Genomic DNA, 56,277 nt, shown 5'->3' with positions numbered 1-56,277 from the left:
GGCGGCTGCGCGCGCTGAAGGGCGTGGGGCCGAAGCTCGAAGGGCAGATCCTCGAAGGCATCGCGGCGCGCGCGGCGCGCGGGAAACGGATCTCGCTCGCCGAGGCCGAGGCGCAGGTCGAGCCCATCGTGGCGCGGCTGCGCGAGACGGAGGGCGTCGCGCAGATCGAGGTCGCCGGGAGCTACCGCAGGCGAAGGGACAACGTGGGCGACGTGGACATCCTCGTCGCGGCGGAGACGAGCGTCGCGATCGGGAAGAAGCTCATCTCGGATCCGGCGACGGACAAGGTGCTCGCGGACGGTGACACGAAGACGAGCGTGCTCTTGAAGAGCGGCTTGCAGGTCGATCTGCGCGTGGTGCCCGTGGAGTCGTTCGGCGCGGCGATGCACTACTTCACGGGGTCGAAGGCGCACAACATCGCGATCCGCACGCTCGGCGTGCGCCGGAAGCTCAAGATCAGCGAGTGGGGCGTGTTCCAGGAGGACAAACGCGTCTCGGGCGAGCGCGAGGAGGACGTGTTCGCCTCGGTGGGGCTCGCCTGGGTGCCGCCCGAGCTGCGCGAGGATCGCGGCGAGATCGACGCGGCGCGGGAAGGGAAGCTGCCGAAGCTCGTCGAGCGCGCGGAGCTGCGTGGCGATTTCGTGGGGGGGAAGCTCGACGCGGACGGCATCGCGGCGATCGCGTCGGCGTGCGAGGCGACGGGCGCAGCGTGGCTCGTGGTGCTCGGCGCGTCGCGACACGACGTCGAGCACGCGCAGAAGCACGCGGGGAAGGTGACGCTCTTCGCCGGCGCGGTGGTGTCCATCGGCGCGGAGGGTTTGGTCGGGGCGAGCGAGGACGTCGACGTCGTGGTCGGGGAGATCCACGCGGCCGACCTCGACGAGAAATCGCTCACGCAGGCGCTCATCGCCGCGGCGAAGTCGGGGCGTATCCACGTGCTCGCGCGTCCCTTCAACGGCGGCAAACCGAAGCAGTTCGACGTCGAGGCCGTGGCGAAGGTTTGCCGCGCGCAGGGCGTGCTCCTCGGGCTCGACGCGCGCCCCGCGTTCCTCGCGGGCGCCGACGGCTACGCGCGGGCCGTCAAGGACACGGGCGCGCAGCTCGTGATCACGAGCCGGGCGTCGAACGCGGAGCAGGCCGCGCACGTCCGCTTCGGCCTCGATCAAGCGCGGCGCGGCTGGTGCGAGGCGAAGGACGTGGCGAACACGCTCTCCGCCGAGGCCTTCGGAAAGCTGCTCGCGCGCCGCTGATCAAGCGTCGAGCATCAGATCGGCGTCTCGGGCGGCAAGCCGGCGGCCCAGACGAACAGTGCGTCGACGCTTTGGACCACGAGCCCGATCAGCAAGGTCACGATGGCGCCGAGCGCAAAGCCGAAGTGCGCGTGCAGGCGCCCTTTTCCGCGCCGCGTCACCCAGCCCCAGGCCGGTATGCAGAGGGGCCCGAACCACAGGAGCGCCGCCCCCCACGTCGCCGCGTTCCAGGCGCGTTCCCTCTGCTCTTCGGACAGGCCGCTCTTGTCCCAGCGCAGCAGCGCGTAGGTCAGAGCGATTCCGAGCGCAAACTGAAGGACAAAACGAGCGACCTGCATGTGTCTCCGAGCGGGAGGCGGATGCTATCCGAGCCCGCTCCCGTCTGGGGCGGTCCGCGCGGGGCTTGACGCGCTGCCGTCCTCCCATGGGCTCGACGCGCAAACCGCAATGCTTCGAACCCAAACCCCCTGGCAAGGGCGACCGAACAGGCGTAGAGGGGAGATCCGCCCTGCGACAAGGGGAGCGCGAGGGCGTGGACAGGAACCGACCATGACGACGACCGCGCCCAGCGACATTCGCAACGTTGCTCTGATCGGACACAAAGGAGCCGGCAAGACGTCGCTCGCCGAGGCCATGCTCTTCGTGGCGAAGGCGACGCCCAAGCTCGGCAAAGTGGACGACAAGTCGAGCGTTCTCGACGACTCGGCCGAGGAGAAAGACCACGCCGCCTCGCTCGAAGCGAGCGTCGCCTACCTGCATTGGAACGGCAAGAAGGTGAACGTCGTGGACACGCCCGGCGAGGGGAGCTTCCTCGCCGAGACGCGCCTCGCGCTCGGCGCGGTGGACGCCGCGGTCCTCGTCGTGAGCGGCAAGGACGGCGTGCAGCCGATCACCGAGCGCGTCTTCGGCTGGGCGCGCGCGCAAGGCCTGCCGATCCTCGTGGTCGTCACGAAGGTCGACGCGGAGAACGCGCAGCCCGACGACGTCGTCGCCGAGATCAAGGCGCGCCTCAAGGCGCCGCTCGCCGTGATGGAGCACCACGTCGGCGAGGGCCTCGACTACCAGGGCATCATCACGCTGCGCACGAAGAAGGCGTGGATCGGCAAGCCTGAGGCGCCGAACGTGATCGCGGCGGGCGCGGTGCCCGCCGACCTCGCGAGCGTGCTCGAGACGGGCCGCGGGAGGCTCGTCGACGACGTCGCCGGGACGAACGACGAGCTCACCGAGAAGTACCTGACCGAAGGTGATCTCACGCAGGAGGAGCTCGATCAGGGCCTGCGCGACGCCGTGCGCGAGGGCAAGATCGTCCCCGTGTACTTCGCCTCGGGCACGCGCCCGAGCGGCGTCGCGGCGCTGCTCGACGGCATCGTGGAGCTCGTCCCGCCGCCCACGTCGCATCCGACGTGGAAGGGTACGGTCCCCGGCGGCAAGGTAGGTTCGACGCCGGCTGCGGCCGAGCGGCCGAGCTCGATCGACGCGCCGACAGCGGTGTTCGTCTTCAAGACCTCGATCGATCCACACGCGGGGCGCACGTCGTTCGCGCGTGTCCTCTCGGGCACGCTCAAGGCCGACAGCTCGCTGCTCAACGCGTCGACGGGCAACGCCGAGCGTGTCGGCAAGCTCTTCAACATCGTCGGCAAAGACGCGAAGGCCGTCGACGAGGTGAAGGCCGGCGACATCGTCGCGCTCGCGAAGCTCAAGTCCACGCTGAGCGGCCAGACGCTCTCCGACGAGAAGCACGCGTTCCAGTTCACGGCGCCGGAGCTGCCGCCGGCCTTGTTCTCGCGCGGCGTGAAGTTCGAGGGCAAAGGCGCCGAGGACAAGGTGAGCTCGGCGCTCTACAAGCTCACCGAGGAGGATCCGGGCCTCACGGTGTCGATCGAGGAGACGACGCGCGAGCTCGTGGTGTCGGGCCTCGGCTCGTTGCACCTCGAGATCACGGTCGAGCGCATCCGTCGCCGCGTGGGCATCGACTGCCGCCTCGGCGCGCCGCACATCGCCTACAAAGAGACGATCACGAAGCGCGTCGCGGGCGTCGAGGGCAAACACAAGAAGCAGACGGGCGGCCACGGCCAGTTTGGCGTGTGTTACATCGACATGGAGCCCATGCCGCGCGGCGAGGGTTTCGTCTTCGAGGACGCGGTCGTCGGCGGCGCGATCCCGCGCCAGTTCATCCCCTCGGTCGAGAAGGGCATCGTGAAGTCGATGGCGAAGGGCTTCCTCGCCGGCTTCCCGCTCGTCGACCTGAAGGTGCGTCTCTACGACGGCAAGTACCACGACGTCGACTCGTCCGACGCGGCCTTCCAGATGGCCGGCAGCAAGGCCTTCAAGGCCGCCGCGGCGCAGGCCGGCGCGGTGCTGCTCGAGCCGGTCGTGAAGATGCAGGTCGTCGCGCCGAGCGTGGCGACGGGGGACGTGATCGGCGACATCAACAGCCGTCGCGGCCGCATCCTCGGCACGGACACGGTCGAGGATCAGACGATCGTGAACGCGTACGTCCCGCTCTCCGAGGTGCTCGAGTACGAGTCGAAGCTAAAGAGCATGACGCAGGGCAAGGGCACGTTCTCGATGAGCGTCGACCACCTCGCGATCTGCCCGCCGATGGTCCAGGACAAGGTCATCAAGGACAGCGGCTTCAAGGTCACGGAAGAGGAAGACTGATCTCGAAGCGCCGTCGTTTCCGATCGGTCAGGCTCCGCATCGCCGCCGCAGGCTACGTCCTGCGGCGCATGGGGCCGCCTCTCCTCTACGCCGCCCTGTACCTCATCGTCGCGACGCTCGTCCTGCGCTGGGATCTCCGGCGCGGCGGCGAGCCTCTGCCCGACTTCTCCGAGACGGTCTGGTCGCTCTGGACGCTGCTCGTCTTCGAGCCGACCGAGCCTTTTCCTCACACGCCCGTCGCGCGCGCCGTCTTCTGGTTGACCCCGCTCGCGGGCCTCTTCCTGCTCGCGCAGGGCGTCTTCAAGATCGGCGCGTCGCTCCTCGACCTCGCGACACGCCGGGAGGTGTGGACCTCGATCATGACCGACATGATGAGCGGGCACGTCGTGGTGTGCGGCGTCGGGCACGTGGGCTACCGCGTGATCGAGGAGCTCTGCATCCTCGGCGAGGACGTCGTGGCGATCGAGCAAAACGACACGAAGGGCTTCATCGAGCAGGTGCGCGAGAAGGGCGTGCCCGTGCACATCGGTGATGCGCGTCGTGACGAGCTGCTGGAGAAGGTCGGCGCCAAGCGCGCGAAGGCCGTCGTGTGCGCGACGAGCGACGACCTCGCGAACCTGGAGATCGCGCTCGATGCAAAGCGCATGAATCCGAGCGTGCGCGTGGTGATGCGCATGTTCGATCAGAGGCTCGCGGGGAAGGTCGGCGGCGCGCTCGGGCTCGATCAGTCGTTCTCGACGAGCGCGCTCTCCGCGCCGCTCATCGCCATCCAGGCGACGTACGAGGGGGTGCACGCCGCCTACCGGATCGACGATGTCGTGCGCGTGACGGCCGAAGTCACGGTCGGCGCGTCGCTGGCCGAGGCGACGGTGATGGACCTCGAAGACCGCTTGCCGTGCCGCATCGTGAGCCGCCGGAAGAAGCCCGACGAAAGCTTCACCCCCGTACGACCGCGTGACGTGGTCCGCGGCGGCGAGACGCTCGTCGTCGACACGGCCGCCGTGGATCTGCCGGCCGTTCGTTTTCAGCTCGGCTGAGGGAGGCGCTCAGCGCGCTCGCTCGGCCGTCGCGCGTGCGCCTTCGCTCGATCGTTCGGGCGTGAACAATATCCGAAGCGCCATCGCCGCGATCGCGCCGCCGACGATCGGACCGAGCACGAACACCCAGAGCTGATCGAGCGCGACGCCGCCCGCGCAGAGCGCCACGCCGAGCGCGCGCGCCGGATGCGCCGGCAGCCCCGTGACGGGCATGCCCACGAGGTGCACGAGCGTGATGCCGATGCCGCCCGCCGCGGCCGAGAGCGCATGCTGCGTGGCCGGGCGCGCGCGCTCTGCCCCACCGAGCAGGACGAACGCGAGGATCGCCGAGAGGCCGATCTCCGCAGCGAGCGCGGCGTTCGCGCCGTAGAACCCGGGCGAGTGCCGCCCGAACCCGCCGGAGAGCGCGTCGAACACGCCCGGCGCCCCGCCCGGCCTGCCCCGCGCGATCGTCACGGCGAGCCCAACGCCCGCGGTCGCGCCCGCGCTCTGCGCTGCGACGTAGGGCAACACGTCACGCGGCCGCATCCGCCCGGCGAGCGCGGCGGCCACGGTGACGGCCGGGTTCAGGTGCGCCCCGCTCACCGGCCCGAGCGCGAGCGCGGCGGCGGCGAACGCGAGCCCGAACGCGAGCGCGATCCCGATCGTCCCGAGCGCCGCCCCGCCCACGGCCGCCGCCCCGCACCCCGCGAAGACCACGATGAACGTCCCTACGCCCTCGGCCCAAGCTCGCCGCATGCCCGCGCCTCCTTTGTCCCCCAAGCGTACCCCAGGGCCGGCCAGGCGTTTCAGGCGCGCCGCGATTTCAGGCGTCCGTCCGGCCTCCGCTCCACCACGACTGGGCGAGCGAAGCATCCTCGACGGTGTCGATCTCCATGTACCCGCCGAACGTGTCCACGCGGTGCATCGCCTCGCCCCGCTCCAGCATGTGCTGCAAGAGGTCGATCAGGTACGCCTTCTCGAACGTGCGTCCCTCGCGGAATACGCCCTCCGGATGCGCGGCCTTCGCCTCGTCGTAGGCGTGCACGAACCGCCGCGCGCCGCCGGCCGAGAGCTTCATCACGCCGATGAACTCGCCCGCCGCCTGCTCGGACACGATCCGCCGGGACAGCTCCACGACACGCCGGTCGTCCGCGCGCATCTTTTCCGCGTCGGTCTCCGGGTGCTGCGAGCGGCCGTGGTAGCGCCTGCGCCAGTCCGTGTCGCAGGCGAGCGTGATGTCCCAGGGTGCGCGCACGAGGTCGGCGACGATCTCGGGGCGGTAGACGATGTCCGCGTACGTGGACACGAAGCCCTCGGCGAGGTGCTCGCGGGCGCAGAGCAGCGAGGCGAGGATGTTGTTGTGCTCCCAGCGCGTGTTCTCGACGTAGGTCAGGTCGGGGTACCGCGCCTTGATGACCTCGGCCTTGTAGCCGCAGATGAAGATGATGTCCTTGCGGGAGAAGCCGCCGGCGGCGAGCGCCTCGAGGATGCCGTCGAGCATCGGGCGTCCGAGGACGGGGACCAGGGTCTTCGGGATCTCTTCGGTCAGGTGGCGGAGCCGGCTGCCGCGGCCTGCGCCGATGATGATGGCCTTCACGGAGCGGCTCGTTAGCACGCCTTCGCGCCGGCGTCCTTTGGTGCACAAAAGGCCGCGAGCGGCCCCGGAGAACCGGAGGCCGCTCGCGCGATGGGTGAATGCGTGGCTGATCAGACGTCGTTCGCGCAAGCGCTGACCGCGGGGCCGCACTTCGCCGGATCGTTCATGCAGGCGAGGCAGTCGGCGCTCGGGGCACCGCCGGTGCAGAGGCTGTCCTTGCAGAGCGCCTCGCAGATGTTGCCGGACTCGCAGGTGCAGCTATACGCCGCGGTGTAGAGCTCGTCCGCGGCCTTGCCGTCGGGCGTGTCGCAGAAGGTGAGCTCGGGATCCGAGGCCGCCTCGCCACAGGATTCGGTGCAGGCCGAGCCGCCGGAGCCGCCGGCGCCGCCCTGGCCGCCCTGGCCGCCGTTGCCGCCCTGGCCACCGCCGCCGCCGACGCCCGGACCCGAGCCGCCGTCACCACCGGAGCCGCCGCTGCCGGTGTTGTCGACGACGACACATCCCGCCAACGCCATACAAGCCACTGCACCGAGCATCGCAAAGAATCGCATGTTCATTCGAGTTCCTCCCAGGTAAGCACCCGAGTTCGACAAGGACGTGCCGAGGCTAGCAGAGCTCTCCGCTCGGGCCAACGGGGGGCAAGAGCCCCACGACGGAGCGAAGCATCGGAAGCAAGCGAGCCACAAGCGAGCCAACACGCGCGAACGGGCTCGGGTTCCCGTTCGCCGCTTGGCCAAAAAACTTGGACGACGACGTCCACGGTTCATTCAAGGCTCAAAACGTGGATCGCGGCGGGCCGGACCGAGGTGGTTTCCGGCCTTCCCACCACCTCGCTGTCCATGGACCGACGGAACGATGACTCTCCCGTGACGGTGGGCGCGTCCCCTGGCGCTTACCTAGGAGCGATGGCAATCGCGCTGTTCTTCGTCGGGCACTGGACGCTGTCCATATTCTGCCAGACGTTTTCCCTTCACCGCGATGCCTCGCACCGCATGTTCACATCCATTCGCGATGATATGGGGGACGAGGAAGCGTTATCACGACCTCGTTTTGCCCGTCATTCACGACGCGCTCGTCAATGGATGCGGCCACCGGTATGGATACCGGAACTTCGATAGCAAGGACGACGCGCGCAATACGCTGCCGATCGACGTCCTGACGATGGCCGAGCTCTCCCAGAACAACCACGGCCGCTTCGGTCAGGCCCCGAATTTCGCGGTGTGCGCCTGGGAGCTCGATGTTTTACCGGTCATCGATACAGCTTTGTGAACGACGGCCGCAGGTTCTCCGGCGAGAGCGCGTCCTTGCGCCGGTGGAACTCGGGCAGCGCCGCCTGGTAGGCCTCGTCGAGGCGGAAGACCGAGCTCTGGAACTCCGGTGCGAAGATCGGCGCTGTCGCCGCCCCGAGCTCGAGGACGTCCTGGTATTGCCCGCGCTCTTTGAGGATCTGCGCCGAGAGCCCGTACATGAGCAGGCCGCCGGGGATCGCGCCGAGCGCCGTCGTCCCCACGGCCGGATAACAAAGGCGCACCGTCCGTACCCCGAATCGATCTTGGATCTCCTGCATCGTCTGCCGCTGGAGCTTCTTCGCGCCGGCGAGCGGGCCCATCGCGTAGACCGGATCGTCGGGCTCGAAATCGTAATCGCAGAACGAAACGACGCTCTCGCCGCGCGCGAGCAGGCCCGCCGCCGCGAGCGGCTCGGCCCAGAGGAGCGACGACGTGCCCATGAACCGGTTCGTCCGCTCGATGTCCGTGTCCGTCGCGACCTCGACCTCCACGAGCCCGACACGACGGATGTTCTCCGGTCGGCCGAAATCCGGGACCTGCAGGATCGGATCGAACGCGACGTCGATGTCCTTCACGTTCGTCGGGCCATGCTCGGCGTACCGCTTCGTCGCGCCCGCCGCGATGCCGTTGACGAGGTGAACCGCGCGGTACTGACCCTTCAGCGCCGAAACGACCTCCTCCACCGTCTCGGGCTTCGTCGCGTCCGCGTTCCAGACGCGCGCCGTGAGCCCCTCGGCCGTCGCCGCCTCGACGAGCGCCGTGACGTGGTGGCCGCCGATCTGCATCTTCTCGCTGTCGTAGTGGACGCCGAAGACGGCCGCGCGCTCGCCGAAGAGGAGCTGCACCGCGAGGGCCCGCGTGATGCCGTTCGAGCCGCCGAGGATGACGACGGCCGTGTCCTTGGCGATGCGCGCGCCGCGCGGCCTGAGCAGGGTCCGCTGCGCGGCGAGCAGCTCCCGCGCGACACGAGGGCCGTCCTGGGCCAGCGCTTGGACGATGGCGCGGCGATCGGTGCCGCCGAGCGGGAGCTTGCGGAAGACCTCGAGGTTCATGTCCGTAGCCTCTTACCATGGTAAAGAGCGCCGTGGTGAAGACGGTCCTTTTGACGGGCGGCACCGGGTTCATCGGTCGGCGTCTCACGGAGACGCTTCTCCAGCGCGGCGATCGCGTGACAGTGCTCACGCGGGATCCCGACCGAGCGCGAGGCAAGCTGCCTCGAGGCGCGACGGCCGTCGCGTGGGATCCCGAGCACGAAGGGCCGTGGCTCGAAGAGGTCGGGCGCGCGTCCGCGATCGTGCACCTCGCGGGCGAGCCCGTCGCGCAGCGATGGACCGACGAGGCCCGCCGCGCAATCGTCGCGAGCCGCGTGGACTCGACGCGCCTTGTCGTCGAAGGCATCCGTCGCGCCGAGAAGAAGCCCGAGGTGTTCGTGTGCGCGTCGGCCGTCGGCTACTACGGGCCGAGGCCGCCGAACGAGGCGCTCGACGAGACGGGCAGCCGCGGCGAAGGGTTTCTCGCAGACGTGGTCGAGCGATGGGAGGCCGAGGCGGCGAAGGCCGAGGCGCTCGGCGTGCGCACGGTGATGCTGCGGATCGGGGTCGTGCTCGGCGAGGGCGGCGGCGCGCTGGAGAAGATGCTCCTGCCGTTCAAGATGTTCGCAGGCGGGCCGATCGCGCCGGGCTCGCAGGTGATCGCGTGGGTGCACGCGGAGGACGTCGTGGGCCTCGCGCTCCTCGCGCTGAACGACGCGCGCGCGCGAGGTCCCATCAACGTGGTCTCGCCCGAGCCCGCGACGAGCAAGGAGCTCGCGACGGCGATCGGACGCGTGATGCACAGGCCCTCGTGGTTCACGACGCCCGAGCTCGCGGTGAAGGTCGCGCTCGGGAGCGAGGCCGTCATGATTTTGACGACGGGGCAACGTGTGGTGCCGGCGCGCGCCAAGGAGCTTGGCTACGTGTTCCAGTACCCGGCGCTCGTCCCGGCGCTCGCGTCGATCCTGACGCCGTAGCGCGGCCTCACGAAGCGCCTCGCGCTTCGCCGGGGAGATTGACCGTCCGCCGATCCTTCTCCCCGGCGAAGCGCCTCAAAAGACGCCGGCCACCGGGAGTCACCGAGAAGTCGACCTTGTCGAGCAGCAACTTCCCGGGGGCCGGGACGGCCTGGTGAGACGCTCCCCCCGAAGCGCGCCGTCCATGAGTCCATGCATAGGCCATCTTCGTCTTCGGATCGCTCGGGACGAGTTGGAATCCCGTGTCCGGTCCGGACCTGATGTCCCCGTACGAGACGTACGCGGAGACTGAAATCCGATGGCTGGACAAGCCAATGACCAGGGGGCTATCCGCCGATGCCGCGGCTCCGGAGGACCTCGCGGACGGCCGATTGGGCCGCGCTCGAGAGGCCAGGAAGGGCGGACTTCGCGACGTCGACGAACTTCATGCCGCGCGCTCTCTTGAGGGCCTCGAGCGCAGCCTGACGCTCCTCGCGGCCGTCGTGCTCGATCACGCCGAGGAGCATCTCGGCCGCCTCCAGCGTGTCGATGCGCGCGAGCGCCTTCACCGCGGAGGCGCGCACCACGGCGCTCTGCGACTCGCGATAGATGCGGGCGAGCGGATCGAACGCGTGCGGGAAGCGCAGCTCTTCGAGCGCCTTGGCGCCCTCCTGGACGACGCCGCCTTCGGCGTCGACGAGCGCCTCGCGCAGCGTGATGAACGTACGCTTGTAAAGGAACCGCGAGAGCGCGCGGACGACCGCGATCCGCACCTCGCGCTCGGGCCTGCGGAAGAGGACCTCGAGCGGCGAGAGGATCGTGTAGAGCTCGACCAGCGCGAGCTGCTCGGCGAGCGTGGCGTAGAGCTGGCTCTGCGCGGTTCGTCCGGGGGAGGCCTCCTCCTCGGCCTCGATCGCGAGCGCCGTGAGACGCGCGAGCATGGCGCGCCTTCGCGTCACCTCCGACCACGCAGACGGGTCGAGCACGACGTCGCCCGAGGCCTGGCTCGCGCTGCCGCGTTGTTCCCACTCGACGAGATCGACGTGCCAGACCTCGGGGAAGCCGACCTCGTGGCGGAGGTGCGCCGGCAAGGGCTGGCTCTCGATCCGGAGGTCCTGCGCTTCGACGTAGCGCTTGCGCGCGTTCGTGTAGTGCTTGCGCCGCGCCTCTTCGAGGTCGAGCGCCGCGAGCTTCTCGTAGACGGCGCCGACCTTGCCGTACTGCCCCGCCTCGCCGAGCGCGATCACCGCCGCGAGCAGCGCGTTCTCCGCGATCGACGGCGGCGCGCCGCGCGCCTTCGACGCCTCGGCGACCTCTTGCCAGAGGCGCGCCTGCGCCAGCGTCCCGAAGTTCGCCACGGCCGGGAGCCCCTCCTTCCGCGCGTAGGCGCTCATCTCGCGCGCGAGCGTGGCCGCGGCCGAGACCTCCTTCTGCTTCTCCGCCGCGGAGAGCGCCTCCTCGTACGATTGGAGCGCGTAATAACGCAGGTGATCCTCGCGCAGGATGCGGATCACGTTCACGTACCCCTCGAGCACGTGCTCGAACTCGCCGCTCTCCCGGCCGATCGCGATGAGCACCTGGTAGCAGTCGAACGCGCGCTCGCGCTGGCCGATCGTCTCGTACCGATCCGCCGCCTCTTCGAGCAGGTGCACCGCCGCCACCACGGCCTCGCGCGCGGCCGCAGGCTCGCCCGTGCGCGTCGACGTCCGCGCGAGGTTGAAGCGCGCGAGCCCCGCCGCGTAAAAGTCCCCGCCCGACGCGCCGAGGACCTGCGACAGGCGCGACCAGAGCGCGCGCGCCCGGTACAGATCACCGCCGCGCTCCCGCGCGATCGCCGCCTGCGCCACGAGGCCCGCCGACTCGTACTCGTCCGCGGCCTTCGCGTAGAGCGCCTGCTTGCGCGACGCGTCCTCAGCCCGATCGGCCCATGCGAGGTAGGTGCGCGCGCGATCGATCATCGGCACGCGCCCGCTCGTCACGAGGTCCCGCTGCCCCCTCTCGCTGCCCGTGTACCAGTCGAGCGTGAGCGCGCCGCGCGGATCGCCGATCGCCACGAGCACCTCGCGCAGATCGCGGACCGCGGCGGCGTACTCCTCCTCGCGCGCGATGGTCTGTCCGAGCGCCGAGACGAGCGCGGTCCGCGCCCGCGCGAGGTCGCCCCGCGCGCTCGCCATCCGCGCCTCTTCGCGCAGATCGGATACCGGCCGGCCGCTCACGCTTCCGCCCCTTTCGCCGCGCCCTTGCCCGCCTCTTCCCCGGAGGACGCCGTCGTCTGATCGAGGATCGACCGCGCCGCGTTGGCGCGCGCCGAGCCGCTCGACAAGGTCGCGTGGTCGACGACCCAGTGCGCGTCGAGCAGGTCGAGGTAGTCGAGGTCGAGCTTGCCGCCCGAGGGCAGGATGAACACGGCCGCGATGTGCGCCGAGCGCCGCACCGCCTGCACCATCTCGCGCGGGATGTAGAGCGCCGCGTGCGTGAAGAGGTGCACGACGGGCGAGCGTGGATCGCGGTGCCGGTGGAGATCGAGCTCCGTCGAGAGCTCGGCGAATACGCGCGCCGGGTTTCGACCGCGCTCGCCCTTGAACGAGAGCACGTGCGCCGTCGGCAGCTTGTCCCCGTGCGCCCGGTGGATCTCGTAGAGCCGCGCGTCGAAGAAGCGGAACGCCACGTCCTCGCCTTCGAGCAAGAGCTTCTTCGCGGTGGCGATCGCCATCCCGCGCGCGAACGTCTGCCGGTCGCCGCGCATCGACGCCGACGCGTCGACGAGCAGGTAATGCACCCGCTTCTGCTCGTCGCGGCTCTGCTCGCGCGCGTAGTAGAGCACCTCGTTGTCGAGCAGCCTCCGCGCGAGTTCGAGGTCGTCCCAGGCGAGCTCCGTGAGCACGAGCCCGTCGATCGAGCCGCGCGTCCCGATCCCCGAGTAGCCGTGCGCCGCCGTCGTCCCCGCCGCGGGCCGTGTCTTCGTCTCCAGCACGCTCGGCAGGATCTCCAGCGAGAAGTTCACGATGTCGTTCGCCTCCGGCGACTCGAGCGCCGCGAGCAGATCGACCTGCGTCAGCGCGCCGCCCGCGCCCTCCGCGCCGAGCATGCCGAAGAGCCGGAGCGTGTCGAGGTCGAGCGCGTCCGTCATCGTCAGGACGAAGAGCCGCGAGACCTCCAGCGCCGAGAGCGCCGACGCCTCGAAGCCACGTCGCGCCGTGGAGAAGAGCTGCGGGAGCTGCGTGTCGATCCGCTCGAAGAGCGACGCGTCCATCGGCACCGCCGCGCGATACGCCGGCGGCACGTTCACGCGCGACGCGACCGCCCCGAGCAGCCGCGAGAGCAGCACGATGACGAGGTCGTCGCTCATCTTGAGTTCCGGCGCGCGCCGCGCCGCCTCGCTCTGCCCGAGCTCTTCGAGCACGCGCCGGTAGCCGTCGAGCAGCCGCTGGAGATCCGGCATCCCGCGTGCGATCGACGCGGGCTCGCAGCGCGGGCCGATCTCCACGTGATCCCGCGACGTCGCGAAGAGCAGACCCACGTCGTGCACGAGCGCGAACGGCAAGACGACGCCGAGCCGCCCGAGCCCCTCGTGCCACTTCACCGCCCGCAGCGCGAGCACGGTGCTCCCAGGGCGCACCTGGGACAAGGCGAGGGAGCCGAGCGGCCCCGTCACCGACGTATCGCCGAGGAGATGGTCGGGGACCGGCACGGCCAGACAACCTAGCAGGGAGCCGGCGCTAGAGAATATCCTCTCCGCGCTTGAGCCTCCTCGATGGGATCTTGGCGGCCGACGAGGCCGTCCTCCGCGCCGCCCGCGGCTCGCCCGCCTGGGCCACGCCCCTCTTCGTCGTCATCACCTTCATCGGCGGCGGCTGGGGCATGCTCGCCCTCGTCCCCTTCCTCGCGCGCGAGGCGACCCGCGCCACGACCGCGCGCCTCGTCGCCGCGCTCGTCGCCACGAGCGCCCTCGTCTCCACCGTGAAGGCCCTCGTCGGCCGCGTGCGCCCTTGCGACGCGCTCGCCGCCTGCGAGCCCGTCTTCATCGCCTCGCCCGGCGGACACTCCTTCCCGAGCGGACACGCCGCAGGCTCGTTCGCGTTCGCCGCGTTCGTCGCCTCCGTGCGCCCGGCGTTCGCGGTCCCCGTGTTCGTCTTCGCCGCGCTCGTCGCCTGGTCGCGTTGCTTCCTCGCCGTGCACTACCCGAGCGACATCCTCGTGGGCGCGCTCCTCGGCACGTCGATCGGCCTCGTCGCTGCGCGGCTCCGCGGGCGCTTGGACCTCAAAGGTTCATCACGCAGCGGAACCCGATCACCGGCGTCGTCGCGTCCGGCACCTGGTGGAACCGGAACGCCGGATTGAGCCACTGCTGCACGCCGCCGTTGAAGCCGCCGCCGCGGATCGCCTTCCGGTCCCCTGCGGGCGCCCCCTTCGGGTTGATCTGCTCTTCGTCGGCCTTGTAGGTCTCGTACCAGTCCGCGGTCCACTCCCACACGTTGCCCACGAAGTCGTCCGCGCCGAAGCGCGTCTTGCCCTGCGGGAAGCTGCCGACGGGCGCCGTGCCCGGGTAGCCGTCGTCGATATCGTAGAGCGTGCCCGTGAGCTTGAGGCCTTGCGCCTTCTCCCACGCCGCCCACTCCTTGCCGCCCGCGTTCATGTGCCCGGCCGCGGCCTCGTCCGCGCCCCAAGGGAACTTGCGGCCGTCGGAGCCGCGCGCCGCGTACTCCCACTCCGCCTCCGTCGGCAGGCGCTTTTTGCGGAACTTGCAGTACCCGTCGGCCTGGTACCAGCTCACGCAGTTGGCCGGATGGTTCTCGCGGCCCGCCTTGCCGAACGTGCAGAACTCCGAGTACGACTCGCGCTTTTTCTCGTGCTCCTCGTCCGTGCTCCCGGCCGTCTTCGGCCAGTTCGGCGCGACCTCCGGGCGCTTGCATTCGCCCTGATCCGAGCACTCCTTGTACTCGGCCGCCGTCACCTCGTGCAGGTCGACGCAGAACGTGTCGAGGATGACCTTGTGCGCCGGTTGCCACAGCTTGAACGACGCTTCGTCCGAGCCCATGAAGAACTTGCCGCCCGGCACGAGCACCATCCCCGCCGGGCACTCCGTCGGCCGCGCCGCCGCGATCGCGGCTGACGAATTCGCGCTCGGCGCCGCGCTCGCCACCGGCGCCGACGAGGCCGCGGTCGGCGTTCCACCCGAGGGCTTCGTGAACATCTTGTACGCGGCGAAGCTGCCGCCGAGCAGCGCGATCGCAGCGATCGCCGCGAACGCCATGAGCCCCTTGCCCTGATCCGCGGCAGGCGTGTTGCCCGTCGGCATCGGCGCGGCCGGCGGCGTCGCCAACGATCCCGGCGGGTCCTGCGTCGTACGTTGCTGCGTGCCCTGCGCCCCTGTCGGCGAGGGTGATCCCATCACCGCGGTGCCGCTGCTCGGGCGCGGGAGCGTCTCCTGCAGCGCGCCCGGCATGCTCGCGCGTGACGCCGATCGTCCGCCGGGCGACGATGTGATCGACGACGACACGCCGCTCGTCGTGCCCGGGTTCCACGCGATGTCCGGGAACACGGCCTCGTGCAGCGCGGCCCAGAAGCGGCCCATCGACGGGTACCTGTCCGTCGGCGCGACCGCGAGCGCCTTCTCGAACACGGCCTCGACCTCGGGCGAGACCTGCACGCCGAACGCGCGCGGCGTCGGCCTGCGCATCGGATCACGGCTCGCGACGGCGAACTGGATGAAGTCCTCGCCTTCGAACGCCGGGATCCCGCCGCGCAGCACCTCGACCATGATGAGCGCCATCGCGAACACGTCGGTCCACGGGCCCGTCGCGCCGTACGATCGGCTGAACTGCTCGGGCGCCCCATAGTTCGGCGTGAACGCGGTGATCTCCTTGCCCGTCTGCGCGAGCTCTGCCGTCGCCGCCGCGTGATCGGCCATCACCTTCGCGATGCCGAAGTCGAGGATCTTCGTGAACGGCGAGGCCCCGCGCGGATCCCCGATGACGAAGATGTTCGCGGGCTTGATGTCGCGGTGCGCGATGTTCTTCGCGTGCGCGATTTCGAGCGCCACGGCGACGGGCTCGAGCAACGCGAGCGCCTCGTGGATCTCGCGTGGCTTCGCGCCGCTCACGCGCTCCACGAAGAGCACGTGATCGAGCGTCTTTCCTTCGAGCCACTCGAGCACCATGTACGGGATCCACATCCCGTCCGCGGTCGTGAACTTGCCGATGTCGCGCGCCTGCACGATCGCCGCCGATCGGCTCGACAGGCTCGCGAGCAGCCGGCCTTCCTGGATGAACCCGTCGAGCAGCTCGTCGCGTTTGTTCTCGGGCGCTTGCGCGAGGATGCGGAAGCATTTGATCGCGACCGGCTGCTGCCAGATGAGGTGCTCGGCGCGGTAGACGACGCTGAAGCCACCCTCGCCGATGAGCGCGTCGATCCGGTATTTCTCGGCGAGGATCGTCCCCGTGATGCCGAGCGGGTCCTGTTGCGAGCTCGTCGTCATGGGAAAACGCGGAGGTGTCGGCTCATGTTCGTTCGGGGGCGACTATACCGCGCTCGCCCGCCGCGTGCGTGCCGGGATCGTGATTTCCTTGCTCGACCGCGCCGAGGACCACCCCGCGCTCCCCGAGGTCCGCGAGCACCTCCGCCGTGCCTCGCAACACCGCCTCGCCAAGCGGCTCCCCGAGCGCCGCGCATGCCGCCGTCACCGCCTCCCCGAGCTGCGCGCCTTCGAGGAGCCGCGTGAGGATCGCGGCTGCGAGCGTCGAGAGCACGAGGCACCGGACCTCGTGCGCCCCGTCCCGGTACAGGAGCAGGGCGGTGGGCTCTTCTTGCGGCTCGCCCGACGTATCCTCTGGCAAGCGGTGTACGGCCCACGTGTACCGAACGACCCGGGCCGCGCCGCCAAACGAGACCGCCCGATCGAGCGCGAGCGGCAGGCCACTCGGCGCACCGGCCGAGGCCGCCGCTGCGACCTCGAACCGCGCGACCTCATGACGCGAAAGATCCGGAATCCAGGGCGGAACGGCCGGATCCGCGGCCCATTGCGCGGAAGCCCAGCCGACGAGCTCGGCCGCAGCGTCACGCAGGTACGGCGAGCGCGGCAGCGCCTCGTCGAGCCAAAGGTCCACCGTCGCCTCGAACCGCGCCCCGAGTGCTGCCGCCGTGCGCGGCATCTGCGCCCGCACGGCCCCCACGATGCCGCGGCGCACGAGCGATCTGTACACGCCGAGGCGCGTCTCCGCCGGCGGCCCTTGTACGACCGCTGCGAACGTCGCCGCGACCTCGGCGATCGCGGCCCGCCCCTCCTCTTCTTCAGCCACGCGCCTGCGCCTCCCGCGCCGCGAGCCCTGCCTGGTAGGCCGCTTCGACCCGTGACAGCTCCCGCAGCAGCTCATCGAGCGGCGGGATCGCATGATCCCGCTCCAGCACCACGGGCACGGGCCCTGTCCGCTCGATCGTCCACGTAAGCAGCGACAGCACCTCGCCGAGCACGTCGGCGCCGTGGGTATCGATCACGAGGTCCGTCCCGGCGCGCTTTTCGTGCCCCGCCACGTGGATCGCCGCGACCCGATCGAGCGGGATCTCCGCGAGGAACACGAGCGGATCCGTGCCGTCGTTGATCGCGTTTACGTACACGTTGTTCACGTCGAGCAGAAGTTTTGACCCCGAACGATCGAGCACCTCCGCGACGAACGCCGCCTCCGCGAGCTCCGGCGCGCCGGGCACGACGTACCGCGTGATGTTCTCGACCACCATCGGCAACCCGAGCCGATCCTCGGCTTCGCGCGCCCGCGCGGCCACGTACGCCGCCGCCCCCCGCGTCTGCGGCAGCGGCAAGAGCTCGTGCGCCATGCGCCCCCCGAACCCCGAAAAACACAGGTGATCCGAGTGAAACGGCACGCCGAACCGCCGCGTGAAGGCAGCGAGCTCGCGCATGTAGTCGTCATCGAAGGGATCGAGCCCGCCGAGGGACATCGAGAGCCCGTGCGAGAGCAGCGGAAATCGCGCCGCGATCCGCTCGAGCGCCGCCGGGACGAACCCGCCCCGGCGCATGTAGTTTTCCGGCGCGACCTCGAAAAACCGCGCGGGCCCGAGCGACGCGTCCGCCTCGACCCGCGCGAGCACGTCGTCGAGGAAATCGAACCGGAGCCCGAGCCCGACCCCCGTGATCGTCGACCCGCGAGCCACCCGTTAGCCGCAGGATCCTTCGCCGCAGGCCGCCTCCGCGCCCTTCTTGGGCGCCGCGGCCTTCTTCGGAGCGGCCTTCGGCGCCGCCTTCGCCGTCGTCGCCGGAGCCGGCGCGGCCGCGGGCGCGGGCGTCGCTGCGGGAGCCGCCGCCGCCGGGGCCGGAGCCGCCGCCGCTGCCGGGGCTTCCGCGGGCGCGGCGGCCGCGTTCGTCGTGCCTGCCGCCTCCGCCCCTGCCGTCGACTCGTCCTTCTTCTCCGTCGCGGTCTGTGCGGGGGCCTCGGCCTGCGGCTCCTCGGCGGCTTTCACGGGCTCCTGCGTCCCGGCACAACCTGCGATCATCGCGCTCGCGCCGAGCGCCGCGAGGGTCTCGTAAATGCTCTTCGCGTTCATCGTCTGCTCCTCGATCCTTGGTGATCCAACTACGGCCTTCACCCCCGCGCGGATCCGCCGCCCAGCATCCGCGCCCTCCCCGAGGCCTTCGTCGTCGCTCCTCTACTCTCTGCCCGAAGCGCCTCGGGCGGCAACAACAAAGGCTTGACAGCCAGCGGCGCCCCGACTTCGCCGCGCGATGCTGCGCCTCGCGCGCCTGCTGTCCGCCCTCGCGGCACGGCGCGAGTCCGGGCCGCCCGTCTGGACGTGCAGGGTCCGACCTGCACAGCCTCCATGGCCCGCAGCATGCACTTGGACACACGCAAGGCGAGACTCGTTCTCGGCAAAAACCTCGAGCATTCGCTGAGGAGGAAGCAATGACCACCGGACGAATCGTGGCGGCCCTCGTGGCTTTTGCCGCCTTGGGAGCGCCGACCTTGGCCCACGCGCAGGACACCCGGCGAGGCCTGCCGCCGGCCGATCAGCCCGCCATTCGCCAGATCCCGAGGCCGACCGCGTTCTCCGTGGAAGGCGGCGCGGGCATCGTCGGGTTTCTGGGCGGCGTCGGCAGCCTCGGCCCCGGCTGGAACGTGCGCGTCACCGGCATGATCAACGATCGCTGGGCGGTCGAAGGCAACTACCTCGGAAGCGCCAACACCCGCGCCGACACCCGCACCCAGCTCGTGATGACGTCGGTCGACGCCGGCTTCCGTTACAACCTCGCCGACGCCAACCGCCTCCCGCTCCAGCCCTTCATCGTCGGCGGCGTTGGCTACGCCGGCTTCGCAGGCAGATACGGTGACGGCTTCACGCTCGTCATCCCCGTCGGCGTGGGCGCGGATCGCATGCTGACCGAGAGCATCAAGGTCGGCGCGCGTTTCAACTACCGCCCGGCCTTCTTCGACAACCTGGGCTCGAGCCTCACGCCGGCCGGCGACGAGCCCGGCGCCGACACCTGGACGCTGCTCGCGCAGATCGGCGGCGGCTTCTGATCAAGAGGAGGGGCGGACCCGCGTGGGTCCGCCTCCTTTCGGTCGGGACGTACGGCTCAGCGACCCGCAGCGATCCGACGCGCGAGCGCGCGCACGGTCAGCGGCGCGGATCCTTCCACCTTGTTGTTCACGAGCACCATGAGGCTTCGGCCCTCGCGGGCGCAGCGCGCCGCGACCTCCACGACGTCGGCGCGGGACGCCTCGTCCGTCGCCACGATCTTGTCGAAGGGTGCGCACATGCGTCGCCGCTCCTCGTACCTCTCGCCGGGGCGTATGGACAACCGGCACACGACGAGCGGCGCCGTCAGGATTTTCGGCACCGCGAGTTGCCGGCCGATCGTGGGCATTCGTTCCCACAGGCCGAGCACGTGCGTCACCCCGTGCCGCGCGAGCGTGTCGAGGTACGCCCTCGAAAGCAGCTCCGGGTTTCGCAGCTCCACGGCGTAGCGAAACGATCGCGGCACCGCTTCGAAGAAGCGATCGAGCCGCTCGGCGAGCTCGCCGGCCTCCATCCGCTCCTCGGCGCGGATCGGCGAGAGCACGAGCAAGAGCACGCCCACGTTCCGGGAAAAACTCTTCTCGATCGGAACGAGGACACGCTCCGCGAACACGCGCGGATCGAGGAACCAGGGGGAGCGCTCTCCCGTGTGGGGATCTCGCCGCGCCACGATTCCGCTCCACACCTTCATCGCGCAGCCGTACCCGTCGGGCAGATCGTCGCGGTACCGCGCGAGCTCCTCGGCGCGCAGCGGCGCGTAGTAACTCCGATCGATCCCTACGGTGCGGAACAGCGGATTTCGCGCGTAGAGCCGGAGCCCGTGCGTCGTGATTTCCCGCTCGGGGATATCCTTTGGGTAGAAAATTCCTCTCCAGCCTGGGAACGTCCATGTCGACGTCCCCAGCCGAACGGTGGGAGCGAGCTTCTCGGCGATCGCGCGGTCTGCTTCGATCTCGGGGAGCTCGGGCTCGGGCTTGCCCGAGAACAACACGAGCTGCTTCATGGGAAACACCTTCGGCCGGGCGAGCCAAGACGAACCTAGCATGCGAAGCTCGTTTCGTCTCGCCGCGGACAAACCTTCGGGTTTGGCGCCGGCTTTCGGGTGAACTGCGCTACAAGAGGTTTCTGTTTCTGCGGCTCTTCGCCGTCCGCCGTGGGCTTCGTGCTTTGCGCGTGGCCGTGTGGTGGACCGTGATAGGGGTGGCATGGTAGCTGCTACCCGCGCGTGCGCGAACGGCCGCTTGCGAAGCATGTTGAGACACGTCGCGAGCCACCACGGTTGGACAGACGGCACTCGACGTCGACGTCGGGACCGGCTAGCCTTTCTAGGCCGACGGTCGGCCGCCTTCGAGGTCCCGATGTCGATTGTCAAGACCATCACACCGGCTCCACCCATGGAAGCCGAGTTCGCCTCGAGCCGATACAGGATGATCATGGCGGCTCGCTTTACAGTGGGCGGCTTTGCTCGGGAGTGGGGTCACTGTCATCTGCTCGCGAACTACCTCGCCCGTTATGTGAGCGCGAACGAGGGGGACCCCGAGCGGCATGCGACGCTGCTTTCGACGTTCATCAACGAGCTTCTCGAGGTCATCTATCGCAACCACGCGGCAGACGGGCAGATCGAGCTCATCTTCCGCAAGCGGGGCCGACACGTGATCCTGCAGATCACGCTTCCGGTCACCGAGCAGAATCGAGTATTCTATCGTATGGCCGTGCAGATCGTGAACCAGCCCGATCTCAAGAGCTGGTATCGCGCCAGGCTGGAGGATCCGGCGGACGGCGAGGATACGATGCTTGGTTTGCTCGAGCTCGCCGCTGTGTACACCTGTACGCTCACGATATCCGAGCCGCCGGGCCAGGACCGGTTGAGCCTCTTCCTTGAGCTGCCAGAGGTCGACGATATGGGGGAGGTATGAGCAACTCCGTCGCTCCCGCGTCTTCGGGTACGCCGTCCTCCGGCGTACCTCCCTCGTGTATGCCCGTGGCCCTCAACATGAGGCTCACGGGGAACGAGGAGCAGGAGGTGACCCTCACGGGTACATTGCGCCCGTTCGTCGCCGATGAGATGGCCTCGGTTCGCGCTTCCCTCGAGCAGGCGGCTCGGAGCGCGCGAGGCACGTTGTGCGTGAACTTGAAGCGGCTCAAGTACATGAACAACGTCGCGTTCCTCGAGCTGAACCGCTTCGTGCGTTGGGTGGCGCATGCGCGCCCGGACCTTCGTATCAAGTTCGTCCTCTCGAGCGTCATTCCCTGGGCCATACGCAAGTTCCAGGTCATTGCCGAGCTCTATCCGGCGGTCACGATCGAGGTCTATGACAAGGCCCTCTATCCGACCCAGCAGGTGCTCGAGGACGACGAGTTCATTACCGTCCTCCGGATGCAAGAGAAGCTCATCTGGAATCACGAGCAGGAACTCCTGACGCAACACGGCTTGCGCCCGGGGCTGCGGGTGGCCGACATCTGTTGCGGGCTCGGCTGCTTCGACATCTTCATCCAGCGTGACTTCCGGCCCGAGTACCTCGTCGGCGTCGATCATTCGAGGCCCCTCCTGCGGTATGCGCGGCAGGTGGTATCGGATTACGGGCTGGAGAACATCGAGTATCAATACGGCGACGCGGCGGCGCTCCTCCTCGCCGACAACTCGTTCGACTTCGTGGCCTGCCGGCTATCGCTTCAGATCTTCCATCAGCCGGAGAAGATCCTCCACGAGCTCGTGCGGATATGCCGCCCCGGCGGGCGTATCTACATCACGAACGAGATGCTCTCCTGCGTGGTTGGCTATCCCAACGAGGAGGTCATTCAGCAGGGGTACAAGAGCTTCCTCCAGGCGAGCCGTCATGGCGGCGTGGACCTCGACATGGGACCGAAGGGGCGGTTCCTCCTTCAGGGCGCGGGGCTCGAAGACATCAAGATCAGCCAGATCAATATCAGCAACACGAACTCCGACCCGAACGATCTCGCGCGGGTCGTCGAGCTCTGGATCCGCGTCGCCTGGCAGTTTGGCGCGGCGGCCGGCGCGGATCCCTCCCTTCACGCGGATGTTGAAAAGGGTTTGCGGGCCCACATGGAAACGATCCTCAGCGATCGTGGATATGCGGTATGGCCCATCATCGCTGCGTCGGGGCGCAAGCCGTTCCGGACCAGTTGATCGCGACGCAGAGCCACTGGAGTCAAGGAATCGTCGATCGTCGGACGCGAACGTTGGCCGGGGAAAGAGCGCATGTTTCGTGTGGATCCCAGGACGCAGACCGTTTAACGTGGCACCTCTGCCGGGGGCCCCGAGGGCGTTGCCAGGAGATGGGTAGACGTGTCGTCAGACGCTCGTGAGAGTCTCAGAGGAGCGAAGGCCAACGGCCTGCTCGCGAGATTCAAGAAATTCAACACCAAGTTTCTTCTGGTCACGGGCGTCAGCGTTCTGCTCGGCGCGATCCTCAACATGCTCGTGGCCCGTCAGGGCATCCACAAACTGAGCCTGGAGGCGACCCGCGAGATCGAGGCGGGCCTCAATATCGCCTACCGCGAGTCGCTGACGAACCATCTCGTCGACACGAGCCAGCACGTCAACTCGAGCTTTCAGCAAGCCATCGCCGACCTCGAGGTCGTCTCCGACATAGCGCAGACCATCGTCGACAAGGACGGCGACATGAGCGGCATCCACGCCACCCTGTCGTCGATGCCGTATTTCAAGGATCGGTTCACGTTCACGCCGCCGACGCAGCGCAAGGACAAGGACGGCAAGGAGCAGCCCGCGGGGGATTGGCTGCAGAACGACGCGACGGAGCCTTCGGTCATCACGGCCTGGGGCTACATGCAGAAAGACGGCGTGATCCTGCCCGACGCGCAGGCGGCCATCGACAAGTCCGCGTACCTGGACCTCATCCTACCGTCGTTCACGCGGCACGGGGCGCCGAAGCTCCAGATCTACATGGTGGGGCCGCCCGCGTATCCGTTCGTGCGCCTTTCGCCGTACGTGGACCTCGCCAAGGTCTTCGACGAGCTCTATCCGGGTCATAACAAGACGAACTTCTACGAGTTCTTCTATGCCGGCCTCATCCCGAGCTGGGAGACGTGGATCAAGGAGCCCGGCGGCGTTCAGGCGCGCAAGACCCACGCGACGATCTTCCCGCCGTACATGGATGCCGGCGGCGGCGGCCTGATCATGACGATCTTCCACCCGGTGTGGTCGAAGGAGCGGACGGGCATCGAGGGGGCAGCCGCCGTTGATCTGACGCTGGAGACGCTCATCACGTACATCAAGGACGTCAAGCTCGCAGAGACGGGCTTTGCGTTCCTCGCGCAGGCGAACGGCAACGTCGTCGCGGTCAATGACACGGGCGTGAAGAAGCTCGGCCTGACGACGAAGGCGGACAAGCAGGGCCTCGAGCTCCTGCATCGGTTCTTGAAGGACAGCACCGAGCCTGAGGTCGCGGCGATCGCGCTCCCGACCGACGTGGCGGTTCACTACCGCGAGGATGTGCAGATCGGCGGACAGCCGCACATCATGGTGCTGAAGCAGTTGACGACGTTCCAGACCCTGGCGGACGGCAAGATCGCGCCGGAGAACTGGACGCTCGGCTTCGTGGTGCCGAAGAAAGAGATCTATGCGTCTTTGTACAAGGCGCAGGATGCGATCGAGGCGAGCCGGACGAGCATCGTGGCGAGCCAGGCGTTCGTCTCCTTCGGCTCGATCCTCGTCCTCATGGCGGGCGTCTTCCTCGTCTCGCGGAAGATGACCGGCACGCTCGTGGCTCTCTCGGAGGGCGCGACGCGCATGCGCCAGGGCGACTACGCGGTGCGCGTGCACGTGACGAGCGAGGACGAGATCGGGCAGCTCACGGCGGCCTTCAACGAGATGGCCGCCGAGATCCAGGCCCATACGAACAACCTCGAGGCGCTCGTCAAGGCACGGACCGGTGAGCTCGAGGACGCGAACAAGGAGATCATGAGCCTCAACGCCCAGCTCGCGCAGGAGAACCTGCGGCTCGGCGCGGAGCTCAACGTGGCGCGACAGCTCCAGCTCATGGTGCTCCCGCCCGCGCAGGAGCTGCAGGAGATCAAGGACCTCGACATCGCGGGGTACATGGCGCCTGCGGACGAGGTCGGTGGTGATTATTACGACGTGCTCCGCGGCAACGGCGTCATCAAGATCGGCATCGGCGACGTGACGGGGCACGGCCTCGAGAGCGGCGTGCTCATGCTGATGGTGCAGACGGCGGTTCGCACGCTGCTCGCCAGCAACGAGACCGATCCGACGCGGTTCCTCGGCATCGTCAACAAGGTCATCTACCAGAACATCCAGCGCATCAGCTCGGACAAAAACCTCACGCTGTCGCTGATGGACTACAGTGACGGCAAGCTCCGGCTCACGGGGCAGCACGAAGAGGTCATCGTCGTACGGGCCTCGGGCGAGCTCGAGCGTGTGGACACGACCGGGCTCGGGCTCCCGGTGGGCATGGACGAGGACATCACCGATTTCCTCTCCAACACCGAGATCGATCTGGAGTCGGAGGACGTCGTCGTTCTCTTCACGGACGGGGTGACGGAGGCGGAGCGCACGGACACGGCGCAGTACGGCGTCGAGCGGCTATGCGATATCGTCTCTCAGAACCACAAAAAGACGTCGCAGGAGATCAAGGACGCGATCATCGAAGACCTGATGAACCACATCGGAACCAACAAGGTCTACGATGACATCACCGTGTTGGTCATCAAGAGGCTATGACGCGTAGGAGACCGGCAACACTATGAGTGAGATCATTGGCGTCTATTCGCTGGACGATTCGTTCAGCGAGCACATGTCGTTGACCCTGTACCCGGATTCGTTCGCGGTGCGGTGGAGCCTCTGCAACCTCACGGCGAACTTCATGGCGGAGTACTTCGCCGAGCTCTTTCCGGATGCGGACAACGACGGGAAGCTCATCAGCCGGGCGGAGGTCAGCGGCGCGGTGAGCTATGTGTTGAACGAGCTCGTGGAAAACGCCGTCAAGTTCAACCGCAGCGGTGACATCAACGTCACGGTTGGGATTGGCAAGGAAGATCTGGTGTGCCTGGTGAGCAACCACATCGCCAACGGTGAAGTCCCTCCGCTGCGGGAGAAGCTGCTCGAGCTCTCGCGTGAGGATCCGGGCGAGCTTCTGCGTCGCCAGGCCGAGGCCAACGCCGAGGACGTCGAGGCGACGGGCTCCGGCCTCGGGTATCTCATCATCATGAGCGATTATGGCGTGAGCCTGGGGTGGAAGCTCGATCCGGTCTCAGCGCAGAACACTTGCATTAGGACGATGGCGCGGCTGCCCATCTTGAAGGAAAGGGCGAGAATGGAAATCAAAGGTGGAAACTATCGAGTCTGGTACGACCCCGCGGAGGTCACGGTCTACTTCGAGGGTATCTTGCGCCTCGGCGGGCCGCAGGAATACCAGCCGATCGAGGATCTGCTCGAGAAGGTCCTCCTGGGCAACGCGAAGTCGATCACGATCGACATGCGCACGCTGAACTTCCTGAACAGCTCGGGCATCAACGTGCTCTACAAGTTCGCCATCGCCATGCGGAAGAAAGGGGACGTGCAGCTCGTCGTCCGGGGCTCGAAGGCCATTCCGTGGCAGGGCAAATCGCTCCCGAACCTCAAGAAGTTCAACCAGAACTTCGAGATGATCTTCTGTGACTGATAGGAGAGGGGAACGTAGGGCGTCCGCGTCAGAGGATTTCTTCGAACGATGACCGCATCGAAGGACAGCTCGTCGGATCCGGTGGCCGAAGCTCGGTCGGAGCAGACGGATCTCGAAGCCGTCAAGGCGCTCCTATCGGACGACGCTGCTTGCAAGGCTTTGCTCGCACGCGAGGGGGGGGCTCTCGAGCTCCTTGCCCGGTGTCGAGGCTTGGTCGAGCAATGCGAGCGCCTCCGAGCCGACATCGACGAGATGTCCGTGGTGCACGAGCTCACGCTCGAGCACGCGACGCGCATCGAGAACGAGCTCGAGCTTCAGCACCGAACCCTGAGCGAGGACCTCGAAGTTGCCCGAGGGATCCAGCAGGCGCTTTTGCCAGACGCGTCCGCGCTTTCCGCGGAGCTGGAAATCGCCATCTACCACAAGCAGCTCGCGGAGGTTGGAGGAGATTACTACGATTTTTCCCAGCTACCCGGGGAACGCTTCGCGGTCAGCGTGTTCGACATCTCGGGGCACGGGGTGTCGTCGGCGCTCATCATGTCCTTCTTGAAGGCGCAGATCGAGAATGCGACGCGGCGTTCCGACAGCCCGAGCGCGATCGTGGATTGGGTCAACCGTGCGTCGTATGCCTTCCTCCGTGGAGTGAGGCGGTATGCCACGGTGAACTTCGTTGTGTTCAGCGATCGGTTCATCCGGTACGTTTCCGGAGGCGGATATGGGCTTCTGGTCCGGCACGGGATGCAGCGAACGTTCAACAGGGTGGGCAATTACATCGGTTTGAGGACCAAACCATTCCGTGAGTTCGAGCTGCCGTTCGAGCAGGGAGACGTCCTGGCGCTGTACACGGATGGTATGGTCGAGGCTTTAGATGCAGAGGGAAAGGGTTATACCGTGCAACGTCTCAACGACATCATCGCGCGGCATAGCGAAGAACCCGTCCAGGATATCCTGAAGAGATGTGTGGACGACTATACGTCCTTCAGGGCCGAGGACATCGACGACATCACGCTCCTCATCATGCGAAGGTGCGCTAAATGAGCGCCGGGGGCAACCGGACGCAGACGGCCGTCGGAGCGTCGATTTCCATCGCGCCGCTCGATCACGTGGCCGGAGACGTGGCAGGCCTGCTCGGGAACTTTCTCTTCGACCTTTTGGGGATGTTTTACCCGCGGCAGATCTGCTCGAAGGCGAACGTGGTCGTCATCGAGCTGGTCACCAACGTGATGGAGCACTGCTCGATCCGGGACGGCGCATTGCGCGTCGACCTGAAGATCGACGGCGACGAGCTCATGATCACCGTGGCGAATCCCGCCACGGAAGACGAGTTCAAAGCCGTCCGCGATCGCTTCACCATCATCGCCAACGCCGAGGACCCGCGCAAGCTCCTCGCTGACACGGTCTATCGCCGGCGTATCGACAAGGCGAAGGGAGGCCTCGGCCTCATGCGGCTCACCGCGGAGAGCAAGTTCAAGCTCACGGCTGAGTACGAGCAGGGGTTCCTCGTTGTCAAAGCGCTATTCCCGATGAGAGGTTTCGCATGAAGGTCCTCACCTATGGTGAAATCATGGACGGCGGACTGAGCGTGTTCCACTCGGTCGCGAAGCTCGATGATCATCACCTGATCCTGACGTTCGAGGGCGTCATCCGGGTGGACAACCCCTACCGCTACCTCCACACGTACCTCGAGGAGCTCGCGAAGGTCCTCCCCCGGCAGTCCGTCACCGAGACGACGATGGACTTCGTCAAGATGCGCTTCTGCAACTCGAACGGGTTCTACGTCATCATGGATATCGTCGACGCGGTTTACAACCTCGTCCCCGGCCGCGTCACCGTGCGCCGTATCGCTGACGACGATTGGCAATGCGAGACCCTTCCCATCCTGCTCAACCTGAGCGAGGAGCACATTGCCGCGAGGACGAACTTCGAGGACGTCAAAGCGCCCTGACCGTCCGGACGCTCGGGCGCTGAGCGTTTCGTCCCTCCCCAGCATCCGTTTTTGCTCAAACGGGTTTCCTTTCCATCCATTCCACAGCCGGTCTCTCCTCGCAGGGCGCCGCGGTTCGACCAGAATCGCGCTGTCGCGAGATCCGTAGCCATTTCGTTCCGATCGCCGGAATATCGTGGAGCCACGAAGTACGGTATTGAACCGCACGGAGGTGCCTTCGACCGTCACGGCGTGGAAACGTTACGCCGTGGCGCTCTTATCGGCCGGACTCGGCCTCGGCGCGCATGCATTGCTGATGCCGGCCGTCGGTAATGCCGTCCCGTTCATCACGTTGTTCTTCGCCGTGGTATTGAGCGGCTGGTATGGTGAGTTCCGTGCCGGTATGCTTGCCGACGCTCGTCGGCGGCTCCAGCGTGGCCTGGTTTTTCCTTCGGTACGATGAACTGCTCCTCGGCGGGTGGGCTGAAAAGGTCACGAGCCTGGTTGTTTTTCTCGGGAGGGGCGTGCTCATCCGTTGGTTCACGAACGAGCGCAACGTGGCGATCGCGCACCATGCGCGAAGCCCACGAAAATGAGCGCTTGGCGCGGCAAAACGCCGAGCGAGCGACGGCGCGCGTGGCCTTCTTTCACTCTCGAAGCGCCCCACCGAGCTCGAACCGGTGCTCATGCGGGCGCTCGAGATGGCGAGCCCGCTGCTCGAAAAACGTCGCCGCCACGTGACCATGAACGTGCCGCGGATCGGACCCGTCGTGCACGCGGATCCCGACAGGCTCGCGCAGGTCTTCGCGCACCTCTTCACGAACGCGGCGAAGTACACCGAGCCCGGCGGGAGCATCGAGGTGTCGGCTCAATCCTGCTGCCATGACCCAAACTGTCGCTGTTCGCCGACACCTCGCCGTCGTGCAGCGACACCAAGCTCTTCACGAGCGTCAGGCCGATGCCGAGCCCGTCTGCGCTGCGCTCCATGCTCTGCGCGCCTTGCACGAACGGCTCGAAGACCCGCACGAGCAGCTCCGCGCTCATGTCCGCGCCCGTGTCGCGCACGGCGGCGACGATCGTCTCGCCATCGTCATCGACGACCCGCACCCGATGCGCAGGGAGCGCCCGCGTGGGCGTTCGCGTCTCGACCGCGCGGAGCGATGACGGAGGACGCAGCGACGTTGCTCGCAGACATGATCCGCGCGCAGGGATGGTCCGTGGCCGTGGCCGTCAACGGGCCGCAGGCGCTCTCGATGCTCGCGTCGTTCGCGCCGGACGCGACGGTGCTCGGCATCGGGCTGCCGGTGATGGATGGCCCGTCAAGCCACGGAGCACCGACGTGCTCCTCGTTGTGATGAACGAGATGTGGTGAGGACTCTGCGCGCCACAGTGGATTCGAACCACTGGCCTTCGGCTCCGGAGGCCGACGCTCTATCCAGCTGAGCTAGTGGCGCACGCCGCGTTTTCGACGCGGGGGCCAGCAACCTAGCGGGAAGTTTGCCCCTGCGCAAGCTCTTCGAGCGTCCTTTGGTGCGGAGTCCGTCGGGACCGTCGTTCCGGGGCTCGGGTTCAAAACTTGGCCCTCGCGGCTGACTTCCGGCATCCGGGCCCCATGGACGCACGCAAGCGGCTCTCCCTCCTGGCCCTCGGTGTGCTTGTGCTCGCCGGGTGCAAGGGCAAGGGCTCTCCCGAGGGCATCGTCAGCTTGTCCGCGCCTGCGGAGCAGGTCGCGGCGGATCCGGCGACGGTCCCCAAGGAGGGCGGCCCCCGCATCGGCGCCGTGGAAATGGCGGCGCCCGTCTACCTGAAGCCGGATCGGAGGTCGCCGAAGATCGGCTACCTGCGCGCGGGCGCGACCGCGGTGCGCGGGGAGAAGCCGGCCGCGTTCGACGACTGCCAGGGCGGGTATTACCGCGTCCTGCCGGCTGGATACATCTGCGCCGAGGGCAGCGCCTCGATCGACATGAAGCACCCGATCTTGCGGGCGCTCACGCGTCGGCCGGACCTCGCGAAGCCGATGCCGTACCCTTACGCGTTCGTACGAGCCATCGCGCCGAACTACTACCGGCCTGCGACGAAGGCCGAGCAGTTCCAGTACGAGATGCGCCTCAAGGAGCACCTCCGCAGCTACAAGCGCCTCCAGAAGAAGTGGGACGCGATCGAGGTCGGCGCGAACGACGTGCCGCTCGACGCCGAGGGCAACGCGATCGGCGAGCCGCCGACCGAGGCGCCCGACCTCCCGGATCAGGAGCTCTACGGCGGCGACGGGAACGACGCGATCCCCTGGTTTTTCCAGGGCGGCCGCAAGATCCCGAACATCTCGACGTTCAAGGTTCCCGACTACGCGATCATCACGAACCGCGTCGCGCGGCACGCGGGCCTCGCGCTCATCGGCACGTTCGTCGGCGACAACGACCGGCGCTTCGCGATGACCACGGATGCGCGCCTCGTGCCGACGTCGAAGCTCAAGCCTGCGCGGGGATCGACGTTCCACGGCGTCGACATGCGCAAGGGCTGGGAGCTGCCGCTCGCGTTCGTGCGCGTGCCCGACGCGTACAAGTACGACACGAGCAAGCGTTCGCTGGAGAAGGCGGGCAAGCTCGCGTTCCACACACCCATCCAGCTCACGGGCAAGAGCATGCGGATCGGCGAGACGCGCCTCGTCGAGGCCAAGGACGGGACGTGGATCAAGGACAGCGACGTGGCGATCGCGGTCAAACCCTCGGAGCTGCCGAGCTTCGCGGCGAAGACGAAGAAGTGGATCGACATCTCGATCCTGAGCCAGATCCTCATCCTGTACGAGGGGACGAAGCCGGTCTACGCGACGGCGGTGGCGACGGGCCGCGACGGGCTCGGGGATCCCAAGAAGACGTACTCGACCGTGCGCGGCACCTTCAAGATCCGCGAGAAACACGTCACGACCACGATGGACTCGCACGAGGTCGGCAACAAGTTCGAGCTGCGTGACGTCCCGTGGGTGCAGTACTTCGAGGCGGGCTACGCGCTTCACGCGGCGCCGTGGCACGACGAGTACGGCAAGCCCCGGAGCCACGGCTGCATCAACCTCTCGCCGATCGACGCGCGCCGCGTCTTCATGTGGACCGATCCGCCGCTCCCCACGGACTGGCACGGCGTGCAGGCGAGCGAATCCACGGGCGAAGGCACCGTGGTGCACATCCACCCCTGAACCACCTCGCGCGCGGAACGCTCTTCGTCGTCAGGCTTTGACGGCGGAGAGCGTCCAGTGCCGATCGCTCGTCTTCCGCACGGCCGACGCCGCGATTCCGAGCGGCGCCACGAACGCGGCGACCTCCGAGACGGTGAGCGCCGCGGCGAGCGAGGCGCGGAAGAGAAATCGTTGGTGCTCGAACGAGGGCACGGCGGCAGGATCGGCAGGGCGTTCGCCGCCGTGGAGCGCGACGAGGTGATCGATCTCGGCTTCGGTTTCGGGCCGGTGCAGGTCGCGCACGAAGAGCAGGCCGCCGCGGGAGGTCACGCGCCACATCTCGGCGAGGACCTGCGCGGGCTCGGGGATGTGGTGGATGATCGAGTTCGACACGACGGCGCCGAAGGATCCGTCGGGGTAGGGCAGGGCCTTCGCGTCGATCTTCGCGACGGTCACGCGGGAGGCGAGGCCCGCGCGCGTGATGTTTTCCCGCGCGAGCGTGAGCATGTGCTCGGCGAGGTCGATGGCCACGACCTCGGCGCCCGGTGAGCGCGCGCAGAGCTCGATCGGGATCCGCGCCGTGCCCGTCCCGACGTCGAGCACGCGCTTCGGGGTCGGGAGGACCGCGAGCACATCCTCGCAGAACGCGCGGTTCACCGCGGCGTGGTCCATGGCGTCGTAGTCACGGGCCTCCTCGGGGGTGTCCATGACCTCGGGTTCGAGGACGCGCGCGAGCATGGGTTCGCCTCTTTCTTCTTTGGTTCTTCAGTCGAGACCGAGCGCGTCTTCGAATGTCGCCCCTTGCGCCAGGAGCCCCGGCAAGCCGCCCGTGTGCACGAACAGGATCCGCTTGCCGGCGAGCGGCCCGCCCGCGCCTGCGAGATCCATCAGCGCCGAGAACGCCTTGCCCGTGTACACCGGGTCGAGCACCATCCCGGACAAACCCGCCACGCTCGTGATCAGGCGCCGTTGCTCGGGCGTGCTCACCGCGTAGGCCGGGCCCTTGTGGGCGTCGTCGACCGTCATGCGTACGGGCTCCGGCAGGCGCGGGTCGAGCGAACGCGCCTCGCGGACGATGCCCTCGATCCGCGCCTCGAACGTGGGCGCATCATCGCAGACCGCGACGGCCACGACCTCGCTCGCCACCCCGTGCAGCGCCGCGCCGAGCGCAGCGCCCGCCGCCGTGCCGCCCGATCCACACGCGACGACGACCGCGTCGAACGCCTTGCCCCCGCCGAGCCCGAGGTCGAGCTGCCGTCGCACTTCACCCATGGCCTCGACGTACCCGAGCGCGCCGAGCCCGTTCGACCCTCCCTCGGGGATCACGTACGGCTTCTGCCCTTCGGCCCGCAGCTCCTCGGCGGCCCGGTCCAGGATGCGCTCGCGATCCCGGTACTGCTCGGGCGTGATGAGCCGGATCTCCGCGCCGGCGAGGCGGTCGATCAGCACGTTGCCCTCCAGCGGAGGGTCGAGCGACGGATCGTTCGTCCTCAAAAAAAGCACCGCGCGCAGGCCGAGCGACGCGGCCGCGAGCGCCGTGGCGCGGGCGTGGTTCGATTGCAGGCCCCCGCAGGTGAGCACCGTGTCGCACTCGAGCGAGAGGGCCTCGCCGAGCAGGAACTCGAGCTTGCGGATCTTGTTGCCCGCCTCGGCGCCGCCCGTCATGTCGTCGCGCTTGACCCAGAGGTCGATGCCCGTCGCGGCGACGAGCCTCCGCGGGCGCTGGAGGGGGGTCGGCAGGTGGGCGAGCGGGAGGCGCTTTCGAAGACTCACGGGGGTTTGGGGGCGTAGCTCGGCTTGTCCGAGCGTAGCCCCCATCGTCTACTCGATCTCGACGAGCTTGGCACCCCCCTCGACGGTCGCGCCAGCGGTCACGTAGACCTTCTTCACCCGACCGTCGCGCGTGGACGCGAGCTCGTTCTCCATCTTCATCGCTTCGACCACGACGAGCGGCCGCCCCGCGTGGATCTCGTCGCCCTCGGCCACGAGCACCTTGAGCACGCGGCCCGGCATCGGCGACGTGACGAGCCCCTCGCCGCCGCCGCTCTTGCCGCCCTGCACGCTCGAAAGCGCGCGCAGTCGTTCGTTCTCGACGCGCGCGTAAAACCGCCGCGACGACGTGACGACGCCGACCTCGGGGGGCGTGCCCTCCATCCAGAGCTCGACCGAGCGCCCGCCGAGGTCGAGGTGCACCGCGCCCTGGTGGTCGTAGGCGTCGATCGTGAACGAGCGACCCTCCACCTCGGCGCGGATCTCGCCCGAGGGCAGCACGGTCAGATCGACGGGGACCTCGCGACCGGAAGGGAATTTGACGAAGTAACGCATGAGATCAGTTGGCTTTCGGCACCAGAGCGCAGCGGCCCTCGTAGCACATGCAAGGGTTCACGTCGGCGCTCTGGCAGTCGGCCATCATCGAGCAGACCGTGTCCGGCCTCCGCGGCTCGGCGCGGGACGCCGCGACGCACGCCCGCGCGTGGCACGGCACCGAGGGCGCGCAGTCGGCGTCTTTCGTGCACGCGTCGTCGCTCTTCACGGGCGCGGGCAAGCTGCAGACGAACGGGCCCGGCGCTGCTGCACTGGGAGGGCTGCTCGCCACGGGCGAGCTCACGGCGGCGCCGGGTCCCCCACCTTCCGACACACCCGGCCCGGCCGTCGGCTCGCCGCTCGGGGGCGACGTGTTTGGTCCGGGTCCGGGTTCGGCCGCGCCTGCGCAGGCCACGAGCGCGAGCGCGAGCGCCGCGCAGATCGATCGCACGTTCCGCATCGGGGGCGGGAGCTTAGGCGATCCCCCCTTGCCGTGAAAGTGCCGCTTACTAACGTGGCGCGCGTGCACACCCTTTCGCCTCTTCTCGTCGGACGCCCGATCTCCCTCGCCGATCTCGAGGACGTGAGCCGTCGCGGCCGCCCCGTCGCCCTCTGTCCCGAGGCGCGCGCGCGCATCATCGCCTCGCGCCGCGCCGTCGACGCCATCGCCGAGGCGGGTGACGCCGCGCCCGCCGTGTACGGCATCAACACGGGCTTCGGCGCGCTCGCCGAGACGCGTATCGCCGAGCGCGACGTCATCGCCTTGCAGAAGAACCTCGTGCGCAGCCACGCGACTGGCGTCGGTCCCGATCTCGGCGAGCCCGAGATCCGCGCCATGATGGTCCTTCGCGCGCAGGTCGTCGCGCTTGGTTACTCGGGCGTGCGTGCCGAGGTCGTCGATCTGCTCCTCTCCATGCTCAACGCGGGGATCGCGCCGCGCATCCCCTCGCAAGGATCCGTCGGCGCCTCGGGTGACCTCGCGCCGCTCGCGCACCTCGCGCTCGCGCTCATGGGTGAAGGCGAGTCCTCCTTCCGCGGCGAGCGCATGACGAGCGCCGAGGCCCTCGCGCGCGCCCATCTCCGCCCCGTGATCCTCGCGGCGAAGGAGGGCCTCGCGCTCATCAACGGCACGCAGTACATGGCCGCCGTCGGCGCGCTCGCCGTGCGCGACGCGCTCGCCCTCTGCACGATCGCCGACGTCGCCGGGGCGATGAGCCTCGAAGCGAACAAGGGCTCGAAGCGCCCCTTCGACGAGCGCCTCATGGCCGTCCGCCCGCACCCGGGCCAGGCCGCTTGCGCCGCGAACCTCCGCGCGATGCTCGACGACAGCGAGATCATGCAGAGCCACGCCGACTGCCCGCGCGTGCAGGACGCCTACTCGCTCCGCTGCATGCCGCAGGTCCACGGCGCCTCGCGTGACGCCCTCGGCTGGGCCGCCGACGTCCTCACGCGCGAGATCAACAGCGTCACCGACAACCCCACCATCTTCCTCCGCGACGACGGCGGCGCCGATCTCCTCTCGGGCGGCAATTTCCACGGCCAGCCGCTCGCGCTCGCGCTCGACCTCGCGGCCATGGCCGCGGCCGAGCTCGCGAACATCAGCGAGCGCCGCGTCGAGCAGCTCGTGAACCCCGCGCTCTCGAGTGGCCTCACCCCGTTCCTCGCGCCCCAGAGCGGCCTGCACTCCGGCTTCATGATCGCCCAGGTCGCGAGCGCCTCGCTCGTCAGCGAGAACAAGGTCCTCTGCCACCCCGCCAGCGTCGACTCGATCCCTTCGAGCGCCGGCCGCGAAGACCACGTCAGCATGGGCAGCGTCAGCGCCCGCAAGCTCGCGCAGGTCATCGAGAACGTCCGCACCTCGCTCGCGATCGAGATCCTCACGGCCGCCCAGGGCATCGACCAGCGCCGCCCCCTCCGCTCCTCGGCCGCCGTCGAGCGAGCGCACGCGGCCGTCCGCGCCGTCTCCCCCACGCTCGACGAGGACCGCCCGCTTTATCGCGACATTGCCGCCGTCCGCGACATCGTCCTTTCGAGTGTCCTCCGCCGCGCCGTGGAAGAGGTCACCGGCTCGCTCCGGTAACCTCACGAAACACGCCGACTCGCCATTTCGACACGAATCCGATACGTTCGTTCAGGTGATTTCCGGGCGTGAAGATCCCTTTCCCGCGGCGGCCGTGCGCGACCTCATCGGCATCGTGCGGGCAATGTATGCGGCCGCCAAACTCGCGGGGGCGGGTCGCGTCGAGCTCCAGCGCATCGAGCGCGTCGGGCGGGACCTCGCGTCGGCGCTCACGCTCGCGCAGCGGAGCGGGCCGAACACGATCGGCGCGGCGGCCGCGTGGAAGCGGGCCGAGGAAGCGGCGCTGCGTGCGGGCGACCTCGTCGACGCGTTGACGCCGGCCGAGCCGCTCGTGCACGCGGCCCGCGCGCGCATCGCGGGCAAGGCCGTGGCCGAGGGGAACAAGAAGGCGAGCGCGCGGTGAGTTCGCCGGCGGTGCTCCTCTGATAGTCTCGCGGTTTCCGCGAGGGACCCCTGGACCAAGACCAAGCGATGCCCCGTTCGCCGCGCCGGCGTACTCTTTTCGCCGGAACTCTTGCCCTCGCGATGCTCTCGGCCTCGCCGATCACGCGCGCGGACGTGCCTGCTCCCTCTGCCGTCGAGGCGCACGGCCACGCGTACCAGGGCACGTGGGAGTACCGCTGGGGCGACTCGCCGCGCGAGTCCACGGGCGCGCTCGTCTGGGCCACGCCCACGGGGAACGACGGATGGCGCGCCTTGCCGCCGAAGGCCACGCCCGAGGGCCGGAACGGCGAGCGTTTCCTCTGGATGCGCACGCGCCTCGTCGGCCACGTCGAGCGTGAGCCCGTCCTCTACCTCCGCGGCGTCGATCAGATCGTCGAGGCGTACCTCGACGGCACCCTCGTCTACCGGTTCGGCGCGTTCGAGGGCGACGGCGCGCTCCGCTTCCAGGGCTACAAGCCGCACTTCCTCCCGCTCGGATCGAACTTCGCGGGCAAGACCCTCACGCTCCGCATCCACTCCGATCACGTCAACATCGGGCCCTACGGCGACACGCGGATCGGCCCGCGCGCCGACCTCGCGCTCGATGCGGTCCGCGCCGACCTCCCCGCGCTCGCGATGGGCATCCTCCTCGTGTCGGCGGGCCTCTTCGTCCTCGGCCTCTTCCTCTCCGAGCGCCGCGACAAATCGAACCTCGCCTATGGCCTGCTCGCGGTCACGCTCGGGATCTACCTCCCCGCCGCCGCGCCCATCCGCGGCCTCCTCGTCGACGCGCCGCTGCTCTGGGTCCACGTCGAGCTCGCGAGCCTCTACCTCACGCCGATCTTCTTCGCCGCGTACTTCGAGCACGTCTTCGGCCCCGGCCGCTTCCGCCTGCTCCGCGGCCTGCAAGGGCTGCACGCCGCGTACTTCCTCGGCTCCGCCCTCCTCGTCGCGCTCGGGCTCGTCCCGGTGCTGCGCACGCTCCTGCCCTTTCAGATCCTCCTCCTCGTCACGATCCTCCTCATGACCTCCCGCGCGATCCTCCACGCGACGCGCGGCAACCTCGACGCGCGCATCTTCACGGGCGGGTTCCTCCTGGCCGCCGCGGCGGCCTCGTACGACGTGCTCAAGGCGATCGGCATCGTCCCGCGCCACCACGTCTCGCTCGGGCACGTCGGCATGTTTGCCTTCACCCTCGCGCTCGGCATCATCCTCGCGCGCCGCTTCGTCGAGGTGCACGAGCGCATGGGCCGCTCCTCGCGGGTCCTCGAGCTCAGCCTCGCCTCGGCGCAGGTCCTCGATCGCGGCGGCCAGGCCCGCGTCGCGCTCGACGAGATCATCCGCCTCCTCGGCGCGCGTGCGGCTCTCCTCTTCGTCACCCACGAGGGCGGCGCGGTCGCGGGGGCCGATCTCGAAGTCGCGGCGGGTCGCGAGGCCGGCGGCGCCGAGAGCCCGCTCGCCTCGGTCATCGCTGGGGTTGCCTCGAACCTCGACGACCTCGTCGAGCAGGTCCGCCTGCGCCGCGAGGCGCGCGTGTGGAAGCGCATCGAGGGCACGCGCCGCAGCGCCATGGCCGCGCCGCTCCTCGTGCGGGACGAGCTCCTCGGCGTCCTCTACCTCGAAACGGACGAGTCGCGCCGGCACTTCGACAACGCCGACCTCTCGCTCCTCAACGCCCTCGGCGAGAAGCTCTCCATCAACATCGTCTCCACGCGCGCCGTCCGCGCCGAGCTCGAAAGCTCGCTCCACCAGAAGCGCATCGCCGAGCAGGCGGTGCTGCTCGAAGCCGCCGCGCGCCTCGCGTCGGGCGACATCAAGACCCCGATCCCCGTCGACGAGAAGAGCGAGTTCGCGGACCTCGCGCGGGGCCTCGACCAGATGCGCCGCGACGTGCAGGCCAAGATCCGCACGATCGAGACCAAGAAGGCCGAGGTCGAGGTCCTGAACGAGGAGCTCCGCCGCAAGATCCAGCAGCACACGACGAGCCTCCTCTCCTCGCTCCGCACCGACGTCGAGGTCGACGAAGACGAGCTCGTCACGGCCACGCCGAGCTTCGACGTCGGCGCCCTCATCGCCGAGCGGTACCGCGTCATCGAGGAGCTCGGCCAGGGCGCGATGGGCGTCGTCTACGAGGTCGAGCGTGTCCGCGACACGCGCCGCTTCGCCATGAAGGTCCTCACGAGCCGCAGCGACAAGCTCGCGATGGCGCGCTTCGTCCGCGAAGCGCAGATCCTCTCCCGCCTCGACCACCCGAACCTCGCCTCGATCGCCGACGTCGACGTCACGCCCGAGGGCCTGCTGTACCTCGTCATGGAGCTTTGCAAGGGCAAGCCGCTCCATCGCTGCAAAGAGCGCTACCGCGACGTCGCCTGGTCCTGCTCGGTGCTCCGCCAGATGGCCGCGGGCCTCGCCGCCGTGCACGCGCAGGGCGTCATCCACCGCGACCTCAAGCCGGGCAACGTCATGGTCGCCGAGGACGCCGACGGCCATGCGCAGGTCAAGCTCGTCGACTTCGGCATCTCCACCCTCACGGGCGAAGTCCAGGAGCGCCCGCCCCTCTCCGAGCGGCCTCGCGAGCTCGACTCGCCGCCGTCCACACGCCGCAGCATTGCGCCGCCGCCGCAGGAGGTCACGCGCACGGGCATCCTCGTCGGCACCCCGACCTACATGGGCCCGGAGCTCGCGCAGGGCTCACGTCACTGGAAGGCGCACTCCGACGTCTTCAGCCTCGGCGTCATCGCCTACGAGATCCTCACGGGCAAGCGCCCCTTCAACGTCCCGCCCATCTTCGTCGGCATGCAGGGACAAACCCTCCCGCGCCCCACGGGCCTGCGCCGCGTCGAGGGCCTCCAGGGCGGCCTCGCGCTCCTCTTCGAGCGCTGCATGGATCCCGACCCTGCCGCGCGCCCCACGGCCCACGAGGTCGCGGACTCGCTCGGCAAGTACGGGTATCGCTGACGTTGAGCCTTCCCCGGCCCCATGGGCTTGTTGACGCAGCCGGAACGCTGAGACTAGGAGCACATCGTGCTGAGCCACCTGGAGCTGGAGAATTTCACGGTCTTCCAGACCTTGAAGCTGGATTTCGTTCCTGGGCTCAACGTCTTTGTCGGTCCCAATGCGACGGGCAAGACCCATCTGCTCAAGCTCCTGTACGCGGTGACCGAAGCGCATCGCTTCCAGAACGACATCGCGCAGAAACTCCTGCGTGTCTTTCTACCGGAGCCTCGGCGCCTCGGGCGGCTTGCCCGTCGGACCAAGCAAGCGCAATCCGCCAGCGTGCGCCTCGTGCGAGACGGTCACGATCTCTCCTTCCGGTTCTCGAGCAACCACTCGGAGACGTCGTTCTCGGAGTTCGTGAGCCATTGGCCCGCGCCGACCTCGGATGACGGCAAGCCCGTCTTCATCCCGCCCAAGGACATGCTCGCGCATGCGCCAGGGTTCCTGGCTCTTTACGAACAGAAGGAGATCTACTTCGAGGAAACGTACCGCGACATCCTGGTTCGCGCGTTCTCTCCCGTGGGGAAGGGGGCGCCCAGCGCTTCCAGGCGAAGCCTCCGGAGGAAGCTCGAAAACTTGATCAGCGGCAAGATCACGGTCGAGAACGAGCACTTCTTCCTGAAGAACGCTCAAGGCAAGCTGGAGTTCACGCTTCTTGCGGAGGGGTTACGCAAGTTCGCGCTTCTGCTTCAGCTCATCGAAAATGAGACCCTCCGCCAGAGCTCCCTCCTCTTCTGGGACGAACCGGAAGCGAACATCAACCCGGTGAGCATCAAGGATCTGGTCGACCTCCTGCTTCACCTCGCCCGAGAGATCGGCGTTCAGGTTTTCCTGGCGACGCACAGCGATTTCCTCCTCAAGGAGCTGGATCTGCAGCAGCGCCCCGGCGAGGCGCGCTTCTTCGCCCTGTACCGGGAGGAGGACAAGATCCAGGTGGAGGTGGCCGAGCGGGCCGAGTCGTTGACGCGCAACGCCATCGACGAGGAAAACTTGCGCCTCTACGACGAAGACATCGCTCGTGTGCTGGGGAGGGCCAAGGAATGACCGAGTGCTGGTGGAGGGACGAGGACACAGGCGACCTCGAACTCGACGTCTCCGAGGTTCCGCGACCCTGGCGCTTCGACGACGAGGTGCACGGGATCAACCACTGGAAGAAGGTCGACTTCGTATTTCACTGGCCGGAAACGAAGGAACTGTGGCTCGTCGAGATCAAGGATCCCGACAACCCCTACGTGCAGGGAGAGCCCGCGCGCCTGATCGAAGACTTCAAGCAAAAGAAGCTCATTCACGAGAGCTTGGCGCCGAAGGCGAAGGATACGTTTCTTCACCTCCTCCTCGATGACGAACTCCCGGCGGGCACCAGCATCACGTACATCGTCCTTTTCGCGTGTGACGCGTTTTCGCTCGCGAAGCGGGCAAAGTACTATCGAACCGCTGCCGATGAGCTGCGCAGGGCGCTTGGGCTGCGCGGCCCTCGGGGGCAGGGCTGGGCGAGGGCTCCTCTCTACATCAAGGACTGCATGATTCTTTCGTTGAACGAGTGGAATCGAGCGCTCGGAGATCGGGTGAAGGTGCGTAGGTTGTCGACCGTGTAGGCGCGTTGGCCCCTTCGTCGCCCATCATAGCCAACCACACCACATCAACGACTGCGCCACCAAGCCACCCCGACCAGCGTCCCGCACCGACCGACCGGCCTCGCAGGTGACCCGGGTCAGCTCCACGACCGACCGACCGGCCTCGCAGGTGACCCGGGGCAGCTCCACGACCGACCGACCGGCCTCGCAGGTGACCCGGGTCAGCTCCCACGGCCGACCGACCGGCCTCGCAGGTGACCCGGGTCAGCTTCCACGGCCGACCGACCGGCCTTGCAGGTGACCCGGGTCAGCTCCCACAGCCGACCGACCGGCCTTGCAGGTGACCCGAGGCAGCCGCGAGCACCGATCGATCGGCCTCGCAGGTGACCCGGGGCAGCCTCCACCCTCGTCACTCCGCCCGAAGCACACGCACCGGCTTCCCATCCGGCCCCGTACGAAGCTCCCCCGGCGGCTGCGTCAAGCTCGGCGCGCCCGCGTTCACGGTGAACGACTGCACCCGCTCGCGTACCCGCCCGTCGAACGTCCCGCGCACCCGCACGGCGAGGTCGGCCCGCGTCGCCGGCGCCGTGAACGACACCTCCACGGAGACCTTCTCGCCCTGGCCGAAGCGCCGGTTCTGCACGGGCTCCTTCGCGCTCGTCACGACGAGCCCGTCCACGCCCCACACTTCCACGGTCACGTCGCTCGCGGCCTCCTCGAAATCGACCGTCAGCGCGGCGCTCGACGCCCCGAGCTTCCCCTCGACCTTCACGGGCGCCCCCGGCTTCTGCGTCCGGACCGCGCTTCCCTCCTCGGCGTTTGCCTCGGCGAGGGGCGCCTCCGGACCGACGTGATCGGGCTCCTTCCGATCGACCGTCCCGCACCCGGCCACGACACAAGCGAGCATCCAGAGCACGCGCATCTCGTTCCCTCTCTTCATGGCAGGACCTCGATCGTCACTTCATACGGGCCCGAAAATTCTCCGTAGCCCTGCACGTTCACCACGTAGTCTTCGCCGACAGTCGTGGCGAACGACACCGTCTCCTCGCCGCTCTCCGACGCGGCGCTGTCGAGCTCCTTGCCGCGCAGGTACACGTAGAGGTCCACGTCGCTCGTCGCGCTCGAGCTCACCTTCAGCGTCCCGCCCGTGCCCTTCACGCGGAGGAAGCGGTTCTGCCCGAGCAGCGCCGGATCGATCCCGCCGATCAACGTCAGCTTCACCGACTCGTTCACCGCGAGCGGCACGAACACCGGCAGTGCCCCCGGATCTCCGGCCGTGTGCGTCTCGCCCGTCCCCCACGCGTCCGCCACCGGATCGATCCCGAACGAGCTGCCCGACCCGTGATGCCCGACCAGCGCGTCGATCGCCGTCGCCGCGTCCGGATGCGCGCCCTTCAGCCCCGCGACGAACGGGAACAGCGTGGTCATCGCCGGCGTCGACTTCAGATCGCCGATCATCACCGCGTACACGCCTTGCAGCTTCACCTCGACGTTGTCGAAGGCCTCGGCGTTCCCGTCGTACGCGTCGAACACCACGTTCTGCACCGTCGTCTCCGAGTACCAGCCGGGCTTCGCGGACTGGCTCGTATCGTTCTCCTCGATGTCCTCCCAGAACCCGTCTTTCTGCCCGGCGCCCATCGCGTCGCTGTAGATCGTGTCCGGGTCGAGGATCATCGCCGAGAGCGCGTTGCAGAACCCCTCGCTGAACGCGAGCCGCGGATCGAGCACGTCGCCGTACCCGTGCGAGCCGCCCCAGCTATCCGAGCGCGTGATGTGCTCCTCGAACGAGTGCCCCCACTCGTGCACCAGCACGTGCGTGTCGAACTCGTCCGTGTCCACGTTCTCCTTGCCGAGCACGTAGATCTCGTTGCCGTCCCAGTGCGAGGTCCCGATCTGACCGAGCCCGACGAGCCCGTCCTCGGGCCGGTTCTCCACGCTCCAGTTGATCTCGAGCTTCGGGAACACGGGCGGCGGCGTCGTCTCGTCGAGGAACCGCCGCGCCGCCGTGTAGGCCGCGTCGAGCACCGAAAACGGCGCCGCGAGCCGAGGGTTGCCGTACGAAACCCCCGTCCAGCCCGTCGTCGCCACCAGGTCGAGCGACCTCGGCTCGTCGACCACGACCTCGCCGCTCTCCATCACGTACGTCGCGTCGCTCGCCGTGTTGTCCACGACGAGGATGGAGGGCTCCTTCGTCTCGGCGTAGACCCAGACCTTCACCTGCGTGGTGCCCTCCCAGTCGAAGGCGTACGCGCCCATCGCGTCCGACGTCGTCTCGGCGATCAACGCGTCGTTCGCCGCGTCGAGCAGCGCCACGCGCGCGCCGCGGATCGGCTTCTGGTCCACCTTCGAATAGTCGAGCCCGTCCGCCTCGTAGTCGTACGCGACGCTCTCGTAGAGCAACGTCCCCGCGAGCCGCGGACGATCGGACGGCGGATCCCCCGTCGTCCCGCCCGGCTTCACCGCGGGTTCGTCGCGGCCGCAGCCCACGAGCGAGAGTGCGCCGAGCACGAACAGCGTCGTCAGCCGAACTCCCGAACGTGCCGATCCCGCGCAGAACATCCCCCCAAAGTATCGAAGGCCCGTCTGCCTCGTCAACGCCCGGCGCCGTGTTTCCCCGCGTCTGTCCCCGTCGTTTTCGGGCATCTCGATTGCAAAGGCCGGAGGGAACCATGCATTCGACGACGCTTCGGCCGTTCGTGTTGTCCCGAGCTGCGCTCTTGCTGCTCCTCGCTGCCGCGGGTTGTCAGGCACGAGAGACGCGTGACGATGCTTCCAGAGGCGAGGGGATTTCGCACGACGCGTCGGGGGACGCCGACAAGCAGGACGGAGGATCCGACGCGGGCGCATGCGACGAACGCGCGAACCTCGAACCGGGCAGCGACGTCGATCCGAACGATCCGTGCGGCACGCTCCTCGGCGAGGGCGAGCCGCTCGCGCGTGCTGCGTGGGTGAGCGCGCCGGACCCGAACTTCCAGATCTCCCAGGCCGTCGCGGTCACGTGGTTTGCCGAGTACGCCGCCCGCGTGCCCCTCGATCCGCGCGACGGCTACGTGCTCGAGCTCGAGCGCTGCGACACCCCGGCGCACAGGGCGACCACCTGCACGACCTCACCTCTCGTGCTCCCCGCGGACGCATGCGGCACGGGCATCGTCCGTTTCGGCGTCGATCCCTCCCAGTACCAGCCCGGGACGAACCTCTACACCTTCACCGTTCGCCTGCGCCGTGGTTGTGTCGTCGACAGCGCCGACACGTTTTCCCTGACGGTCGAATACGACGCGGGGCCTTAGGGCGCGGACGCGCGGCGTCACCTCGGGAAAAAGCGCCGAATCCTCGTGCTGGGGACCCGTCCTCGGGTAGCATCCTCGGCCGATGGACTTCGTCCCGGGGGCGATGATTGGGGGGAAGTACCGCCTCGAGCGCAAGATCGCCGAGGGCGGTATGGGCGAGGTGTGGATCGGCGCGCAGGTGGGGGGCGCGCAGGTCGCGATCAAACGGCTCTTGCCCGACGCCGCGCGTGATCACCACCTCGTCACGCGTTTTCGTCGTGAGGCGCTCCTCCTCGGCAAGATCGAGAGCGACCACGTCTCGCGCGTCATCGAACAGACGACCGATCCCGACTTCGGCCTCCTGCTCGTGATGGAGTACGTCGCGGGCACCTCCCTCGCCGATCTGCTCGACAAACAGGGCACGCTCGCCGTCGAGGAGGTCCTCGACATCGGCGAGGGCGTCGCGCGCGCCATCGCGGACCTCCACCGGGCCAGCATCGTCCATCGCGACGTCAAACCCGAGAACGTCATCCTGCGGCGCCTGCCGAGCGGCGAGCGCCGCGCCGTGCTCATCGACTTCGGCCTCGCCCGCCTCCTCGATCCGGCCGAGGACCAACGCGGCAAGGAGGAGACGCTCACCGGCATCACCCGCGCCGACATGGCCGTCGGCACCATCCCGTACATGGCGCCCGAGCAACTCCTGAACTCGCGCGACGTCAATGGAACGGCCGACGTCTACGCGCTCGGCGCGATCCTCTACCGCGCCGCCTCGGGCCGGAACGTCTTCGGCGACCAGGACGACCTCTCTTACGCGCGCCAGAAATTGAGCGACGACGCCCCGCCCATCGCGCTCCCCCGCAAGGATCCCGCGGCCGAGCGCCTCTCCGCGATCGTCATGCGCGCCGTCAAGCGCAGGCCCGCCGAGCGGTACGAGGGCATCGAGCCCATGCTGAAGGAGCTCGCCGAGGCCCGCGCCCTCGCGCGCCCGCAAGGCGGAGACGTCGACGCCCCCACGCAGGCGGCCCCCGTCTCCTCGCTCCTCGGCTCGGCCGCCACGCAGCTCCCCTTCGCCACGCCCGCCGCGCCTTCCCCCATGGCTCCGCCTCCTGCGTCCGCGCGTTTTGGTCCCTCGGCCCCGATCCAGCGCCCGTCCCCTGCGCTCACCGTGCCGATGCCGGCCGTCTCCGACATCCCTGACCCGGGCCCTCCGGCGGCCCTCCGCCGCCCGTCGCCCGCGTTTGGCGTGCCCGCGGTCGCTCCCGCTGTGGCCCCTCCGCAGGTCATCATCACGCCGCCCGCCGCGCCGCCCATCGCTGCCATGCCGATGGCTGCGCCGCCCGTCGCCCCGCCGCTCGGCCGTCCGCCGGTCCAACCCGTCGCTGGCTTTGGCGAGATCCCGGCCGCCCCGAGGGCTGCTGCGCCCGCCGTCGTCATTCCTGCCGACGCCGTCCCGCGCCGCGCCGCGTTTGCGTTTGGCCTCGTCGCGCTCGGCGTCGGGTTCGTCCTCGGATTCGTCGCGCACGCCCTGCTCGCGGGCGGCGGATCGCCCTGACAACCCCGTTTTCACCACGCGCCCCGCGCGGCCGGCCGTAGCCCTCGGCTGGAATGTCGGGGTACCCTGGAGCGTACCCGGATCCCGCCGATGCGAACCTCCGCGTCCACCTTCCTCCTCGCAGGCTTCACCTCGCTCGCGGCCCTCGCCGCGTGCAAATCCGGCGACACGCCCTCGCCGACCGACGCGACGCCCCCGCCGGCCGCCTCGAACGCGGCGGCCCCGGATGTGCTCCAGCCTGCCCGCGCGCGCAGGCCGCCGCTCGTGCGTGAAGGCGGCGCGCTCGTCCGTTCGCCGTCCGAGCCTGCGCTTTGGCTCGCGGACGAGGATCAGCAGGTCGTGCGGCGCATCGCGCTCCCCGCCGACGCGCAGAACCCGCCGGTCGCCGTCAAGATGCCTGGGCCCCCGGCGGCCGTCCTCGCCCTCGACGATCGTGTCCTCGTCACCGTGCGTGGCCTTCGCAAGACCGACGATCCCGCCTCGCCTTACGAAGGCCCGGGCCTCTTGCTCGTCATGCGCCCCGATCCCGCGGCCGGCCTCGTCGAGATCGGCCGCGTCGAGCTCCCGGCCGATGCTTGGGGCCTCGCGATCACCCCCGACGAATCCACCGCGCTCGTCACCTCGCCGTGGACCCACGCGGTCTCTGCCGTCGACCTCAAAACCCTCCAGAAACGCTGGACCCTCGACGTCCCGCGCGAACCGCGCGCCGTCGTCGTCTTGCCCGACGGAAAAAACGCCTACGTCACGCACCTCGTCCGCGCCACGCTCTCGCGTATCGACGCGGTCGACGGCGAAGCCCGCGTGAAAGACGTTCCATTCCCGGCGGCACCCTTGCGCACCCCGCCCGATCCGGCGCGGCGCGAGGCGGCGACGCTCGCGTATTCGGCCGTCCTTTCTCCGGACGGCGCGCGCCTCTTCGTCCCGCGCCAGGCGCTCGGGGCCATGGGCGAGAGCGCGTGGAATGGGCAAAACACCGTCGATATCCTCTCGACGGTCGACGAAAGCCCGCTCGCCGTGCGCGCGCCTCGCTGGTTCGTCATGCAATCGAAGCCGTTCCAAAAGCTCCTCGGCGAGTTCGGATTCGAAGAGGCCGACCCGCACCTCACGGGCCCTGCGCCCGCGCAGATCGGCGAGATCTTCGTCCAGCCGCGCGCCGCCGTGTATCGCAAGAAGACCCGCACCTTGCTCGTCGCGAGTGAAGGCACCGACCACCTCGTCGAGCTCGACGCGCTCTCCCTCGATCCTTCACTCGGCGCCCTTCGCAAGTACGACCTCGGCGGCGGCAATACCGAGGACGACAAACCCGGCGCCACCCGCTGCGGCGCGCCCACCGGAATCGCGCTCTCCGAGGACGAGGGCACCGCCTTCGTATTTTGCCGATCGAGCCACGACCTCGCGATCGTCCGGCTCGACGCCTTCGACAAACGCGCGCCCTACGAATCCTCGCCCCCTGCGATTTTCTCCCTCGGCCCGGATCTCCTGCCCGAGCAGGCGGCCCTCGGTCGCCGGCTTTATTACAATGCGCGCGACTGGCTCATGAGCGCCTCGTATGCCTGCGCCGGCTGCCACCCCGAGGGGCGCGACGACGGGCACGTGTGGCACGAAGACATCCGGGAGAGCTACGAGGAAAAGGGTAAATTCGAGCCCAACGCGATGCATGCCTTCGAGGACAAACAGGCGTTCGAGGGCTTCTTCAAGGGCGTCCCGCGCCAGACGCCGATGCTCGCGGGCCGCGTCGCCGCGTTCGGACCTTATGGCTGGAAAGGCGAGAGCCCGAACCTCAAGCACCGCGTGATCATCGGTTTTGGCCTCCACCGCTGGCTCGGCGGCGGGCCCTTGAGTTATTCCGCCGACAAGACGATCCCGCGCGCCGAGGCCATCGCCGCCTTTGCCCGCAATGGCCTCGTCCCGCCTCCGCGCGACAACCACGAAAAGACCGCCGCGGAGAAACGAGGCGAGCAGCTCTTCAACGACGCCAACGTCGGCTGCGCGACCTGCCACGTGCCGAAGACCGACTACACGAACCGCGCTGTCGTCGGGCTCGGCGCGTGGGCGTTCGACAAGGCACGCTTCGAGACGGAGGCCGAGGACGACTGGAAATTCAAGACGCCCTCGCTGCTCTACCTCGCCGGCAGCGCGCCCTATTATCACGACGGCAGCGCGGCCACGCTCGAGGATCTCGTCGAGCGCAATGGCAAGCGCATGGGCCATACGGATCATCTCTCCAAGGAGGATCGGGCGGCGCTCGTCGCCTTCCTGAAGACGTTATGAGCAACTCGAACCTGCGCCGCGCCCTGGCCTTTTCGCCGCCGTTCCTGGTCCTCCTCGGCTTCTTTTCGTTCGCCGTGGCCGAAGAGGTGCCTGCGCCCGCCGTCGCGCCTGCGCCCGCCTCTGCCGCCGCTGCGCCCGCGCCCCTGCCTGCCTCCGCGGCCGCGCCTGCGCCCGCGGAGCCGAGCGCGCCTCCCCTCGCGGAATGGTCTCCGCCCGAGACGGCGTCCAACAAACCCACGCCCGAGGAATGGGAAAAGGCGACGCCGCTCGAGCTCCTCCGGCCTCACGAGTTCTGCACGGCGTCCGCGGTCCGCGAATGGCTCCGCATCTCGTGTCGGGATCCGCGGGACGAGTTCAAGGGCCTCCGCGTCGTCGGCGGCTCCGAAAAGGACGTCTCGATCACCGACTTCAAGGTCAAGGGCAAGAGCAAGGACTTCCAGGGCAAGGAGATCGACAAGACCTTCGATGGCCTGCACGTGGTGTTTCCCGTGCGCAAAGAGGATCGGCGCGTGCTCAGCCTCGTGAACTGGGCCTCCTGCGGCTGGAAGTGCTGGTACTTTCGCGAGGACATGTTCGTGACGATCTCCGAGCTCTGGCTGCCCGGCGAAGAGCGCCCCACGATCGTCCTTCATTGAGATCCCTCCCCGCGGGAGCTCCTCGACGCCGTCTGCGCCCCCGAGGACAATTGCCCCGAGGTTGAAATCTTCTCGCAGACCGAGACCGACGGCGTCGGCGGCGGCCTGACGCGGCTTCTTCTCCCTCGCGATCGGGGCCATTGTCCGCCCTCGACGCAAAGGAACGCGCAATAGGACGAAGAACGTCCGATCTGCCTCGCGTTTTCCCTCCTCTCAATGCCGCACCCGTGCATGGTAGGACAATTGCTGTCCTACCATGATCACGTTTTTCGGTGCGGGTTCGTCCAATGCGGTGCATATTCGCTCCTGGTCGTACCGAGCCGAGCGCGAAAGGCGCCGAGAGGCCGGGCGGCCGAGAGCTTCACCAACGAAAAGAGACCCTTGGATTTCCGGCGAGAAGGAGGCCGGTCGGCGCGTCCGCGAGGGCGAACCGAGAACCACATCCCCATGCCCCGACGTTCTACTCCCGATGCGTTTGCACTCCAGGTCGGCGCCCGTATTCGCGAGCTCCGGTACGAGATGAACATGTCCCTCGCGGCGCTCGCCGACGCGAGTGAGCTCTCGAAGGGCCACCTCTCCAGCGTCGAGCACGGCCTCGCCGCGATCACGATCGGCACGATCGCCCGGCTCGCGCAGGGCTTCGGCGTGCCTCCGATGTACCTCCTCACGTTCGCGGCGGAGGACGAGCGCGCCCACGCGGCCGAGCTCCTCCGCTACCTGCCCCAGACCGAGGTGAGGAAGCTGCGCCGCCAGATCCAGGCGCAGGTCGCCGCCCGCAAATAATCGCGTCCCACCCCCCAAATCACCTGGAGAGCGCTGATCGGCAGGTCCGATCGGCGCTCTCGCTTTTTTGTCCACCACGAAAGAACCTAGGACAATCAATGTCCTTCACGCCCCACGTTTTCCCTGGCCTCGATACGGCGGCCATGCTGGGTAGGACATTGAAGGTCCGATCGGCTTGCGGTTTTTCGTGCGGGTTCGTCGGAATGGGTGCATAGTCATTTTCGTGGTCGCCGCGGTGGTCGCGAACGAAAGCGACGCGGGGCGACGAGAGCTTCCGAAACGACAGACGAGACCCTTTTCCCCGGCGCGAAGGAGGCCGGTCGGAGCGCCCGCGAGGGCGAACCGAGAACCTTAATCAAAAATGCCGCGACGTTCGACCCCCGAGCCGTTTGCCCTCCAGGTTGGTACCCGTATTCGCGCGCTTCGCAAGGAGCGCAACATGTCCCTCGGCGCCCTCGCCGACGCGAGCGCGCTCTCGAAGGGCCACCTCTCGAGCGTCGAGCACGGCCTCGCCGCGATTACGATCCAGACGATCGCCCGCCTCGCGGAGGGCTTCGGCGTGCCCCCGATGTACCTCCTCACGTTCGCCGAGGAGGACGAGCGCGCCAAGACCGCCGAATTGCTCCGCTACCTGCCTCAGACCGAGGTGAAGAAGCTGCGCCGCCAGATCCAGGCGCAGGTCGCCGCGCGCAAGTAATCGATTCCTCCGCCCTGGAGCTCCCTCCGCTCCCGGGCGTTCCAGGGCCGCACCACTTCCTTGGCTTTCGACCGGGGGTGCACGGAGACGTGCGCCCTCGGTCTATTGTTTGTCCGCCGCGGGGTGCTTTGCGCGGCACTCGAGCAACCAAGCCCTGGCCGATGCGTGATCATCGAAAAAGCCGAGCACGGTCTTTTGACCTTGCAAGAGGTTCGCAGCGCGCGTGAACAGCGAGATGACCACGCGCGTCTTGAAGCTCGCGCCCACGTAGGCCGCGTAATACGTCCCCGCCGGCCTCGGCCGCTCGGCGCCCAGCTTGCGCGCGGCGGCGTCGAGGCCGCCGAACTCCTGCATGTGGTAGAGCGCGAGCTGAAATCGGCCCCCGTGCTCGTCCATGTCCGGGAGATCGACGAGGACACGCATGTCCTCCAGCGTGATCGGCCCCCGGTACACATGCACGGCGATCCCGGGGTCTTCGAACGACAGCGTATGTTTCCCGATCTGGAGCGACTCTCGCTTTTCCATCGCGTGCGTTCCGATCTCCTTCACGCCGGAAGCACCCGGAGTGACCCCTTCACCACGCCATATCCGCCCTCGGTCCGGAGCGCGCGGAACACCTCGGGCGCGTGCATCTTGCCTTCGAGCAGGCGCCGATACGTCCCGACGATCGTCGTCACGTCCTCCGCCGTCTCGCGCACGAGCTCGATCCGGAATCGCCGCACGCCCCCCCGCGCCGCCGCGGACGCGAGGCCCGCCGCGCTCTGCGCCGCCGCGTGAAACACCGTGTTCCGGCAGCCCACGTCCGCCTCCACCGGGTGCTCCATCCCTGCCCGGTCCCGCAAGGACACCTTGTGCTTCTCGCAGGGCCGGCCGCAATCACGAAAATCCTTCCCCGTCGAGAGCAGCGCCGCGATCACGCAATGCTCCATGTGGAAGAGCGGCATCGGGTGATGCAGGACCACCTCGGCGAACGGCCCGAACGGCGAATCGAGCAGCCGCTCGAGCTGCGCCGCGTCGAGGTCGAACGAGGGCGTGAACGCCGAGAGCCCGCGCGAGAGCACCTCCGCGGCCGTCAATCGGTTCGTCACGTTCAGCGAGAAATCGCCGATCCGCGGAATCGAGAGCCCCGCGCCCTCCCGCAGCGCGCCGAGCCCACGCACGAGCAGGAGATCGGGCTCCAGGGACAGCAGGTACCGGTCGATCTTCTCCTCGCCCGGCTTGCGAATGCGCGGCGGCGCGACGCCGATCGTCACGTTCGGCCGCGACGCCCGGAGCGCGCGCAAGGCCGCGCCCGTCCCTACGAGCTCCAAGAAATCGAGATAGACCCCGTCCGCGCCTGCGTCGAGCGCCGCCGCGGCTTGCGCCTCCGTCCGGCAGAGCACGAAAAGACCGGCCGTCGGCGGGCTCCGGTCGGGCGGGCTCGCCGCGCGCACGAGGTCCTGGAAATGCACCGCCGTCGTCTCCACCTTCCGCGCGGCCGAGGCGAGCAGCGCCTCCACGAGCGCGCGGCGCGCTCGGTTCAGCGACGACGGCGGGATCATCACGCTCGCCGGCAGGTCCGCGTCGATCGTCGCGATCTCGAACGGCGTATCGCCGAGCCGCCCGAGTTTGTCCTTCAGCACTGCGGCGACGTCCGCGCCGCCGCGCGCCTCGCCGATCGGCGCGTCGCCTGTCACGACGCCCCAGAGCCCCGATGTCGTCGATGCCTCGAACCGCGGCATCTCCCCGATCGCCCCCGACACCCGAATCGAGAGCGGCACCTTCCGCGGCGACCGCTCGATCTCCGCGAGGATCGCCTTTTCCGTCGCCGGATCGTCCGTCTTCCACACACGCCGGCCCGGCTTCGCGACATCCACCCGCGCATCGGGCCCGAGCCAGACGGAGACCTCCTCGCCCGCCTCGGCGCGCGGCGTGTCCGCGCCGTTCTTCGCGATCGTCCAGACGCGTCCGCCGATCTCGCCTGCGCCCGCGAACCCGCCCTCCACGAGCACGCCGTCGCCGCGCATGATCGCTTCCGCGAGCCGGATCTGGAGCAGCGTTTTTCCACGCGCGCGCGTGGTCCCGACGAGCTCACCCACCGGCAAACCTCGATGATCACAAGCGCGCCCCTCCACGAGCCGCTGATGATCCACGCCGGCGAGAAAGCCTGGGCCCGACCCTCGTGAATACGTTTGCAGCGCGGTTTTTCGGATCGAACCGAGCGCCTCGCTCGTGCCTGCGCTGCTCGCTTCGAGCGCCGCGCGGTAGAGCCGCGTCGTCGCGGCCACGTAGTCGGGCCCCTTCAACCGCCCTTCGATCTTCAGCGACGAGACGCCGAGCGCGGCGAGCTTCGGCACGAGCGCGCTCGCCTCCAGATCCTCGGGCGACAGGAGATACGCGTGATCCCCGAGGTCTCGTTTTTCCCCGTCGACGACGAGCTCGTACGGCAGCCGGCACGCCTGCGCGCACGCCCCGCGGTTCGCGCTGCGCCCGCCGATGGCCTCGCTCGTCAAGCACTGCCCCGAATACGCGATGCAGAGCGCGCCGTGCACGAAGACCTCGATCTCCACGTCCGTCGTGCGCCGGATCGCCGCGATGTCGTCGACCGACAGCTCGCGCGCCAGGATGACCCGGCTCGCGCCGAGCTCGCGCGCGAGCTCCGCGGCGCCTGCGTCGGTGCACGTCATCTGCGTCGAGGCGTGGATCGCGAGCGCCGGCGCGATCGCCCGCACGATCCGCGCGACCCCGAGGTCCTGCACGATCACCGCGTCCACGCCGGCCTCGGCGCACGTACGCACGGCGTTCTCGACGTTCTCGAGCTCCTCGTCGAAGACCAGCGTGTTCAGCGTGACGTACCCGCGGACCCCGTGCTCGTGCAGGAACGCCATCGTCCGCGCGAGCCCTTCGGCGTCGAAGTTTTTCGCGCGCGCCCGTGCGTTGAACCCTTGGAGCCCAAAATAGACGGCGTCCGCGCCGGCCAGCACCGCGGCCCGGAGCGCGGCGTCATCACCGGCGGGGGCGAGGATCTCGGGGCGCCTCGGCAGCGCGGGGGAGCTCATGGTCGGACGCTATAACGCAACCCGAAAGCGGTGGCACGCGCCCGACGCGGTTGTACCCTTGGGCCCGCCATGCTTCCTGCCGATGTTCACGAGACCCGCCGCGCGCTCGACGAGCTCGACCATGCGCTGCTCGAGCTCGTCGCGCGGCGGAGGGCGCTCGTCGGCGCGCTCTTCGTCAAAAAGCGGGCGCTCGGCCTACCGCTCGTCGATCCGAGCCGCGAGGTCGAGCTCCTCGCGGAGCGGCGCGCGTACGCCGCGTGTCATGGCATCCCGGCAGACCTTGCCGAAGTGATCTTCCGGGCCATCCTCGAGGACAGCCATACAAGGACGTAGGTTCGAGTGGATTTATCGCGCCGCGATGGACCATGATGCGATGCCCATGAGCGACCAACCTGCCTCTCAGCCCACGGACAAGTGGATTTACGTCGTCCGGGCCGTGCGAGCGGATCTCCTGCAGACCGGCCCCACGGAGACCGAGATGGCCACGCTCGGCCGGCACGGCGCGTACCTCGAAGAATTGAAGGCGCGCGGCGTGCTCGTCTTCGTCGGTCGCACGTTGACGACGGGCCCGGAGACGTTCGGCATGGCCGTCGTCGAGGCGGCGGACGAGGCCGCCGCGCGCGTGATCGTCGACGCGGATCCGGTCGTCTCCGAGGGCCTGATGCGCGCCGAGTTGTATCCCTTTTTCATCGCCGGCATGCGCGCGGCGGGTTGAGCCATGAGCAGAAAGACCCTCTCGGCCGAGACTGTCGCGATCGTGAAGGCGACGGCTCCGGTCCTCGCCGAACATGGCGCGACGATCATTCGTCATTTCTACCGCCATCTGCACCAAGAGCACCCCGAGCTCGAGCTGCTCTTCAACCCGGCCAACCAGCCCACGGGCGAGCAGAAGACACGCGCCTCGCAGCAGGAGGCGTTCCGAGGTGATTTCTTCGGCCGAGAGGGCGCCCCGGGCGCCGCCCTGACGAACGTGCTCAATGGCTCCATCACGAGCCTCGACGACCTGCCCGCGCTCAAGGCCACGGTGATGCGCATCGCGCACCGCCACGCCTCGCTCGACATCCGGCCCGAGCATTACCCGATCATCGGTCACTACTTCCTCGCCTCGGTCAAGGCCATCCTCGGCGACGTCGCGACGGACGAGATCATGGCCGCCTGGCGCGAAGCGTATGGCGTCCTCGCCGACCTGTTCATCGAGATCGAGCGGGATCTCATGCAGAAAAGCGCCCGAGCGCCGGGCGGATGGGAGGGGTTCCGGCCTTTCGTGGTCCGGCAGAAGGTCCAGGAGTCGGCGGACGCCGCCTCGTTTTACCTCTCGCCCCGCGACGGCGGCCCCCTGCCGCATTACGAGGCCGGCCAGTACGTCACCTTTCGCGTCGAGGTCCCCGGGTATTCGCGTGTCGGTGGCAGCGCCGTGTATCGCAATTACTCGCTCTCGACCGCGCCGGGGAAGGGGTATTTCCGGGTCACGATCAAGCGTGAGCCCGGCGCGGAGGGGAGCCCCGACAGCGTCTGCTCCCGGTTTTTCCACGACCACGTGCGGGAAGGGGACGTGCTCGACGTCTCGTCGCCGTACGGCGAGCTCGTCCTCGTCGAATCGCCGCGCCCGCTCGTCTTCATCGCCGCGGGCATCGGCATCACGGTGATGTTCAGCCTGTTCCAGAGCGCCCTCGATCGCGGGATCGACCGCCCCATTTACTTCTTCCAGATGATGCACGACGGGCGCCACCACCCGCTCCGGCGGGAGATCGAGGAGCTCGCGCGCCGCCACCCGAACGTCACGCTCCACCGCTGCTATTCGCAGCCTTCGGCCGAGGACGAGCCGGGGCGCGATTACGAGACGCGGGGCCGGCTCGGCCTCGGCACGCTCGGGCGGAACCTCCCCGGAAGCGATTGCGATTTTTATTTCACCGGTCCGATTCCCTTCATGCGATCGATCCGCGGCGCGCTGCACGTCTTCGGGGTGCCGGCCGATCGCGTCCACTACGAATGCTACGGACCTCACGGAGCGGAGATCGAGGCGGACGTGCGCTGACCCGAGGGAGGCGACACGCGCGCCGTCCCGTGCTACCGCTCCCGTCGTCATGGACTCGCTCCTCCAGGCGGTTCGTAAAGCCTGCCCGCCCGGTCTCTGGACGAAGGGCGTCAACTTGGCGCGCGACGGCGCCGTGATCCTCGACAGGCGGACCGCCACCGAGCTCACCTATCGCATCCGCGTCCCCGGCGTCGCCATCGCGCCCACGGTCACGTTGTACGTCGCGGACGAGGAGTGGACGTGCGATTGCGGCGGCAAATTCGATCCCTGCCAGCACGTCGCGGCCGCCGTGATCGTCGCGGCTCAATCCCCCGAAGGCCAGCGCCCCGCGACCGGGACGGATGCTGGCCCGCGGACCGCGCCTGTGCCGCAGCGCGCACTCGGCAAGATCGAATACGAGTTCAGCCGCGACGCGGGCACATTGTTCTTGGAGCGCGCCGTGATATTCCCGGATGGCCGCCGCGAGCCGTTCCAGGGCTCGATCACGAATCGCGTCTCGCGCGGGGATCTACCGGTCTTGCCCACACACGAGGACATCACGATCGATCGCATGTTCTCGACCTGGAAGGGCGGCGTCGTCCCGCTCTCGCGCGTGCGGGAGCTCTTCGCGCTCCTGGAGGCTGTGCCGAGCGTCCTCTTCGACGGTTTTCCCGTCCGCACGAACAAGCAGGCCGTTCGCCCCTCGGCCGTCGTGCTCGACGGCAAGAATGGCGGCGTCCTCGTGCGTGTCGAGAAAGACCCCTCCGTCGACGAGGTCATCGCCCGCGGCGCTGCGCGTACGGGGGACGTCCTGCGTCCGCTCGGGGATACCTCGATCACGGGTGATGCGTGGGAAAAGTTGCCCATGGAGCGGCACGTCGCGAAAGAGGAGCTCGGCACGTTCGTCACGAAGATCCTCCCTGACCTCGACAAACACACGCGCCTCGTCGTGCGTACGCGCAGGCTCCCGGGCGTCGCGCGCAAGGGCCGCCCGCGCATTTCGATCGAGCTCTCGCAGGCGGGGCATACGCTCTCCGTGCTGCCGCTGCTCGTGTATGGGGACCCGCCTGAGGCCCGCGTCGATCAAAATGTGCTCGTCCACCTCGGCGGGACCGTGCCCGTGCGCGACGAGGCCGAGGAGCGGAGGCTCATCGAGCGGCTCCGCGACGAGCTCAACCTGATCCCCGGCCGGCGCGTCGATCTCGACGGCGAGGCCGCATTACGATTTGCTCAAAAGCTCAAAGGGTTTCGCGGCGGCGAGCAAGGCGAGACGCTCGGCGAGCTGTTTGGCAAGCGCCCGCTCGTGCCGCGGTTCGACATCCAGGGCGATGGCTTCGACGTCGTCTTCGAATCCTTCGCCGAGGGCGGCGAGGAGGGCGGGGCGACGAAACACGCGAGCGGCGCGGCCGTCATTCGCGCATGGAAAGATGGGCTCGACATCGTCCCGCTCGAAGGCGGAGGTTTCGCGCCGCTGCCTTCCGATTGGCTCTCGCGGTTCGGCGATCGCGTGGCCGATTTGCTCGCCGCGCGCGCGGAGACCGACGACCAGACGATCCCGCCCGC

The 56,277-nt window shown here is 68.5% G+C and carries 53 protein-coding genes and 1 tRNA gene (2 of these 54 only partly in view); 33 read left to right on the top strand and 21 right to left on the bottom strand.

Annotation, left to right across the window (positions count from 1 at the left end; all coding sequences use genetic code 11):
- Nucleotides 1–1,250 carry the 3' portion of a helix-hairpin-helix domain-containing protein gene (locus tag E8A74_RS09570; protein ID WP_136928644.1) on the top strand. It extends 382 nt beyond the left edge of the window, so the window shows 1,250 of its 1,632 coding nt (coding positions 383–1,632); the start codon falls outside the window, past its left edge; it ends in the stop codon at nt 1,248–1,250.
- A gap of 14 nt (nt 1,251–1,264) precedes the next feature.
- Here the strand turns inward: E8A74_RS09570 and E8A74_RS09565 are convergent, their stop codons facing one another.
- Complete coding sequence (locus E8A74_RS09565; RefSeq protein WP_136928643.1) at nt 1,265–1,588, bottom strand: transcriptional regulator; 324 nt, start codon at nt 1,586–1,588, stop codon at nt 1,265–1,267.
- A gap of 211 nt (nt 1,589–1,799) precedes the next feature.
- On the opposite strand from E8A74_RS09565, the gene fusA reads away from it, so the two are divergent.
- On the top strand, nt 1,800–3,911 hold the full coding sequence (fusA, locus tag E8A74_RS09560) for an elongation factor G (protein WP_136928642.1): 2,112 nt from the start codon (nt 1,800–1,802) through the stop codon (nt 3,909–3,911).
- 68 nt (nt 3,912–3,979) lie between these two features.
- Nucleotides 3,980–4,948, top strand: coding sequence for a potassium channel family protein (locus tag E8A74_RS09555; RefSeq protein WP_136928641.1), 969 nt, complete (start codon nt 3,980–3,982; stop codon nt 4,946–4,948).
- Nucleotides 4,949–4,957: 9 nt separating this feature from the next.
- Here the strand turns inward: E8A74_RS09555 and E8A74_RS09550 are convergent, their stop codons facing one another.
- From E8A74_RS09550 to E8A74_RS53825, 3 genes are all read right to left on the bottom strand, one after another.
- The gene (locus tag E8A74_RS09550) at nt 4,958–5,686 is read right to left on the bottom strand and encodes an aquaporin (protein ID WP_170228997.1); all 729 of its coding nucleotides are present in this window, start codon (nt 5,684–5,686) and stop codon (nt 4,958–4,960) included.
- 67 nt (nt 5,687–5,753) lie between these two features.
- Nucleotides 5,754–6,527 (bottom strand): phosphocholine cytidylyltransferase family protein, encoded by a 774-nt coding sequence (locus E8A74_RS09545; protein ID WP_136928639.1) that lies wholly within the window; start codon nt 6,525–6,527, stop codon nt 5,754–5,756.
- A gap of 110 nt (nt 6,528–6,637) precedes the next feature.
- A complete protein-coding gene (locus tag E8A74_RS53825; RefSeq protein WP_211365321.1) occupies nt 6,638–7,084 on the bottom strand; it encodes a hypothetical protein in 447 nt (148 codons plus the stop codon).
- A 454-nt stretch (nt 7,085–7,538) separates the two neighbouring features.
- Here E8A74_RS53825 and E8A74_RS09535 point away from each other — a divergent pair, with 454 nt between their 5' ends.
- Nucleotides 7,539–7,796 (top strand): hypothetical protein, encoded by a 258-nt coding sequence (locus E8A74_RS09535; RefSeq protein WP_211365320.1) that lies wholly within the window; start codon nt 7,539–7,541, stop codon nt 7,794–7,796.
- On the opposite strand, the gene E8A74_RS09530 is transcribed toward E8A74_RS09535, so the two are convergent.
- Entirely contained in the window at nt 7,777–8,868 is a 1,092-nt protein-coding gene (locus E8A74_RS09530; protein ID WP_136928638.1) for a hypothetical protein, read from the bottom strand. The genes E8A74_RS09535 and E8A74_RS09530 overlap by 20 nt on opposite strands.
- Before the next feature lie 17 nt (nt 8,869–8,885).
- Between E8A74_RS09530 and E8A74_RS09525 the strand changes: the two genes are divergently transcribed.
- A complete protein-coding gene (locus E8A74_RS09525; protein WP_136928637.1) occupies nt 8,886–9,824 on the top strand; it encodes a TIGR01777 family oxidoreductase in 939 nt (312 codons plus the stop codon).
- A 326-nt stretch (nt 9,825–10,150) separates the two neighbouring features.
- On the opposite strand, the gene E8A74_RS09520 is transcribed toward E8A74_RS09525, so the two are convergent.
- Both E8A74_RS09520 and E8A74_RS09515 read right to left on the bottom strand, forming a co-directional pair.
- Complete coding sequence (locus tag E8A74_RS09520; protein WP_232379465.1) at nt 10,151–12,019, bottom strand: HEAT repeat domain-containing protein; 1,869 nt, start codon at nt 12,017–12,019, stop codon at nt 10,151–10,153.
- Nucleotides 12,016–13,494, bottom strand: a complete 1,479-nt coding sequence (locus E8A74_RS09515; RefSeq protein WP_232379464.1) for a hypothetical protein — start codon at nt 13,492–13,494, stop codon at nt 12,016–12,018. Before E8A74_RS09515 ends, E8A74_RS09520 begins: the two co-directional genes overlap by 4 nt.
- A 50-nt stretch (nt 13,495–13,544) precedes the next feature.
- Here E8A74_RS09515 and E8A74_RS09510 point away from each other — a divergent pair, with 50 nt between their 5' ends.
- Nucleotides 13,545–14,144, top strand: a complete 600-nt coding sequence (locus tag E8A74_RS09510) for a phosphatase PAP2 family protein (RefSeq protein ID WP_136928636.1) — start codon at nt 13,545–13,547, stop codon at nt 14,142–14,144.
- Here E8A74_RS09510 and E8A74_RS09505 read toward each other — a convergent pair.
- Genes E8A74_RS09505 through E8A74_RS09490 form a run of 4 tightly spaced genes read right to left on the bottom strand, consistent with a single transcriptional unit; the run spans nt 14,065 to nt 18,359 of the window.
- Nucleotides 14,065–16,281, bottom strand: coding sequence for a bifunctional serine/threonine-protein kinase/formylglycine-generating enzyme family protein (locus tag E8A74_RS09505; protein ID WP_136928635.1), 2,217 nt, complete (start codon nt 16,279–16,281; stop codon nt 14,065–14,067). The genes E8A74_RS09510 and E8A74_RS09505 overlap by 80 nt on opposite strands.
- A gap of 22 nt (nt 16,282–16,303) precedes the next feature.
- Nucleotides 16,304–17,101 carry an HvfC/BufC N-terminal domain-containing protein gene (locus E8A74_RS09500; protein WP_170228996.1) on the bottom strand — a complete coding sequence of 266 codons (798 nt, stop codon included), beginning with the start codon at nt 17,099–17,101 and terminating at the stop codon, nt 16,304–16,306.
- A complete protein-coding gene (locus E8A74_RS09495; protein ID WP_136928633.1) occupies nt 17,094–17,969 on the bottom strand; it encodes an MbnB/TglH/ChrH family RiPP precursor modification enzyme in 876 nt (291 codons plus the stop codon). The genes E8A74_RS09500 and E8A74_RS09495 overlap by 8 nt, the downstream gene beginning before the upstream one ends.
- A gap of 3 nt (nt 17,970–17,972) precedes the next feature.
- Nucleotides 17,973–18,359 (bottom strand): hypothetical protein, encoded by a 387-nt coding sequence (locus tag E8A74_RS09490; RefSeq protein ID WP_136928632.1) that lies wholly within the window; start codon nt 18,357–18,359, stop codon nt 17,973–17,975.
- Between the two features lie 356 nt (nt 18,360–18,715).
- Here E8A74_RS09490 and E8A74_RS09485 point away from each other — a divergent pair, with 356 nt between their 5' ends.
- Nucleotides 18,716–19,330 carry an outer membrane beta-barrel protein gene (locus E8A74_RS09485; RefSeq protein WP_136928631.1) on the top strand — a complete coding sequence of 205 codons (615 nt, stop codon included), beginning with the start codon at nt 18,716–18,718 and terminating at the stop codon, nt 19,328–19,330.
- Between the two features lie 56 nt (nt 19,331–19,386).
- On the opposite strand, the gene E8A74_RS09480 is transcribed toward E8A74_RS09485, so the two are convergent.
- The gene (locus E8A74_RS09480; RefSeq protein WP_170228995.1) at nt 19,387–20,331 is read right to left on the bottom strand and encodes a DUF72 domain-containing protein; all 945 of its coding nucleotides are present in this window, start codon (nt 20,329–20,331) and stop codon (nt 19,387–19,389) included.
- Between the two features lie 355 nt (nt 20,332–20,686).
- On the opposite strand from E8A74_RS09480, the gene E8A74_RS09475 reads away from it, so the two are divergent.
- From E8A74_RS09475 to E8A74_RS09440, 8 genes are all read left to right on the top strand, one after another.
- Nucleotides 20,687–21,244: a hypothetical protein gene (locus E8A74_RS09475; protein WP_232379463.1), complete on the top strand. Its 558-nt coding sequence runs from the start codon at nt 20,687–20,689 to the stop codon at nt 21,242–21,244.
- Between the two features lie 59 nt (nt 21,245–21,303).
- Nucleotides 21,304–22,476: a class I SAM-dependent methyltransferase gene (locus E8A74_RS09470; RefSeq protein WP_420814215.1), complete on the top strand. Its 1,173-nt coding sequence runs from the start codon at nt 21,304–21,306 to the stop codon at nt 22,474–22,476.
- 159 nt (nt 22,477–22,635) lie between these two features.
- Nucleotides 22,636–25,050 (top strand): SpoIIE family protein phosphatase, encoded by a 2,415-nt coding sequence (locus tag E8A74_RS09465; protein WP_232379461.1) that lies wholly within the window; start codon nt 22,636–22,638, stop codon nt 25,048–25,050.
- Between the two features lie 22 nt (nt 25,051–25,072).
- Nucleotides 25,073–25,990, top strand: coding sequence for a slr1658 superfamily regulator (locus tag E8A74_RS09460; protein WP_136928627.1), 918 nt, complete (start codon nt 25,073–25,075; stop codon nt 25,988–25,990).
- A 252-nt stretch (nt 25,991–26,242) separates the two neighbouring features.
- Nucleotides 26,243–27,028: a PP2C family protein-serine/threonine phosphatase gene (locus tag E8A74_RS09455; protein WP_232379460.1), complete on the top strand. Its 786-nt coding sequence runs from the start codon at nt 26,243–26,245 to the stop codon at nt 27,026–27,028.
- The gene (locus E8A74_RS09450) at nt 27,025–27,531 is read left to right on the top strand and encodes an ATP-binding protein (RefSeq protein ID WP_136928625.1); all 507 of its coding nucleotides are present in this window, start codon (nt 27,025–27,027) and stop codon (nt 27,529–27,531) included. The genes E8A74_RS09455 and E8A74_RS09450 overlap by 4 nt, the downstream gene beginning before the upstream one ends.
- On the top strand, nt 27,528–27,935 hold the full coding sequence (locus tag E8A74_RS09445) for a hypothetical protein (protein WP_136928624.1): 408 nt from the start codon (nt 27,528–27,530) through the stop codon (nt 27,933–27,935). The genes E8A74_RS09450 and E8A74_RS09445 overlap by 4 nt, the downstream gene beginning before the upstream one ends.
- Nucleotides 27,936–28,182: 247 nt before the next feature.
- The gene (locus E8A74_RS09440) at nt 28,183–28,377 is read left to right on the top strand and encodes a hypothetical protein (RefSeq protein ID WP_170228994.1); all 195 of its coding nucleotides are present in this window, start codon (nt 28,183–28,185) and stop codon (nt 28,375–28,377) included.
- 353 nt (nt 28,378–28,730) lie between these two features.
- Here the strand turns inward: E8A74_RS09440 and E8A74_RS09435 are convergent, their stop codons facing one another.
- Nucleotides 28,731–29,021, bottom strand: coding sequence for an ATP-binding protein (locus E8A74_RS09435; protein WP_232379459.1), 291 nt, complete (start codon nt 29,019–29,021; stop codon nt 28,731–28,733).
- Between the two features lie 53 nt (nt 29,022–29,074).
- Here E8A74_RS09435 and E8A74_RS09430 point away from each other — a divergent pair, with 53 nt between their 5' ends.
- The gene (locus E8A74_RS09430) at nt 29,075–29,269 is read left to right on the top strand and encodes a response regulator transcription factor (RefSeq protein WP_136928621.1); all 195 of its coding nucleotides are present in this window, start codon (nt 29,075–29,077) and stop codon (nt 29,267–29,269) included.
- Nucleotides 29,270–29,294: 25 nt separating this feature from the next.
- Here the strand turns inward: E8A74_RS09430 and E8A74_RS09425 are convergent.
- Nucleotides 29,295–29,368: transfer RNA gene (locus tag E8A74_RS09425), tRNA-Arg, on the bottom strand.
- A 158-nt stretch (nt 29,369–29,526) separates the two neighbouring features.
- Here E8A74_RS09425 and E8A74_RS09420 point away from each other — a divergent pair.
- Nucleotides 29,527–31,101, top strand: a complete 1,575-nt coding sequence (locus E8A74_RS09420) for a L,D-transpeptidase (RefSeq protein WP_136928620.1) — start codon at nt 29,527–29,529, stop codon at nt 31,099–31,101.
- A 30-nt stretch (nt 31,102–31,131) separates the two neighbouring features.
- Here the strand turns inward: E8A74_RS09420 and E8A74_RS09415 are convergent, their stop codons facing one another.
- The 3 genes from E8A74_RS09415 to E8A74_RS09405 are packed head-to-tail and all read right to left on the bottom strand — an operon-like array spanning nt 31,132 to nt 33,405.
- Nucleotides 31,132–31,818, bottom strand: coding sequence for a class I SAM-dependent methyltransferase (locus E8A74_RS09415; RefSeq protein ID WP_136928619.1), 687 nt, complete (start codon nt 31,816–31,818; stop codon nt 31,132–31,134).
- A 27-nt stretch (nt 31,819–31,845) separates the two neighbouring features.
- Nucleotides 31,846–32,853: a pyridoxal-phosphate dependent enzyme gene (locus E8A74_RS09410; protein ID WP_232379458.1), complete on the bottom strand. Its 1,008-nt coding sequence runs from the start codon at nt 32,851–32,853 to the stop codon at nt 31,846–31,848.
- Between the two features lie 48 nt (nt 32,854–32,901).
- On the bottom strand, nt 32,902–33,405 hold the full coding sequence (locus E8A74_RS09405; RefSeq protein ID WP_136928617.1) for an acyl-CoA carboxylase biotin carboxyl carrier protein subunit: 504 nt from the start codon (nt 33,403–33,405) through the stop codon (nt 32,902–32,904).
- A gap of 47 nt (nt 33,406–33,452) precedes the next feature.
- Here E8A74_RS09405 and E8A74_RS54670 point away from each other — a divergent pair, with 47 nt between their 5' ends.
- The 6 genes from E8A74_RS54670 to E8A74_RS09380 all read left to right on the top strand — a co-directional run bounded on the left by E8A74_RS54670 (nt 33,453) and on the right by E8A74_RS09380 (nt 40,479).
- Nucleotides 33,453–33,881, top strand: a complete 429-nt coding sequence (locus E8A74_RS54670; protein WP_232379457.1) for a hypothetical protein — start codon at nt 33,453–33,455, stop codon at nt 33,879–33,881.
- A 26-nt stretch (nt 33,882–33,907) separates the two neighbouring features.
- Nucleotides 33,908–35,464: a histidine ammonia-lyase gene (gene hutH, locus E8A74_RS09400; RefSeq protein WP_232379456.1), complete on the top strand. Its 1,557-nt coding sequence runs from the start codon at nt 33,908–33,910 to the stop codon at nt 35,462–35,464.
- 55 nt (nt 35,465–35,519) lie between these two features.
- On the top strand, nt 35,520–35,867 hold the full coding sequence (locus tag E8A74_RS09395; RefSeq protein WP_136928615.1) for a hypothetical protein: 348 nt from the start codon (nt 35,520–35,522) through the stop codon (nt 35,865–35,867).
- A gap of 122 nt (nt 35,868–35,989) precedes the next feature.
- Nucleotides 35,990–38,845: a protein kinase domain-containing protein gene (locus E8A74_RS09390; protein WP_170228993.1), complete on the top strand. Its 2,856-nt coding sequence runs from the start codon at nt 35,990–35,992 to the stop codon at nt 38,843–38,845.
- Between the two features lie 66 nt (nt 38,846–38,911).
- Nucleotides 38,912–39,928: an AAA family ATPase gene (locus E8A74_RS09385; RefSeq protein ID WP_136928613.1), complete on the top strand. Its 1,017-nt coding sequence runs from the start codon at nt 38,912–38,914 to the stop codon at nt 39,926–39,928.
- A complete protein-coding gene (locus E8A74_RS09380; RefSeq protein ID WP_136928612.1) occupies nt 39,925–40,479 on the top strand; it encodes a hypothetical protein in 555 nt (184 codons plus the stop codon). Before E8A74_RS09385 ends, E8A74_RS09380 begins: the two co-directional genes overlap by 4 nt.
- Nucleotides 40,480–40,867: 388 nt before the next feature.
- Here E8A74_RS09380 and E8A74_RS09375 read toward each other — a convergent pair whose 3' ends face one another.
- Nucleotides 40,868–41,398 (bottom strand): hypothetical protein, encoded by a 531-nt coding sequence (locus E8A74_RS09375; protein WP_136928611.1) that lies wholly within the window; start codon nt 41,396–41,398, stop codon nt 40,868–40,870.
- Nucleotides 41,395–42,966 carry a hypothetical protein gene (locus E8A74_RS09370; RefSeq protein WP_136928610.1) on the bottom strand — a complete coding sequence of 524 codons (1,572 nt, stop codon included), beginning with the start codon at nt 42,964–42,966 and terminating at the stop codon, nt 41,395–41,397. The genes E8A74_RS09375 and E8A74_RS09370 overlap by 4 nt, the downstream gene beginning before the upstream one ends.
- A 161-nt stretch (nt 42,967–43,127) precedes the next feature.
- On the opposite strand from E8A74_RS09370, the gene E8A74_RS09365 reads away from it, so the two are divergent.
- From E8A74_RS09365 to E8A74_RS09340, 6 genes are all read left to right on the top strand, one after another.
- On the top strand, nt 43,128–43,745 hold the full coding sequence (locus E8A74_RS09365; protein ID WP_136928609.1) for a hypothetical protein: 618 nt from the start codon (nt 43,128–43,130) through the stop codon (nt 43,743–43,745).
- Between the two features lie 82 nt (nt 43,746–43,827).
- The gene (locus tag E8A74_RS09360; protein WP_136928608.1) at nt 43,828–45,276 is read left to right on the top strand and encodes a serine/threonine-protein kinase; all 1,449 of its coding nucleotides are present in this window, start codon (nt 43,828–43,830) and stop codon (nt 45,274–45,276) included.
- Nucleotides 45,277–45,366: 90 nt separating this feature from the next.
- Nucleotides 45,367–47,547 (top strand): cytochrome c peroxidase, encoded by a 2,181-nt coding sequence (locus E8A74_RS09355; protein ID WP_136928607.1) that lies wholly within the window; start codon nt 45,367–45,369, stop codon nt 47,545–47,547.
- A complete protein-coding gene (locus E8A74_RS09350) occupies nt 47,544–48,182 on the top strand; it encodes a hypothetical protein (RefSeq protein WP_136928606.1) in 639 nt (212 codons plus the stop codon). Before E8A74_RS09355 ends, E8A74_RS09350 begins: the two co-directional genes overlap by 4 nt.
- A 447-nt stretch (nt 48,183–48,629) precedes the next feature.
- A complete protein-coding gene (locus tag E8A74_RS52050) occupies nt 48,630–48,965 on the top strand; it encodes a helix-turn-helix domain-containing protein (protein WP_170228992.1) in 336 nt (111 codons plus the stop codon).
- A gap of 361 nt (nt 48,966–49,326) precedes the next feature.
- The gene (locus E8A74_RS09340; protein ID WP_136928604.1) at nt 49,327–49,662 is read left to right on the top strand and encodes a helix-turn-helix domain-containing protein; all 336 of its coding nucleotides are present in this window, start codon (nt 49,327–49,329) and stop codon (nt 49,660–49,662) included.
- A 102-nt stretch (nt 49,663–49,764) separates the two neighbouring features.
- Here the strand turns inward: E8A74_RS09340 and E8A74_RS09335 are convergent, their stop codons facing one another.
- Complete coding sequence (locus tag E8A74_RS09335) at nt 49,765–50,187, bottom strand: STAS/SEC14 domain-containing protein (protein WP_136928603.1); 423 nt, start codon at nt 50,185–50,187, stop codon at nt 49,765–49,767.
- A 20-nt stretch (nt 50,188–50,207) separates the two neighbouring features.
- Nucleotides 50,208–52,700 (bottom strand): peptidase U32 family protein, encoded by a 2,493-nt coding sequence (locus E8A74_RS09330; protein WP_136928602.1) that lies wholly within the window; start codon nt 52,698–52,700, stop codon nt 50,208–50,210.
- A 69-nt stretch (nt 52,701–52,769) separates the two neighbouring features.
- Here E8A74_RS09330 and E8A74_RS09325 point away from each other — a divergent pair, with 69 nt between their 5' ends.
- The 4 genes in view from E8A74_RS09325 to E8A74_RS09310 are tightly spaced (at most 49 nt apart) and all read left to right on the top strand, a layout consistent with a single transcriptional unit that may run on beyond the window.
- Nucleotides 52,770–53,033, top strand: a complete 264-nt coding sequence (locus tag E8A74_RS09325) for a chorismate mutase (RefSeq protein ID WP_136928601.1) — start codon at nt 52,770–52,772, stop codon at nt 53,031–53,033.
- Nucleotides 53,034–53,079: 46 nt separating this feature from the next.
- Nucleotides 53,080–53,415, top strand: coding sequence for a YciI family protein (locus tag E8A74_RS09320; protein ID WP_136928600.1), 336 nt, complete (start codon nt 53,080–53,082; stop codon nt 53,413–53,415).
- Nucleotides 53,416–53,418: 3 nt separating this feature from the next.
- A complete protein-coding gene (locus E8A74_RS09315; RefSeq protein WP_136928599.1) occupies nt 53,419–54,735 on the top strand; it encodes a globin domain-containing protein in 1,317 nt (438 codons plus the stop codon).
- A gap of 49 nt (nt 54,736–54,784) precedes the next feature.
- Nucleotides 54,785–56,277, top strand: partial view of a DEAD/DEAH box helicase gene (locus E8A74_RS09310; RefSeq protein ID WP_136928598.1) — the 5' portion only. It continues 1,465 nt past the right edge of the window; the window shows 1,493 of its 2,958 coding nt (coding positions 1–1,493); its start codon is at nt 54,785–54,787; its stop codon lies off the right edge, out of view.

It is taken from the genome of Polyangium fumosum (genome assembly GCF_005144585.1).
Classification (GTDB): Bacteria; Myxococcota_A; Polyangia; order Polyangiales; family Polyangiaceae; genus Polyangium; species Polyangium fumosum.
The sequence above is the reverse complement of the archived record's forward strand: the minus strand, read 5'-3'. Positions and strand labels throughout refer to the sequence as shown.

Excerpts from the sequence above, each read along its gene's own strand:
- E8A74_RS09445 (WP_136928624.1), top strand. The coding sequence starts at position 27,528 with ATGAAGGTCCTCACCTATGGTGAAATCATGGACGGCGGACTGAGCGTG.
- E8A74_RS53825 (WP_211365321.1), bottom strand. The coding sequence starts at position 7,084 with ATGAACATGCGATTCTTTGCGATGCTCGGTGCAGTGGCTTGTATGGCG.
- E8A74_RS09420 (WP_136928620.1), top strand. The coding sequence starts at position 29,527 with ATGGACGCACGCAAGCGGCTCTCCCTCCTGGCCCTCGGTGTGCTTGTG.
- E8A74_RS09315 (WP_136928599.1), top strand. The coding sequence starts at position 53,419 with ATGAGCAGAAAGACCCTCTCGGCCGAGACTGTCGCGATCGTGAAGGCG.
- E8A74_RS09530 (WP_136928638.1), bottom strand. The coding sequence starts at position 8,868 with ATGAACCTCGAGGTCTTCCGCAAGCTCCCGCTCGGCGGCACCGATCGC.
- E8A74_RS09490 (WP_136928632.1), bottom strand. The coding sequence starts at position 18,359 with ATGAACGCGAAGAGCATTTACGAGACCCTCGCGGCGCTCGGCGCGAGC.
- E8A74_RS09330 (WP_136928602.1), bottom strand. The coding sequence starts at position 52,700 with ATGAGCTCCCCCGCGCTGCCGAGGCGCCCCGAGATCCTCGCCCCCGCC.
- E8A74_RS09535 (WP_211365320.1), top strand. The coding sequence starts at position 7,539 with ATGATATGGGGGACGAGGAAGCGTTATCACGACCTCGTTTTGCCCGTC.
- E8A74_RS54670 (WP_232379457.1), top strand. The coding sequence starts at position 33,453 with ATGCAAGGGTTCACGTCGGCGCTCTGGCAGTCGGCCATCATCGAGCAG.
- E8A74_RS52050 (WP_170228992.1), top strand. The coding sequence starts at position 48,630 with ATGCCCCGACGTTCTACTCCCGATGCGTTTGCACTCCAGGTCGGCGCC.
- fusA (WP_136928642.1), top strand. The coding sequence starts at position 1,800 with ATGACGACGACCGCGCCCAGCGACATTCGCAACGTTGCTCTGATCGGA.
- E8A74_RS09505 (WP_136928635.1), bottom strand. The coding sequence starts at position 16,281 with ATGACGACGAGCTCGCAACAGGACCCGCTCGGCATCACGGGGACGATC.
- E8A74_RS09340 (WP_136928604.1), top strand. The coding sequence starts at position 49,327 with ATGCCGCGACGTTCGACCCCCGAGCCGTTTGCCCTCCAGGTTGGTACC.
- E8A74_RS09555 (WP_136928641.1), top strand. The coding sequence starts at position 3,980 with ATGGGGCCGCCTCTCCTCTACGCCGCCCTGTACCTCATCGTCGCGACG.
- E8A74_RS09550 (WP_170228997.1), bottom strand. The coding sequence starts at position 5,686 with ATGCGGCGAGCTTGGGCCGAGGGCGTAGGGACGTTCATCGTGGTCTTC.
- E8A74_RS09525 (WP_136928637.1), top strand. The coding sequence starts at position 8,886 with ATGGTAAAGAGCGCCGTGGTGAAGACGGTCCTTTTGACGGGCGGCACC.
- E8A74_RS09485 (WP_136928631.1), top strand. The coding sequence starts at position 18,716 with ATGACCACCGGACGAATCGTGGCGGCCCTCGTGGCTTTTGCCGCCTTG.
- E8A74_RS09350 (WP_136928606.1), top strand. The coding sequence starts at position 47,544 with ATGAGCAACTCGAACCTGCGCCGCGCCCTGGCCTTTTCGCCGCCGTTC.
- E8A74_RS09415 (WP_136928619.1), bottom strand. The coding sequence starts at position 31,818 with ATGCTCGCGCGCGTCCTCGAACCCGAGGTCATGGACACCCCCGAGGAG.
- E8A74_RS09320 (WP_136928600.1), top strand. The coding sequence starts at position 53,080 with ATGAGCGACCAACCTGCCTCTCAGCCCACGGACAAGTGGATTTACGTC.
- E8A74_RS09450 (WP_136928625.1), top strand. The coding sequence starts at position 27,025 with ATGAGCGCCGGGGGCAACCGGACGCAGACGGCCGTCGGAGCGTCGATT.
- E8A74_RS09455 (WP_232379460.1), top strand. The coding sequence starts at position 26,243 with ATGTCCGTGGTGCACGAGCTCACGCTCGAGCACGCGACGCGCATCGAG.
- E8A74_RS09470 (WP_420814215.1), top strand. The coding sequence starts at position 21,304 with ATGCCCGTGGCCCTCAACATGAGGCTCACGGGGAACGAGGAGCAGGAG.
- E8A74_RS09430 (WP_136928621.1), top strand. The coding sequence starts at position 29,075 with ATGACGGAGGACGCAGCGACGTTGCTCGCAGACATGATCCGCGCGCAG.
- E8A74_RS09480 (WP_170228995.1), bottom strand. The coding sequence starts at position 20,331 with ATGAAGCAGCTCGTGTTGTTCTCGGGCAAGCCCGAGCCCGAGCTCCCC.
- E8A74_RS09325 (WP_136928601.1), top strand. The coding sequence starts at position 52,770 with ATGCTTCCTGCCGATGTTCACGAGACCCGCCGCGCGCTCGACGAGCTC.
- E8A74_RS09565 (WP_136928643.1), bottom strand. The coding sequence starts at position 1,588 with ATGCAGGTCGCTCGTTTTGTCCTTCAGTTTGCGCTCGGAATCGCTCTG.
- E8A74_RS09460 (WP_136928627.1), top strand. The coding sequence starts at position 25,073 with ATGAGTGAGATCATTGGCGTCTATTCGCTGGACGATTCGTTCAGCGAG.
- E8A74_RS09375 (WP_136928611.1), bottom strand. The coding sequence starts at position 41,398 with ATGAAGAGAGGGAACGAGATGCGCGTGCTCTGGATGCTCGCTTGTGTC.
- E8A74_RS09360 (WP_136928608.1), top strand. The coding sequence starts at position 43,828 with ATGGACTTCGTCCCGGGGGCGATGATTGGGGGGAAGTACCGCCTCGAG.
- E8A74_RS09405 (WP_136928617.1), bottom strand. The coding sequence starts at position 33,405 with ATGCGTTACTTCGTCAAATTCCCTTCCGGTCGCGAGGTCCCCGTCGAT.
- E8A74_RS09355 (WP_136928607.1), top strand. The coding sequence starts at position 45,367 with ATGCGAACCTCCGCGTCCACCTTCCTCCTCGCAGGCTTCACCTCGCTC.
- E8A74_RS09365 (WP_136928609.1), top strand. The coding sequence starts at position 43,128 with ATGCATTCGACGACGCTTCGGCCGTTCGTGTTGTCCCGAGCTGCGCTC.
- E8A74_RS09475 (WP_232379463.1), top strand. The coding sequence starts at position 20,687 with ATGTCGATTGTCAAGACCATCACACCGGCTCCACCCATGGAAGCCGAG.
- E8A74_RS09390 (WP_170228993.1), top strand. The coding sequence starts at position 35,990 with ATGCTCTCGGCCTCGCCGATCACGCGCGCGGACGTGCCTGCTCCCTCT.
- E8A74_RS09335 (WP_136928603.1), bottom strand. The coding sequence starts at position 50,187 with ATGGAAAAGCGAGAGTCGCTCCAGATCGGGAAACATACGCTGTCGTTC.
- E8A74_RS09380 (WP_136928612.1), top strand. The coding sequence starts at position 39,925 with ATGACCGAGTGCTGGTGGAGGGACGAGGACACAGGCGACCTCGAACTC.